This window comes from Streptomyces sp. SGAir0957, from assembly GCF_043523415.1.
Genome location: NZ_CP027292.1, coordinates 56,636 through 109,941, shown reverse-complemented (window position 1 = coordinate 109,941; position 53,306 = coordinate 56,636). Strand labels below are relative to the sequence as shown.

Below are 53,306 nucleotides of genomic sequence, written 5' to 3'. Positions count from 1 at the left end.
ATGTCCCGGCTGTCGGCCGGCGCATGGTCGGCGGCGGGCGCAATTCCGGGTGCAGAAGCGGGTACAGGCTCTATCACAGACGCTCCTCAGGTGGCGGCACGGTGCCGTTCACGGCGGACTTGACGGTCCGGCGCAGCGGCGGCGTGGGCGGGCGACTACCCGCGATCGATCGCGGCACACGCCTCCGGTCGGCTTCCGGCGCCACCTCATTTACGCGCGGGCCCCACGCACTGGAGGGAGGAGCCGAACACGCCGTAGGCGTTCATGCCGCACGATGAAAAGTCCCGCAGTTTTCCGCCAAGCACGTCTCTGGCCCGACAAAGCGGTGCACTCTCCCGGCTTCGCTCCGTCTGGCGAGCTGGTCTGCGATCTTGGCAGCGGCGCGCATGTTCCGTTTCCATCGCCCGCCCGGTGTGGGCCAAGCAGTGGACCATTGATCACCGACAGATAGTCACAACGGTCCTACCGCTTTACGTTCCACCGCCGACAACAGCCTGTCGGAGAACTCGTCGCTGGTGATCGGAGCCGCTGCCCGTTTCTGTCCGTAACGGGAACGCCTGTAGCCAAGATGTTTGCCGTTACATACTATCTTCGACCTCGCGTAAGGTACTTGATCACTGACGACTCCGGTGGAATCGAGCGGAACGACGGACACAACGATGCAGAGGCCCCCCACGCCCACGCGCGTCGACTCCCACGGGAACGCCCTGGTCGCTCTGCGGCGACGAGTGTTCACCGGGCGGGTCGCCGAGCTGCGGCTGCTGCGTGAGCTGTTGCTCAGCGAGGAGCGCGGCAGTTTCGTCGTGTGGCTGCACGGCATGGGCGGCCTTGGCAAGACGGCGCTGCTGCACCGCTTCGCCGACGACGTGGAGGCCCAGGGGCTGACCAGCCGCACGGTCGACCTGCGGCGCACCGAGCCGAGCCCGGAGGCCTTCCGGGCGGCCCTCGACGCGCAGGCCCCGCTGGACGAGGCGAGTGTGCTGCTGATTGATTCGGGGGAGTCGCTCGGCCCGCTGGAGCAGTGGCTGCGGGACGTCTTTTTGCCGAGTATGCCCACACATCTGCTGGTGGTCGTCGCGGGTCGGCACCCTCCTGCCGCGGAGTGGCGCACCGACGCCCAGTGGTGGCACGCGTTGCGCAGTGTGGAGCTCCAGGGCATGGACGACGCCGAGGCCGCCGTGCTGCTGCGCAACCGGGATGTGCCCGAATCGGCGATCCCGGGCATCGTCCGGGCAGGATACGGGCTTCCGCTGGCGCTCGTCCTCCTCGCCGACGCCCACATAGGTCAGGAAGAGACGGCCGGACTCCCGCGCCAGTGGGAGCTGCGCGATCTGCCCGAAGTCGTACGCGAACTGCTGCGCCTCTCCCTGCGCGAACTGCCGACCCTGGCCCAGGCCGACGCTCTGCATGTTCTGGCGCTCGCCGCCGTCACCACCGAGGAACTGGTGCGCAACGCCCTGGACGTGTCGCCCACCGAGGCCCGCCAGCTCTGCCGGTGGCTGCGGGAGCTGCCGTTCGTGCGCACCACACCCGACGGTCTGGTCCCGCACGAGCTGATGCGCGAGGCGCTCGTGGCGGACCTGCGCTGGCGGGGGACCGAGGGGTTCGAGCAGCTCGTCCACCGGATCGGCGGGCACTACGCGGAGCGGCTGGCGCAGGGCACCGGCGACCGCTGGGCGTCCGGCGTCGGTCTCGCCGCCCTGGCGCGGGTCAACCGCGCGGTGCGGACGGCGACCGACTGGCGGGGCGTGGCCCGTTTCCGGCTGCGCACGGCACGCGCGGACGAGCGCGACGAGGTGCTGGAGCTGCTGCGCGCCGAGCACGGGGAGGGCGCCGCCGAGCTGGCGGCCCAGTGGTGGGACCACCAGCCCGCGGCCTTCACGGTCACGGAGGACCGGCGCCGTCTCGTCGCCGTGCTCGTCGCGCCCACGCTGGAGGGCGACGGCCCGCACATACCCGACGACCCGGTGGCGCTTGCGGCGCTCGACGCGGTGCGGGCCGGCTCCCCGCTGCGGCGCACGGAGCGGCTGCTGCTGGCGCGCTGGAGCTGCGGCAACGCACCGGCGAACCTTGCCGCGCTCGTCACCCTGTGGGCCACGACGCCTGGTATTGCCGTGAGTTGGACGGTCGCAGCGCCGGAGGACCGTGAGCTGTCCGCGCTGCTGGCGCTGTGCCGCCACCGCGCGACGCCGGTCCCCGACGGCGGGGGCGGGGCGCTCGTGTCGTATGCGCAGGACTGGCGGATCGAATCCTTTCCGTGCTGGATGGCCGCGCTGCGGACGCGGCTGCCGGCCGACGAACCGGGCGCGGCGCACGTCGCCGAGGCCGAGCCGACGCCCGCGCCCCTGCCCTGGCCCGGGTTCGCGGAGGCGGTGAAGCAGGCTTTTCGGAGTGTGGGGGCCGGGGACACCGGGGAGCTCGCCGAGAACGCGTTGCTGACCACGCGGCTTGTCCAGCCGGGGGCGGACGCGACGGCGTTGCGCACGGTCCTCGATCAGACCGTCGAGCGGCTGCGCACGGCGCCGGGGACCGCACAACTGGGGGCGGTCCTGGAGATCACGTATCTGAGCGGGCCGCGGAGCCAGCAGGCCGCCGCGAGCCGTCTCGGACTCTCCTTCAGTACGTATCGGCGAAGGCTGTCGGCCGCGCTGACCAAGGCGGCCGAACTGCTGCGGGAGCGCGACCTGTACGGCGGGGTCGTGAGGTAGGGCCCGGTGGGCGGGTCCGTGCGAATTGGCTATTTCTCTGTGAGTTGAGGACATGCGGTGAGTGATTCCGAGCAGGACGACACGAAGCGACGGCAGCGGGCGCGGTTCGTCGAGGCGCTGACGACCAGTGCCCAGCAGCCGGGCGAGCGCTCCCGGGCCGGGGTGCGGATCGCGGGGGCCGTGGCGGTCCTGGCGCTGATCGCGGGCGGCACCATGGGGATCGGCGCGTGGCGCAGTCACCAGGCGGACGAGAACGCCAAGAAGGAGAAGATCGCGGCGCAGCAGGCGGCGGCGGAGCGGAAGCTGACCGAGGCGCCGAGTCCCACTCCGACGAAGACCGTGAAGCCGTCGCCGAAGGAGTCGCCCAAGCCGACGACGCAGGCGCCGCGCATCGAGCCGGTCGCCCCGCCCGTGACGCGGTCGCCGTCGCCGACGCCGACGGTCAAGAAGGAAGTGAAGAAGGCGGTCGTGCCGGCCGTCACCGACCGGTCGAGGGTGCTGCTGAAGAACGTCGCCACCGGCATGTGCGCCGATGTCCCGTACTACGGGCCCGGCAAGGTCGGCGAGCCGGTCAACCATTACTTCTGTGACGGCTCCGACGGCGACAACCAGTTGTGGAACATGCGGGTCCACGTCGGGGACACCGGTCCCGGTGGGAAGAAGCTCGTCATCTTCAGCAACGTCAAGGACGGTCTCTGCCTGGACATGCCCGACCGCGGCCCCAAGCCGGTCGGCACCACGATAAAGGAGGCCGGTTGCCACAACAGCATGGACGACAACCAGCTGTGGTGGCTGGAGCCGTCCGGCGCCGATGTCTTCAAGATCCACAACGTGCTGAGCAACGACCAGTGCCTCCAGTCGCAGGGCCAGGCCGTCAAGAAGCCGAACCAGCGGCTCATCATCGGCTCGTGCGCCGAGAGCGACGCGCGATGGCAGTTGCTGGGCTGAGCCCACACCGTCACGGAAGGGCCCAGTTGCTCACGCAAGAGAGTTCGGCGCCATATCAGAGCTGGTCGAGCCATCAGACCTGTCCACGGCCTGAAGGCTCGACTGCTCCCTACCCCTTGGCAGAGGCGGGCCACTCCCAGGAGCGAATGGGCAGGCAACCGCCCCCACATCGTGGTCTGAACGAGGGCTGCGCTCCTCTCCAAGCGCTCCAACCTGAGCGCGCTGCGACCATTCTCCGTACCTAAGAGGTTGTTGTCTTTCCGTGCATGATGACTGCGTTTCCGCTGTTCATTGGCAGGAGTGACGTCCGGGCGGGAGTCATAGATCGTCGTTTCGTCGCTCCCGTGGAGGTCGCGGATGATTACGGTCGGCGCCTCTCCAGAGAACGGCCATAACTAACCTTCGAATGAAAGACGCTGTCCAGTAGGGGAATTGTGTCCGTACTCGACAGCACACCGGTGCTGGTAAATGACTGCACTCGGGGTAGAGCTGACAGTGCTATTCGAAAGCAGGCCCCCGGTCACCGCAGCGCCAACGCGGTACCGGACAGACGAGGGAGCGAGCATGAGTGGCGCCATAGAGTCCGCCTACGACAAGACCCCGCTGCCGGAGTCCGACGAGTCGGACGACGGTTCGGAGAAGAGCGCCGACTACGGCAAGGATCTCAGCAGCCTCGTCCCGGAGGACAAGGTCGCGTGGACGACCGCCCCCTCCTTCAACGAAGATCCCCAGGACGTCGGCGACGGCGGCAGCGGACCGGACATGAAGGAACCGGGTCCGCCTTCGGGTGACCTCGCCGTGGACCTCGCCTCGCTGCGCACCGCCGAGGCATCCATGCTCGTGGAGGCGCGGGCGATGGTCGCCAAGTACGAGGAGGTACGCGCGCACGTCGCCTCCGTGAAGGACACCGTCTTCGGGCAGACCGCGAAGGACAAGGCCGACAACGGGGAGGGGCACACGAGTCTCTCCAGCGGCTACAAACCCCCGGCCGAGGACTCCGACAACCCCTTCGCCCCGGCGGGCCGCGAGTTCGCCGCCGAGATGAACCCGGCGATGGAGCGCGCACTGCTCCAGGTCGGCTCGGCCCTGGAGAAGGTCGGCGAGTACATCGCCCTGCTCAACCACTCGGGGCAGGTCTACGCGCACACGGACCGCGAGTCGCGCTTTCCCACTCCGCCCGGCAACGCCTGAGTTCCAAGGGGGGCTGTCAAACGAGCGGCTCTTCCAAGATTTTCGTAGGCGTTGATCGTCTGAGCGATTGGCAGCATGACTCTGATGCCGGTGCCAGGCTGGTTGAACGCGACCGGGTACATCACCTAAGACTGGAACAACAGGGTCTCCCTGCCTCGAGTTGGCTTCGCAACTCTCGTGCTGCACCGGAGGCCCTGTTTTCATGCGCCCACCCGGCCAAGATCACCCGACCAGGGGTCCCGTTCGATCAGAACCGCTCCCATGGTCGATAGGAATACGGCTTCTAAGTTCGCCTATTACGGCCTGTGCGGGGTCGGCCTATGCCGTGGGGCGGATGACGATGTCGACGTTCGACGACTGCTCGATCGCGTAGGCGGCAGTGCGGGCGATGCCGTCGGGGACGAGGGAAAAGTTGGCCACTGAGGTCTGCGACTTGACGGCGGGGCTGGTGACCACCACCTTCAGGGGTCCGCTGCGCATGCCGGGGCGTGCATGGCACCGGTGACACGGCGCTCGAGATGTCGCTAGAAGCACAGGACCCGAATTTGTGAGCGATGAGGCGGAGCACACACATATGTCGACTCCATCGACGGCTTCTTCGAGTTGTCGACCTGAATCGCCGCCATCGTCGGCTCGCTGGTCCTGTTGGCCCTGTACCGCCTCATCACCGGAAACGGGCACCACGCCTGACAGCCCCTCATCACTTCACCAGACGGCTCCCCTTTCGGAAGAGGGGAGCCGTCTTCGGCTTTGCTGCGGAAAGGAGTCCGAGGCCGAGTGGGTCCTCCCGGTGGTGACCATCTGGGCGGTGTCCGGCCACATCCGCGGCACGCAGACACACGTACCCCATTGACGCCACCGTCACCGAACGGGCCGTCCTCGACCCCCTGCTGCCTGAGCCAGCCTTCCAGTCGCCGACCGCAGGCCGCCCGGAGAAGCACCCCGGCGGGCAGGTGGTCCGGACGAGTGAACTGGTGCTGTGCGGCCAATCCAGTTGCCCCGTGTGTTCCGGATGGCCAGTGAGAAGTGGACTGCTTCTTGTTCTCGTCCGAGGGGCGAGGACTGGGTGAGTGAGTGAGGAATGTGTCATGTCTCGTGTGCTGAAGAGTGCGGCGATCGCGGTGGCCCTCAGCGGTTCGGTTCTGGCCGGGGCGGGCGCGGCGTCCGCGGACGCCGGTGCTCAGGGCGCCGCAGTGGGTTCGCCGGGCGTACTGTCCGGCAATCTCGTCCAGGTCCCGGTTCATGTCCCGGTCAACGTGTGCGGCAACACCGTGAACGTCATCGGTCTGCTCAACCCGGCCTTCGGCAACAGCTGCGCCAACGGCTCGGCCAACTGGGGCGGGCACGCCTGGGATGAGAGCCACATGGGCCACCACGGATCGAGGAACCACAGCGGTCACATGGGCATGTGAAAGTAGCGCGTCGTCCTACAGGTACTGATGGCTGATCCACTCGCGGTCTGCCAGCGTAGTACGCATCCCTGGTGCCGCGCGATCACTCGGCGCCAGGGATGCTGCACACACGCGCAACGCATGATGAAGCCGTTTCCGGTGGCGGGTCCGGTGCGTCGTGTGGGACGGGGATACACGGCTGTGGTGCGGGGCGGTCCCCTGAGTGGTGGACACGCTGATGCTGGAGCGGCTTGATCTGGAGGAAGCGAGAAGACGGCCGGTGGCGATGAAGGACGACCCGGACAAGTTGAAGGCCGATGCCGAGGCCTGTACGAGCCCGCACCCGGGGCGACCTACAAAAGCATCGCCGTCGACCTGGGCATCAACCGGGCCTCCCTGCCTCTCACGGATGTTGCTCCAGTTCGACGCTTAGCGCGCTCGCTGCGGCCCAGGGACGGCATGCCTGCTGCGAATGCCCCTGAACGAAGGAGACGGGGAAGGCGGGCGAGAGGGATGGTGACTGCATCTGCGCATCGCCGTCCGCCTCGCCCGCCGGACGCAACCGTCGGGAGGCCGCCGCTCACACCCTCCCGAACACTCCCCGCCCCCGCCGGCCTGCCATTCAACGTGGCAGGGGCGCGGGGAGCGCCGCAGATTTCACGTGTTACCTCTGCTCGGTTGCGTCAGCTCGCAGTCCGTCAGTTCTTGGGCATGAGGACGGAGTCGATGATGTAGACGTTGGCGTTGGCGGTCTTGACGTTTCCGCAGACCACGTTCGCACTGTCGTTGACCTTGTAGGACTCGCCCGAGCCTGACGTCATCACCTTCGACTTCTCCAGCGTGTCGAAGGAGCCGTTCTCCAGGTCCTTGGGCGCGAGCTTCTGGCCCACGACGTGGTAAGTGAGGATCTTGGTGAGCTGGGCCTTGTCGTTGAGTACCTTGTCCAGGTCGGCCTTCGGGATCTTGGCGAAGGCGTCGTTGGTCGGCGCGAACACGGTGATGTCATTGGCATTGTTAAGGGTGTCCACCAGGCCGGCCTTCTTCACGGCGGTGACCAGGGTGGACAGGGCCGGGTTGTTGGACGCCGCGGTCGCGACCGGGTCCTTGGCCATACCGTCGAAGGAGCCTGCACCATCCTTCGGCACCGACGCACACGCCGAACCGAAGGGCTTGTCGGAATCAGTCATGTCGTCCGAGGGGCTGGCCATGTCCGAGCCCTTCGAGGCGGCGGCCGACGAACTGTCGGACGCCTTGTCCTTGGAGTCGCTGTCGGAGCACGCGGTCAGGGCCAGCGGCAACATCGCGGCGGCAGCAACAGCGACAGCAACACGACGGACTCGAGTCTGCATGACAATCCCTCAGCGATCAGATCCGTGGAGGCCATTCGCCTCCATCGCACGGAATCCGGAGCAACGGGCACAGCGGATTGGTCGCTTCCCGAAAAAGTGAGCTGTCTGCACGCTTCCTGGTGGCGCATCCCGGGCCAGACGTCAACGCGCGCGGAGGGAGTCGCCTTTACGGGCCCAGGCTGGGCGCCCGCGACGGCGCGGGGAGCATCACAACCGTAGTACTCCCCGCGCCATCCGGCCTACGGGCTCCGGGCTCCGGGCTGAGCTGTCAGGCCGGCAGGGCCATCGTCGCCAGGGGCGGGCTGGTCGGCTGGTGTGAGCCACCGGCGGGCTCCAGCGTGATGCCGACTGCGGTGGCTTCGCCCGTACGGCCGTTCATGAGCACGCTCTGATTCGCGCGTGAGGCGTCCATCAGACCAGCCGGGCGCATGTGGCCGCCGTCGGCGAACCACAGCTGGTACACCTTGCCCTTTGGGGGGGCTGCCATGTGAGATGCGATGAACACGGCCTTGCCGCTGCTCTGCGAGACAACCACGGAACCGAGCGATCCACCACCCAGGGATGCCGAGGCAGTCTTGACATCAGGTGCGGCGAGAACTGCGGTGATGTCGTCGGTCTGCTCCCGTACGACCTCGGCCCGCTGTCGGGCGGCGGCGGCTTGCTGGTGCTGCCATACGGTAGTAGCGCCGAGCGTGGCGATACCTGCCGTGCAGGCAGCCAGAGTCCACCGCACTGTCCTACCGCGCTGTGTTCTCGTCGGAGGCGCGTTGACTTGTGCGCCAGGGGGCTCCTGGCGAACCTGACTGATGTGCCGCAGCACCTGTGACTTCAGGTGTTGCGGTGCGCGGCTCGTCGCGGCCAGCGCGAGACGTCCGGCGGTGGCGGAGAACTCCCGCACCTCCAGCGCGCACGATGCACAACGGGCCATGTGCGCCTCGAACGCCCCGCGTTCATCGTCGTCGAGTGCATCGAGCGCGTACGCGCCTGTCAGCGTGTGCAAGTCGTTCATGTCCACGGTCATGCCGTCACCCCCAAGCAGTCACGGAGCCGGATGAGCCCGTCCCGCAGCCGCGTCTTGATCGTGCCCAAAGGCGCCGACAGTTCTTCAGCGACCTCCTTATAAGTCAGGCCCTGGTAGTACGCGAGCGTGACCGACTGACGCTGAATTTCAGTGAGCGAACGCAGACACCGGCGCAGTTCTTCTCGCTCCTGCTGTGCCTGGACCTGCTCGGACACCTCGTCGAACTCCGGAGTCCGGTCGAGCAGAGCGGCCCGGTGATCGCGAGCGGCCGCGGACTCTACGGAGCGGATGCGGTCGACGGTGCGCCGGTGGGCCAACGTGAGGATCCAGTTGAGCACCGACCCGCGCTCCGCACGGTAGCGGGCGGCCGTGCGCCACACCTCGACCCACACCTCTTGGGCGACTTCCTCGGCCTGGGCATGGTCGCGCAACACCTTGTGGACCAGCCCGAAAACCGAATGGCAGGCGGCGTCGTAGAGGGTGGCGAACGCTTCCTGGTCTCCCGCGCCGACCTGGCTGATGAGCGTGGGCAGGTCGGGGCCGTGCGCTGGGTTGGGGACGATCGAGATGCTCTCCGTCATGCGCCGCCTTCCGGATACCGCTGGAAAGCGGTGTGAACTGGGTGACCACACCAGTAACCGATGCGCGGCCGGCCCGATCACCGTTAGGGTCATCTTCGTCGCTTTCTGCTCCTTCTCCTGAGCGATCTAGTCGACGGTGACGACGACGGAGTGCCAGCCGGACGCTCCGTCGGGGATCGTCGGCGTGCGCTTGTCGGTCTGTGTCTGACCGGTGCGGTCCGTGGCTCGCACGGTCAGCGTGTGACCGCCTTTGGTGGCAGACCACTCGTAGGACCATTGCCGCCATGTGTCGCGGGTGTCCTCCGCGGCCAGGCGTGCCTCCTGCCATGGTCCGTCGTCGACTCGTACCTCGACCTTGTCAATCCCGCGGTGCTGCGCCCACGCCACGCCCGCCACCATGACCATGCCCGCCTTGGGACGTCCGAACGGTTTTGGAGTATCGATGCGCGACTCGGTCTTGATCGGCGCCTTCTGCGCCCAGTCCCGCTTGACCCAGTAGGAGTCGTAGGCATCGAAGGTGGTCAGTTCGATGTCTTTGATCCACTTACATGCAGATACATACCCGTACAGTCCGGGCACGAGCATGCGGACCGGGAAGCCGTGTTCAAAGGGCAGCGGCTGGCCGTTCATGCCGACGGCGAGCATCGCGTCGCGGCCGTCCATCACATCCTCGACAGGGCTGCCAATGGTCATCCCGTCCACCGACCGCGCCACCAGCTGATCCGCTGGACCGCCCTGCGAGGGGGGCTTCACCCCGCACTCCTTGAGAAGGTCGGCCAGGCGGACGCCGATCCAGCGTGCGTTGCCGACGTAGGGGCCGCCGACCTCATTGGACACACAGGTGAGGGTGATGTTCCGCTCGATCAACGGCATCTTCAACAAGTCGTCGAAGGACAGCGTTCGTCCACGCGTCACCCCTTTTCCGTGGATGCGCAGCTGCCAGGAGGTGGCGTCGACCCTGGGCACCACGAGCGCGGTGTCGACGCGGTAGAAGTCGCCGTTGGGCGTCAAATACGGGCTGATGTCCTTGATCCGCAGCGCGGCGCCCTTGGGCACGGCAGCGGCCCTCGACGACGGGGCGGGCAGTACAACGTCCTTGCGGGAGGCGACGGCGTTCTGGGCCTGGGATCCGTTCAGCGCACGGCCCGCCAGACCTGCACCAGTGGAGGCCGCCGCGGCGGCGGTCGCGGCCAGGATGAAGCCCCGCCGATCCCATCCTGACTCCTGCACTTCGTTCCTCGCACCGGTGAGAGTCGTGCTCTCCACTGACGCGCCGGCTGCCGTCGAGGCGGCCTCCGCCGTCCCCGTCTGCTCGTGCGGTTGATCGGCCGACGCGCGGAAGATTCGAAGCCGCCCAGCCAGCCAGTACAAGAGCGCGGCACCGACCACGGCTCCCACCACGGACGGCAACGCGTCGCTGACACTCGTCGAGTCGGGCCGACTCGTGGCAGCCACGGCGCCCACCACACCAAAAGCCAGCACGCCGGCCGAACCGATCACCCGCCAGCGGGCGGCCACCGCACCGAGGACCAGAGCGAGGACAGTCAACACAGCGAGGATGCCGAGCTCGAGAACGAGTTTGTCGTTCGTGCCGAAATGCCTGATCGCCCAGTCCTTCACCCCTGGAGGCGTGCGGTCGATCGCCGCCCCGCCGACCGCGATGACCGGCCCCGATTCCGGCCGCACGGCCGCAGAGACCAGTTCGGCCACAGCGATGGCCGCGTAGCCTGCAAGGACGCCACTCAGGGCTCCGAGCGACAGACGTTTGATGCCGCGTAGCGGCTGGGGGCCCATGTGGTCATCCATGACCGGAATCCGTCCTGGAGGCGTACGCGGATTGGTCCTTCACACCGTTGGGTTAGAGCCAGTCCCCGTCGGCTTGCCGCCGTCCGCCATGCCGCACGCCGCTCCGGACACGATGCAAACGGGGTGGGCCGGCCTCGGGCACCGGTGCCGTTTTGCGTCATCGAACCGGCTGCGCGGCAGGGCAGTGCGTGTCGTGTGCGGGGCGCTTCCCTGTGACCAGGTAGTCGTTCACGCAGGCGTTGGCACCCGACAGTTAGGCCACGTGACCACCCTGGTCGATTGTGATCATCCGGGCCCGTTCGCCGAGGGCCCGACGCGTGCGGAGCGCCCCGGACAGCGGGGTCGCCGGATCGCGAAGGTTTTGCGCCACGTCGGAGGGTCCCCGGTTGTGATCCTCACCTTCGGCTCCGCGGGGGGCGAGCCAGAAGGCACACGGCCGCATGTTGGCGGTGAACGCGCCGTACATCGGGTGGCGTATGCGATCGACCGTGACGTTATGCCGGTAGGTCGCGAGGTCCGTCGGCCAGCGGAAGTCGCCGCAGATAACCCCGGGGTAGGCGGCGGGGTAATTGTCGCTGTACGCGCCGCCAGCGGGGTCAGCGGAACCGTCGCTCAGGATGTTCCGCTCATTCCGGCCGGGCCGGGGCGAGAAACGAGCTCAGGCGAAGGTCCACAGGGAGGTCGCTCCGAGAGTCAAGATCATCCCGAGTAGCACGAGAAACCCACCGTCCGTGCGCCACCAGGCAGTGGTGAACGCCTTCGTAGTCATGGCACGCCCCGGCCTGCCCGGATCGTAGACGAGCGCGACCGGGTCTCCGTGCTCCTCGCTGTCGATCTCCGAGAAGTCCACAGTGATGTGTCTCTTCGTGCCGAGCTGGTCCGCGTAGTGAATGACAACGTTGAGTGAGCCGGTCCCGACGCTCGCGCTTCCACGCTCCCCCACAACGGGTTTGCCGTGCCGCTTCAAGGCATACCTCGGCACCATCATCAAGAGCCCGATCGCCGCAGCGACGACGGCGGGCGAATAAAAGAGAACGGCCATGACACGGCCCCTTCCCACTCGGGTGGCCTCTGCCGTCCTACCGGAGTATCGAGACGCGACCCACGCTGGCGCGGTGGGTAGGAGCCCGAGAGGAGAGACGCACAGTACGCCCCGTCACGCCACAGCGCCCAAGGGGGCGGTGACCGACTCGACCGTGCCCTCGAGCATCACCCCGCCCGGGGCCGAGCCCGCGGAGCGGGCCACGGCACTCGGTCCGCAGCTCCAGCACCGGGAGCGACCGCCGGATCATGAGATGGTTTCGCCTTCACTCCGTCGGCTCAGTTCCGCCACGAGGAGCTCCAGCAGACCAGGACAGCCCTCCTCAATTTCTGTCCTGCGCAGCCTCAGTGCGCTTCCGTTACCGCGATTGCGCTGCGCTACCAAACCCGCCTCCCGCAGAACGCGAAAGTGGTGAGTGCGGGTGGCCTTCTTCACCGGCAGGTCGAACGACCCGCAAGCGCGCTCCCTGTCCTCGGGATCGGTAGCGAGTTCGGCAACCACCTTGCGCCGGGAATCGTCTGCAAGCGCGGCGAACACTTTTCCGAGTTCCACGACTCTCCTCCAGGTATGGCTTGTATCGTACCTCGGGACGCCTTACCGTCGCAGGTATGGAACTCGTCATACCTTCGGGGAGTGGCCCCATCGGCATCTACGGATTCGCCCGCCCCCGCCCGGAGCGAGCCGAGGAGCTGGCCCGTCTGCTGCTCTCGTTCGTCGAGCCGACCCGTAGAGAGCCCGGATCCTGGCATTACCAAGTGCACCGCGATGCCGCCGACCCCACCACACTGGTCTTCTACGAGCTGTGGCGCTCCCGGGCTGATCTACGCAACCACCTGGCCCAGCCCTACCTTGCCCAGTTCCAGGAGACTCGCATGGACTACCTACGTGAGGATCTGGAGATCCACTGGCTGACTCCGCTCATCGCAGACGCTTCGCCCCTGCCCCTGCAGCAGCTCGCGTAGCGCAATCCCTCTAGACACGCGGACCACCAATGCAGCAACCCGTGAATCCTTCCCGGCCAAGGATCTTCGGCCTCCTGCGCTGCTGCCCGAGACGATGGCCACGTCAACGCCAAGATCCGGCGCGCCCGTGACCTGTTCACCTGCACCCACGCCGGCATCGGCGCCGCTGTCAACATCCAACACCGCGCCCTGGCCGGCCGACGAAACAGCCACTGACACCGGCCGGGAAGGACCGGTACGGCGTGCAGAGGTGGGACCTGGCCAAGGACTGACGTGAAGTTCACCAACCGGGCAACACGGCCCGCCGGGCCCGGCCCACACCACGGCGTCTGCAGCAGGTCTCCTAGTCCAGCTTCCCTGACCGCCGCGCCACCCTGCGGCTGGCCCGGCCCGAGCTCGGCGGTGTGGGCCAGGGGCCCTGCCGGGGTACAGCATCGGCGCGCGGCGGCGCCTGTCAGCAGCTTGGCGTCCGGACTCCAGCAGGCCGTTCCCCTGTCCTCAAGGTATTGGCGGATGCCGGACTCGAGTTCGTTGGCTGGACAGCGTCGGGCAGCACTGTTCGCGGTCGGTGCTGCCCCGGCCGCATGTATGCCCGATCCTGAAGCGACGACAAGCGTGCTCTGCGGGCCCAGAAAGAACGGAAACCGTGTCGGAAAAGACAGCTGGTCATCTGGCGGTCACTCCCCGCGTGGAGGGCGGGGCGACTGTCCTTGAGGTGCGTGGCGAGATCGACTACGAGACGGGCGGGCCCCTGCAGGCGGCGCTCGCGTCGGCCTGTGCGGGGACTGCCCCTCAATGTGTGGTGGACCTGGGTGGCGTGGCGTTCCTGGACTCCAGCGGCCTGAGCATTCTCCTGGCCGCATACGGCCGCGCCACCGCGGCTGGCGGCTGGTTGCGTCTGGCCCGGGTGAGCCCTCCTGTGCTGCGCGTGCTGACCATCGTCGGGCTGGACTCCGTCGTCCCCATCTACCCCACCATGCAGGCTGCCCTCGCCTGACCCGCTTCGGCGAGGGGTGTATGTCCGGCCGGAAGCCCGCCCGCTGCGGCCTGCGCCCAGCCCGCAGCTCCAGCGCCGGGGCTACCGTGGTCCCCGACCGCCGCTTCCCGCCCTCTACGAAGGCCATCGCACCGCCGCGCGTTTCTACTGGCCGTCGAGATCCAGCATGGGTTCTTGCCCACCGCTTCTTCTTTCGGGGCGGCCAGTTCGCCGCGCCCGCCGCTGTGGCGCAGACCGGACAGGGCCGGCCTCGACCACGGCATATAGACCCTCGCCACCAGGCAGACAGTCCATACTGCGCTGCCGGAAGCGGGCCCAACTCGTCAACGCCGACCACTCTTTAAGGAGTCCGTCGTGGCCCGTGGCACGGTGAAGTGGTTCAACTCCGAGCGGGGGTGCGGCTTCATCGTCCTGGAGAGCAACGACACCGACGTCTTCGTCGCCGCTGAAGCCGTCCCGGACAGGTTGCCCCTCATAGAGGGCGAAGCGGTCACCTTCAATATCGCTGACGGACCCCGGCGGCCGGTGGCCGAGGACGTCATGCGCCTGGATCAGGAAGCCGGGTCGACGCCCGGGCAGTCAGCAGCATCGTCTCGTGGCCCAGGGCGCTGTTCTGGTGTGCTCGGAGGTCAGGCTCCGCGGGGGTGACGCATGGCTTGGCGGGCAACCCATTCGATGTTGCTGGTCAGCGCTTCATCCGGGGTTTGCAGTGGAAGCGTTTCCGAGGTGGTGGCGAGGAGTTGGGCCACGGCTGCCAGGACGTCGGTGTCGATGTCCAGGTTGTGTGTGTCAGCTGCTGCAGTGAGGAGGCCGGGCAGCGCCGTCAGAGAGTCGGCAAGCGCCGGCTTGCGGATCACCTGCGGTGGATCTTGTGGCAGCGTGCCACGGGCATCGTCGTACGCTCCTACGAGGTCGACCACGATGTTGGCGCTGGCAGCAACTCGGCCCAGCGGGAAGGCCGGGGCATCGGCGTTCTTCCAGAAAATGAGGTCGAAGATGCCGACGGCGACGAGGAGGGGTCCGAGTTCGGCAAGCTGGTCGCTGCCGGCCAGAAGTACGGAGCTTTGTCCGGCCGGGCGTTCTGTCCTGCGCAGTGCGTTCAGGACTTGCGCTGCCACAGTGACCGCTCGCAGGTTGTCGTCGGTGACGACCAGCAGATTCTCGTCGTGCAGGACCTGGCGCAGGGCTTCAGGGCAGCCTGGGCTGGTGTGCAGGAGGAGGCAGGCGAGCGGACCGCGTGGTGCGGCGGCCCGCACCGCCGCGGGCGCTTCAGCGAGGTTGCCGGGGCTCAGGGATACAGCAACGGCGTCGATCCCGGCGATGTCTCGCAGCCAATGCACGCAGTCCTTGAGTGGCTCAGCTGCTTCGTTGTGGTCGTCGTTGCTGATCACGGCGACTGTGCCCGCGAACGGGGAGCCGGTCGCGTCAGCCGCCGGATCGGTCATGAGTTACTCCGTGAAGAAAAGGGGGTGTGCGGCTGCAGTCCGGCGGTCTAGTCGAGGAGTCCCTGGCTGGCAACCCGGTTGACGGTGCCTTCGGTGAGTCGGTAGGAGAGGCCCACGACGGCGCAGCGCCCCTCTGCCACTTGCCGGGCCAGCGGTACGGAGCGTTGCACGAGACCGTCGACGGAGCGGCGGATGTGCTCGTCGACGAACTGGTCGACCTCGGTGGCTCCTGTGGCACGAGCCGCGAGGACGCTGGGCATGACGCGCTCGACCACGTCGCCCACGTAGCCGGACGGCTCGACGCCGTTGCGCTGCGCTTCGGCGGCGGCGGTGACGGCGCCGCAGGAGTCGTGGCCGAGGACCACGACGAGGGGGGCGCCGAGAACGGTGACGCCGTACTCGATGCTTCCCAGGACCTCGGGGCCCGCCACGTGACCGGCCGTGCGCACTACGAACAGGTCACCGAGACCGCGGTCGAAGATGATCTCTGCGGCCAGCCGGGAGTCCGAGCAGCCGAACAGCACCGCGAAGGGGCGCTGCTGGGCGTATTCGGAACGCCGTTCCGCGCCCTGGTTGGGGTGCAGGAGGTTTCCCCGGACGAACCGATCATTTCCCTCCAGCAGAGCGGCGAACGCTTCAGCAGGCGATGACGATGCGACGTTAGGCATGTTTGACAACCTACCGGACCTGCAGAAAGGAGCGGTTGGCGCCCCGTGATGGGCAACGTGCGGCGCGTCACTGATGATGCAACGCCTGTATGTGGAGGACAGCAAGATGTCCTCTGGTCCTAAAGGATCTGCATGCGAGGAGACCGAGGGGGTCATCGCTGGGTTTCCGGGCTCGGCGCACTGGCCGGAGAAGTGCCCCTGTGCGCGATCCAGGTCGTGCATTTATGCCTCAGGGGTGATCAGGCAGAGGTCGTCGACGAACACGCCCGGCACAGCCAGCCGACCCTGCTCTGCCGATGCACATGCGGTATCGGGCTGGGGAGAGCCCTCATGTCCGGCCGGCCCCGGGGGGTTGAGGACCGGGGCCGGCCGGAGGCGGCCGTGCACCCGCCGCTCATCACATCAACGACACCCGCGCGCCCCGGTCACATCACCGTCATCGCGTGGTTGACGTCGCGTCAATTCCTGGGAGCGGGACGAGCACAGGCCGGGATACCGCCGTCAGTAGGAGGCCTGCCCCGCCCGGACGATGTTGTCGGCCTGGGGGCCCTTCTGGCCCTGCGTGATGTCGAAGGTGACCTTCTCACCCTCGAGGAGCTCGCGGTAGCCGTTGCCGGAGATGGCGGAGTAGTGGGCGAAGACGTCCGGGCCTCCCCCGTCCTGCTCGATGAAGCCGAAGCCCTTCTCACTGTTGAACCACTTCACGGTGCCGCTGGCCATACCTGCATCCTTCACATCAGCCGGAGCTGCCCACATCCGGGCAGCGGGAAGCCGGCGTCCAGGAGCGCTCCGGACGGAGCACTTCGCCGCTACCGACGACCCCTGCAATGGCGCCTGTTATGCGGCCCCGGCCCTGGTGACAGAACGGGAAGCGGTAGCCGGGCGCCGCACACCGGGCCCAACCAGAGCGGCGTACGACACCCGGCGCCTGCCAGGCGAGCGGTTCAACGCGACGACAGGGTCCAGGTCACGAGCAGCATGTGCCCACGGTTCGTGAAGCATAGCCGCGCTCCGTCGTACCTGCGGATCGGTGTGCCTGGAGGGCCAAGAAGGCCCCGCATACCGCACCCGGGGGCGAGAGCCGCAGCACCGCTACCTGGCGGCGCAGATCAGGACCGGCCCGGCCTGCCGGTCTCGCACGCCCGGCCGCGGCCGTCAATCGCCCATCACCTTGGGGGCTGTGGGATGCCAGCCACCGCTCCAGGAGGAGCGGGACGGAGTCCGTCAGTACCAACAGCCTGGCGCCTGGGCCGTACGGCGTACCGCAGCGGCGCGTCTGCTCGCCGCCAAAGGGGGTCCTGCCGCAATATTGGAGCCGTCGCGGCAGCCTTTCCACGCTCGGGCTTGTCGCTTCCACCCGGCGGGCCGGGCCCGGAGACACGCCATGCCCGGCCCGCCCTCCACACGCGAGCTGGCCTGGGGCCTGATGCCCGGCCGGCCCCGGGGTTCGAGGACCGGGGCCAGCCGGAGTCGGCGTGCACCCGCCATTCATCACATCAACGACGCATACGCTGCCCGGTCACGATGCAAGCAGCACGCGGTTGGCGTTTCGGTAACGCTCTTTGCCAGGGCCGGACTGGGGCTGCTACCTGGCCTGCGTGCCCCGGTCAGTGGGCGGCTTGCCCCGCCCGGACGATGTTGTCGGCCTGGGGGCCCTTCTGGCCCTGCGTGATGTCGAAGGTGACCTTCTCGCCCTCGAGGAGCTCGCGGTAGCCGTTGCCGGAGATGGCGGAGTAGTGGGCGAAGACGTCCGGGCCTCCCCCGTCCTGCTCGATGAAGCCGAAGCCCTTCTCACTGTTGAACCACTTCACGGTGCCGCTGGCCATACCTGCGTCCTTCACATCAGCCGGAGCTGCCCACATCCGGGCAGCGGGAACTCGGCGTCCAGGAGCGCTCCGGACGGAGCACTTCGCCGCCATCCTGCCCCGACCGGCCCGCCCCCGCTTCGTCCGACGGCCCGGTTCGACAGCTTGGTCATGTCACGGAGGCTTGGGAGCTCGTCGTTGCCGGGGTACGGAGCGGGTGCGGTGACGCGAGCGGGTCTGGCGCGGGGGGCGGCTCAGGGTGATCTGGCGCATGAGCTGGTGGAAACAGGCCAGGGCCGCAACGGCGGGCAGGGCGGCGGTGGCGGCGTCCAGCGGATGGGGGGCGGCCTGGGTGATGCACAGCGCCATCGCGACGAGTGAGGATAGCAGCACCACTGCCCAGGAGTGGGCTGCGCGGCGCCGGTGCAGGCCGGCTCTCAGCACGGACAGGGAGGCGACGGTCCAGGGTCCGTAGACCAGCAGCGGCCAGGCGTCGGTCGAGAACGGGTCCGTGTGGCGCACGGCCACTTCGCGCAGGGGCTGGTAGCTGACGACGCCGCTGAGGATGCATACACCGCAGACAAGAGCGGCTGCGGCTGCGGCGATCAGCAAGCTGGTCAGCCGCAGCAGCCCTCCCGGCAGGCGGTAGCGCGGGCGACGGCGCCGCGGACGAGTCCGGCGAGGTAACCCAACCTGCCGCACGGGGCTGAGGTCAGCGGCGTTGACGCCTCCGGCCGCGGCTTCTTCGCCGTCGGCGCCACTGCCAGCATGGTCCGCGAGTTCGGGGGATGTGTTTGCGGCATCCGGAATGGGCTCGACCTGCTCTGGCGGGTCCAAGAGCGCGTGGGTCTCCTCGATGGCCTCGCCCAGCAGGTGGGCCAGTTCCTCGGTCGGATCCCAGTACACGGCCGGCGGTTCCAGAGCGGACACCGCCTGGCCCCATGGCGTGGACGGCCGGGCCGGTTCCGCCTTGGCACTGGCGGGGCTGGGGATGAAGGACCGGCGGTGGCGGCCAGGCAGGTCATGCACGCCGTGCCCACGCCGCCGGCACAGCAGCAGGGCGCTCGTACCGTTCGCCGTAGGCACTCTCCAAGTCAGTGAGCCGGGCCAGGAGTTCGAGCAGCGGGCCGGCAGAGTGCCGCACGTCAACAACGCGTCCGCCAGGTTGCGACATCACCGGCGCGGCATCGGGGCTTGGCGGTGTAAAAAACCAGACACCCATGCGAATCGGAGCAGTCCGACTGAAGAATGCATCCACGGCGACACCTTCCGCAGAATCACTCTTTTGCGCAGTTTTCATGCTGCACCCAACCGGACCCCGGGGCAGAAAGGTGCGCGGCATTCGAGTGGCTGTCAATACATACAGGCAGCCCTTCACTTCAATGGCGTGGGGCTGCAGGCGGGCTCCGCGTCGATTCCCGGCCATATACAGCAAGTTGAGGGGTGGCTTGTCACGTTCGTATGACGCGTGTAGAGCGGCGGGGTTAGCGTCGGTTCATGGACGGGCAGCAATGGCTGGCCGCCTGCCACCCCAGCCCCCGGCAGGCGCAGGAACAGTGGGAACAACCGCCGTATCTAACGGTGTTCCCGTGCGGGGCGCGCTTCGATGTCGTGTGCCTGACCCAGCCGCTCGCGCTGAACCTGCTGTGGGAGATGGGCGATGAAGCCCGGGCGGTGCCGGTGCTGGAGTATCACCTGGTGCCACGCCCGGTCTTCTACCTGCTGGCCGAGGTAGGGATCACCGCGTATCTGCAGCCCCTGGAAGAAGCCGCTGTGCTCACAGCGGGAGACGTCTTCCCAGCGCCCTCCCCCGCGGCAGGATCCAGCGGCCTGCACCATCATTCCCGGATCTGGCGCACCGCCCCCGACGGCAGCGGTCGCCTGGCCACGGCGGACAGTCTGCAGGCCGCCTACCAGCACGCCTGTGACAAGGAACGCCAGGAAGCACGCGTCCGCTCCGCCCGCACCGTGTTCTGGGGCACCCGCCAGGCGCGTCCCAAGCGCTGACCGCCTGACCCGCTGAGACCTGCGTGAAGGACCCACAGCCCGTCACGAGAGTCGCTCTTGACGCCAAGGCGCCCCTTGGGAATGACCGACACCCTCTGCAACACCCACGGGGACGTCACATGACGCCGAATTCATGAGGGGGGCGGCCACACCACTGCACCCACTCCGGATCGTCCAGAACAGCCTCGGGATCCGCGACGCCTGCACCCTCGAGAAAGACGACCAAGTCGTGATCGCTGTAGGCGGTGCCAAGGACCTGGTCCCACCCGTCGCTGCGCACCGTGACCCGCCGGCCGCCCGAGGAGGACGGCCAGTGCACGACGAACAGCGTTTCCCTCACATCCCCAGCTTCACCCGCTCTGCTGCGGCACGCGAGCCGCAGCAGACCGGGGCGAGGGCCGCGGCACCGCTGTCTGGCGGCGAAGGTCAGGGCTGGCCCAGCCCGCCGGTGTCGCACACCAGGCGGGCGATATCGCGGAGTTTGATGTTCTTCTCCTGCGAGTAGCGGCGCAGGACGTCGAAGGCCTGGTCCTCGGTGACGTGGTGGCGCGCCATGAGGATCCCCATGGCTTCGCCGATGTGGTGGCGGGTGGTGATGGCCTGTTCCATCTGGGCGTGGGTGCGGGCGCTGGCGAGGGCGACCGCGGCGTGAGAGGCCAGGAGCCAGCCGGCGGCCTCGCCGACGTCGGTGAAGGCGCCGGGCCGGCGGGAGTAGAAGTTGAGGGCGCCGTAGTCCTCGTCGTCGGTGTACAGCAGGAAGCCCATCATGCTGCCGATCCCCAGGCGGTGGGCCTGAGGGACGAAGTGGGGCCAGCGTGGCTCTTCACCGAGGTCGCGGATGCGGTAGACGCGCTCGCCATCGGTTCGCCGGGCCGCGTCGAAGCAGGGGCCCTCGCCGAGCTGGGTCTGGAGCCGGTCGCACTCCACCACGCGCGCTTCGGTGGGGGCCAGGGTGCGGGCTTGGTTGTTCTCCAGAAGGAGGATGCCGGCCGCATCGCAGCCCCCGACCAGGTCGTGGGCGGACTCGGTGATCTGTTTCAGGGTGGCATCCACCGTCGGCTGAGCCAGCAGCGTGCGGGCCATCGACGCCATCTGCTCGGCAAACCCCTGCCAGTCCATCTCGCTCCTCCCAGCGGGTTGGGCCCGGTGTGCGGCGGCCCTTTGCCACCGGTCAGCTACGGGCGGACCAGACGGGGCAGTCCCCCGCGTGCAGGGTGGTGACCACGACGGTACTGCCGAAGAATCCGCGAACCTGCTCGACGGTGCAGCACGTGTGCGGCCGCGGCAGCGCGGGACGCGGCCGCACCACCTCAGGCACCACCTCGGCAACGGTGAAGGACGGCTCCGCAGGAGGAAGCCGGCGCCCGCGCCGGCGCCGCCGCGCCCGGCCGACCGCCACTCTCGTGTACTGAGCCACATCCACAAGGCCTCCCCACTCGCCGAGGACCACGTGCGGGTCCACACAGCAGAGCCCACACCATGGCACACCAGCTATCCCCAAAGGTGACAACCGCGTGGTTCCGGGTAGTTTTCGATTGTGGATCGCATCCGGCGCCGACACTGGAAGGGTCCACCCGCTCCCAGAGCACCCGCCGTCCTCCCGCTGGCCGGGCGCTCGTGGTCGAGGCGGGTAGGCCGCGCCATCTCGGGGATAACGGACGGCGCGGCCAGCCTGCCCTCAAGTGGGAGTTCGAGGGGCTGTTGGGCCTGGCGTGGACTTGGAGCGCCGTCTCACGCGCAGATCAAGACCAGGCGCAGGGTGGGGATCTGGTCCCATCCCTGGCTGGCGCACCGTTCAGCGAGGGCGAGTTCCGGTGCGGCCTTGAGGTACAGGGTTTGTGGCGGGCGGAGGCCGCCGGCCAGGGCGACGAAGGTGTGCAGGATGCCGTCGGAGAGAGAGGCGAGGCGGCGGCAGTCGATGGTGACCTCGTCGGCGGCGCGCATGCAGGCGTTCACCGCCTCAGTGAGCGGTTCGTGGTGAGCGAGGCGTGGCTCACCCTCCAGGCGCAGACGTACCCCGCCGGTGTCGTGGAGCGGGGTGATCGTTAAGTGGTCGTCGATGAAGAAGCCGGGCAGCACAAAAGCCTGCAAGCAGAGCCGGAATGGATCTGCGGTAGGCGGAGGGTGGGGCGGGGGTTCCTGCTGCCTCCCGCGACAGCGGGAACCCCCGCCAGGTCACGCCTCGTGCAGGCGCAGGGAGGGCAGTTCGTCCCAGCCGCGCTCCCGCAGGCGCTCGGGCAGGCGCAGTTCGGGTCCGGCCTGCAGGCACAGGAATTGGGTCGGGCGTAGGGCGCGGGCCAGACCGACCAGGGTGGCCAGAGCACTGTTGGACAGGTAAGTCACCTGGACGAGGTCGACCGTGACCTCCACGGCCCGCTTCGCGCAGTCGGCCACCGCGGTGGCCAGCGGCACTTGGTGCGCCCCGACCACCTCACCGAACAGGCGCACCCCCTGCTCGTGCCGCAGGGGTGTGATCAGGCACAGGTCGTCGACGAAGAAGGTGGCGCGCACGGCCGGATCCCCGCTTTCGCGGACAGGGCACCACTGCGCGGGCGAGTGACGGGAGGCCGGCAGACACGCGGGAAGGGCGACTGCGGGTTCACGGCAGACGGGCGATGCGGTGCGTATAAAGCGGGCGACACGGTCCCGCACGGCAGCCGCTGGCGCAGGGGACCCGTCCCGGCGGGCCCGAGAGATCGCCGAATCAGCGCCCGCCGCGCTAACGACGAGGCATCTTCACGGACTGCCCAACACGCTACTCCCCCACGCGTACGCCCCGAAAGGCCGCCCAGGGGTGCAGAACCAGCCCTTCGCCAAGCACCAGACGGCACCGCCACCGTCAGCCCCTGCAAACGAGCACGGCACCGTGGACTAGCCGAAAAACGACCGCGTTTTCCGGATAAGGCGCCCTGGTGATCTCCGGACCGTTGTAGGTAGAAAGAACGCTGCAACACCGCAGAGACCACACAACCCTGCACGTTGTCCACGCCGCCCCACCCGCACCGGTGCCGCGGAAGGGACGCCGAGCCCAGCCCCCGCCCCGGCGTGCCGCCCATACCCGCGTCCCTCCCGCCGTTCGAGCACGTCCAGGAGGCCGCGCGCCGCTCGGCATACGAGCAATCGCGCAGGTCCCTGCCGGCAATGCCGGAGCATCGAACGCGGCATACGAGGCGGGGTAGCGGCGCATCAAGTCGGCCAGGCGCCGACCGCGGGCCGCAGCGCGCGCACTCACCGAGCCGAAGTCAGTCGCACCGTCACGCCTGACCAGTTCGCCATCGAGGACAGTGTCAGACGGGAGCTCCACCGCGGCCGGTCAGCTTCGCACGCGTGCGCCCCGCCTCGGCCAGGGGCGGCACAGAAGAACCATCGCCTTCCTGGCCGAAGCCATCCCTCTCCCAGGACCGCGTGGGCTCACTTGCCCTTGGCGGCCTCCTTGAGCTTCGAGCCGGCGGAGACCTTGACGCTGTAACCGGCCGGGATCGTCATGGCCTCGCCCGAAGCAGGGTTACGGCCTTCCCGGGCAGCGCGGTGCGTGCGCTCGAAGGACAGGAAACCGGGGATGGTCACCTTCTCCTCCCCCTTGCCGACAACCTCACCCACCGTTTCGGCGAAGGCCGCCAGAACAGCATCGGCATCCTTACGGCTCACCTGGGCTCGCTCAGCCAGAGCAGCAACCAATTCAGTACGGGTCATCTCAAAACTCCACAGGACTCAAGGGAAGAAGCCCCGGCCCCTGGACGGGGGCGGGATCAAAGTCCCCATACTGCCAGCCACCATCGACAAACCCGCTTCTGACCGGCTCACCTGCCACGCATCGCGTCGGCCCATGCCGATAGCAACTCGGTGTACTCCCGGCGCTGCTCCTCACTGAGAAGGCCGCCTCTGTGCATCATCAGCGCGCGGATGCGCGCGTTTAAATCTCCCGCCGACCGGTCCCCCGCCGGTTCCTGCTGTGTCACCGACATCCGCTGACAATAGCGCTCCGCAGGGAAGCTTTGGGCAAAGCTCCACCTGTAATTAGATCGGCCCCACGGAGGTTCCCATGGGCTCCAACCGCCCCTTCTGACACAGCGGTAGCGTCCGGGGAGACAACGGTGAGAGCGCGGTTCCTTGTGCTTCCCGCCCGGGAATGCTCGCTAGAGGGCGCGCAGGACGGTGACGACTTTGCCGACGATCTGCGCATCGTCTCCGGCCAGGGGCCTGTAATTTCGGTTCCGGGGGACAAGCCAGGCGTGGCCCGCAGCGTCCCGCTGGAACTGCTTCACCGTGGCCTCGCCGTCCAGCAGGGCAGCGACGATGTCGCCGGGCTCAGCCGTCTGCTGACGGCGGACCACGACCGTGTGGCCGTCACAGATGGCTGCTTCCACCATGCTCTGGCCAGCACCTTCAGCGCGATGAGGTCGCCCTCGCCGACGAGGAGCCGGGGCAGCGGGTAGGTGTCCTCGACCATTTCCTCGGCGAGGATGGGTGCGCCGGCCGCGATCCGGCCGACCACCGGCACCGCCACCGTCTCGGCAACGGATTCGACCAATTCGCGAGCGGGGCCGTGCTCGGGTGCGGCTTCCTGGCGGGCGAGGCAGTACGCGCGGGGCCGGTAGGGATCCTTCCGCAGCACCCCCTTGAGCTCCAGCGCACGGAGCTGGTGCGCGACGCTGGACGTACTGGACAGGCCGACCTCCAGCCCGATCTCCCGCATCGACGGGGGATATCCCCGGCGCTCCACCGATTCGGCGATGCAGGCGACCACGGCCCGCTGGCGGCCGGTCAGCCCGTCAGAACCCGTGCGGACGCCGGGAGGCCGTCCCGGCAGGGCGTGGGTGGTGCTCATGGTGTCCCCCTTGCGATCTTGCGTAAAGGGACCGTAACCCCACCAACCACCAAATAGAACACCATTTCGACTCACGGTCGGCCGGGGGTGCTCACACCGCTTTACCGCCAGCGTTCACGCGAGCGGTGGGGCCCCTGCACGTACGGGCCCTTTCTGAAGGCTTGTTTCGGCGCTGTCAGCCTGCCTCTGAAGCCTTACGTGGTGACTGGGACTTCTGCCGCTGTCGGACCGTGCTGCCGGCGCGGGCGATTTCCCCGATCCACTTGCGGTCATAGGGGGTGTGAACGGACAGCTCCTCCGGGCTCACGCCCGCTGTGTAGTGCCTGATGATCTCCGCGTGGATGAGCGGGCGTGTTTCGTCAATTGCGGCGCTGGCTCTCTGCAAGTCCTGTGTGAGCCGGTCGAGTTCGGTGAGGGCTGCTGCCTGCTCGGTCGGCTTGTAGGTGGGTGTCGGTCCGGTGGCGTTGGGCCCCTTGAGCGGGGGCACGGGGGGCGTGGCCTGGCGGCCGAGCGCCCCGATCCAGACACGGTCGTAGGGGGTGTGCTGGGCGATCGCTCCGGGCCTGGCGTTGCGTGCCCGCAGGTGGCGGACGATGGCCTCGTGCAGGGCCTGGCGCGTTTTCTCCTGCTCCTCTTCCGCTTCCCGGTAGGTGGCGCTGAGGCTGGCCAGACGAGCGAAGGCGCGAGGACTGGTGGAGGTCATACCCGACATATGGACTCGGCGGCCGCCTCCTACCTCGCCGGGCGCACCGAGGCCGAACAGCACGGCAAGAGCGGTGAAGCCGCACACAACCAAGCACTGCGCGCCTTCACCCTCGCCTTCACCGACCCGCAGCAGGCCGCGGACGAGATCGACCTCGCCCGCCACCTGCTGCACGGCCGCACACTGCGCGCCACCGCATTGACCGTGCAGGTCGCAGCCCTGGTCCGCGACGCCGGACTCACCACGGACATCGAGGACCGCGGCCGGCGGTGGTCACCGAGGTGACCACCGCCGGCCTCACCTCGGTGCGCCCCGTTCTCGAGGCCGCCCTCGGCTTCCACCATGCCGTCCTCGGCAACCACATTCAGGTCGACGCCGTCCTGGCCCACCTCGGCGAGGTCAGCGCCAGCGGGGACCACGCCTACTTCGCAGACCTCGTCCGCTTCATGGACGACCGCCCCAACCTGCACCTTTCCGGGGCAGGCCCCATCTGGCTCGCCGACGAACACCGGGTGCGTGAGCGCTGGCGGGCTCTCGTCCTGCGCCGCCGCACCCTCGCCACTGCACGCTGAGGTGAGAGTGCGGCAACGGCGCGTACCGGCCGCATCCCGCCCCGCCCCCCGGTACCGCGCGCAGACCCTCGGGGCGTTCCGCCTACCATTCCGCCATGGCCGCTGCACCCGACTTCCCCGCCGATCTCGTTGCCGATCAGCGCGAGCTCCACCAGGTACAGGCCGATCTGCACGCCCTGCAGCAGCGCCTCAGCTGGTCTCGCGAACCGAGCGGCGCCCTGAAGATCGACGGGTGGCGGCCCTTCGAGCGGCCCGCCACCGACGGCTGGACTGCGGACGAGGCTGCCGCCTACGACGAGCTGCAGAAGCGAGAACGCGACCTGGCCACCCGGATCGTCTGCCACCCGCACTGGGAGCAGTACGAAGGCCCAGAACTCGTACGAAAGCGCAGCGAACTCAAGCACCTGCCTGGCACTCAGCCCGCTGTCCCGGTCCCCGGTGAGACCAGGGGCGATGTAACCGAAGCGGCCTGACCGGAGCGCTGAACCCGCACTCTGCGGCTCAGTTCTCCGAGGGAATGCGTGCGGTGATCTCGCGGGCGAACCACTCGGCCTCCCTCGACAGCTCCTCCTCTCCCTCAGCGGCGATCAGCTGCAGAAGCCGCAGCAGATCATGGGCCTCTTCGAGGGTCAGCAGCTCCAACCGGTGCGTGAGGGAGTCCTGTGCAGGAATTAGCGAAGTGACAGCAGTGGGCTCATATGCATCCATGGCCGCTACAACGCTTCGGAGCCGAATGGGGTGCGCCTGATACGGCTGAACGTGCGTGAACCAGGATCCCCGGACTGACCTTGCCCTCCACTTCCTGGCAAGGCGACGCGGCGCACGAACGCCCTTCGGCCGGCCGCGCACATTGAGCTTCTTCGAGTTGGCCACCGATCGGGTGATGGGCCGTGAAGCGCAACGAGCGAGGCCCCCGGGCTGTTGATCGAGATGTCTGACGTCTCAATCACGTTGCTCGGGGGCCTCGTTGGTCATCCAACCTGCCGCACTCGACCTTCCGCATGCACTCGTGGAGTGGGTCACCATGCTGATCGTCACCCGTGAGGGCGACCGACGCTGCAAGCTCCGCCCGTCCCAGCGCGCGATGGTGGCACTGGTGTACCTGCGCGAACACATCACTCTGGCGAAGATCGCCGCCGGGTTCGGGATCAGCGAGTCCACCGCCCACGCCTACACCAGCGCGGTCGTCGACCTGCTCGCCGAACGTGCACCGGGTCTGCTGAAGACGCTGCGCGACCACAATCCCGACTTCGTCCTGCTTGACGGCACCCTCGCCGAATGCGACCGGGTCGGCGACGGCCGGGCCGACTACTCCCACAAACACCGGCGCCACGGTGTGAACGTGCAGGTCGTCACCGACCCAGGCGGCCGCCTGCTGTGGCTCTCGCCCGCCCTGCCGGGCCGCACCCACGATCTCACCGCTGCCCGCACCCACCGGATCATCCGGATCTGCGAGCGCCAGGGCGTTCCGATCGTGGCCGATCTCGCCTACCAGGGCGCCGGTCCGTGGCTGACCACGGGCATCAAGCGCAGGCCCCTGAAGGAACTGACCCCTACCGAGAAGACCCGCAACCGTGCCCTGGCCGCCACACGAGCCCCTGTCGAACGTGGAGTCGCCCGCCTGAAGTCCTGGCGGATCTTCCGCAGGTCCCGCTGCAGCCCCAACCGCATGACGTCAATCGCCAAGGCCGTCCTCACCCTGGAGCTGCAACGCTGAAGAAGCTCATTCAACGCTGCGCACATCTCCTTGAGAAGCTGTGCGAGAACCTGTGACTCGAAGGTCCAAGTCAGCTGTCCCAGACGACTCCCTGGGCTTTCATCTCGGTGATCGCGGCGGCGACAGCCGCCTGGGCAATATGGTGTCGATCCTTCTCAACGTCGAGGCGGAAGCCCTGGTCTGAAGCCTCCTGAAGGAGATCTGCGACCGTCGCAATGACGTGGAGGAGGGCGCGGCGCTCCAGCGAAACCGCCGCGTCATCAACCGGCTCGGTGCCGTCCCTACGAGGGTCGAACGGGTCCCTTAGCAGCTCTGTCATGGAGCCATGCTCCACACAATCAATGGTGTGCGAACAGGCTTTCCCGATATCCCGAGGCTCTCGCACAGCTTCTGAGTCGTGCTGATGCTGGCAGCAGCGTCATGCCTCGGGGGGTCCGCCCCCCTTGAGGATGATCTTGCGTATCTATGGGTCTTTAACGTCAGTTGCCCCAGCATGAAGACAATCGGAACTGCCGCTGCCGCCGCCCTGCTCATGATGGCCGGTCTGCTGTCCACCGCCACTCCTGCCGTGGCGGACAGCAGCGCATGCACTCACGCCTGGTCTGGCCCGCAGATCTGTATCCGACTCACCGGACACAATGGCGCCAACGCCGTGACCGGCTTCTGGGCGAATCCTCCGCGTTCCGTCAGCAGTCGCAGCGTCGTCCTCACCATGGACGGCGTTCGCCACGGCGGCCGGGCGACCGCGAAGCGCGTGGGCAAAACGATCAGCTACTCCTGGCGCCGTTTCAACACGGGCTCGCACACGAAGCTTTGCGTCCGGTTCGCTCGCATCGACCGGGTGGCATGCCAGACGACGAAGTACAGCGGCTCGCGCTGACCGCTGCCTCCTCTGCGAGCGGGACGCTAGCCTTTCTGTCTGTGCGTGACGGTCGCGCTACGGACAGGGGGCTGGTGTGGCGCTGATGGTGTGCATGGGGGTAGCGGCCTGGTTCGGCGTCGCATGGGCTGGTCGGCAATGTGTGCGCACGTGGCGGGCCGGCGCCGACCAGTTGTGGGACGCGCGATGGAAATCCGCGTGCGTCACCTTCGCCGTGGCCGCCTTCGCCGTCATGTGCACGGCAGCGCTGCTGCCCGGCACCATGGAGAGGGCAGCCCTCCTGGTATCCGCTGGCCTGTGGCTGGCCTTCTTCGTCGCTAGCGGGGCCAGCGCGATCGCCCGGCGCCGTCACACCGCTCACGCCCGGGCTCTGCGAGAGCAGCTCGGTCTGCCCGTGGAGCGGCACATGCTGCACCCCGGCCTCGTCTTCGCATGGTGGGCCGCTGCTGCTGTAGTCGCTTTGTGCGCGTGGGCCGTGGTCACCGCGGCCTCGCCCCCGACTACGGTGGCTACCTCGGATAACTCGGGGCCCGCGGTCGACGGGATGCATCCTTATGTCTCCGGCGGGCTGATGCTCCTGCTCGGTCTGGGCGGAGCTCACGCCTTCTACCAGGAACACCGCCGCAGCCAGGAACAGCGGCGTCTACGCGCCGTCGACCTGCAGTACATCCGTAGTGACCACAACGGCACAGGCTGAAAAGCCGCTCGGCGGTGGCAGTGGAGGGCTGCCCCGGCTTTGCGCGTTCACGCGGGTCGGTGCAATGCAGCATCGGACCGCGATCATGGGGCCGAAGGCGGCGCCGAGCCCGACGAGGTCGAGCCGCCGAGGACGGCCTTGGCGGCGGTGCCTGTGAGGTCCTGGCTGTGGGCGACTGACCACTGTGGCGATCTGGGCCGTGGGGCGAACATGCTCTTCCTCGAGGGCGCCGGGGCCGATGGCGGCCAGGAGCCGCTCCGCCCAAGGGCCTCACTGCGGCAGCTGAGCGGTGTCACCCGCTGCCTCGGGCTCAGCACGTCGTGCGCTCTGTGGGGCCTGTCTGGTCAGTAAGAGTTCGGCGGCTGCTATCGCCTCCGCCACGCTGCGGGTGCCGGTCAGGACACACAGGGTGTAGGTGACGTCGGCCAGGTCCTGGGCGGTTCGCGGGCCCGGGCTCTCTGCATGTGCGATCCGGGCGGATGCGTAGCGGGCGAGCAGGGCACGTGCGGCAGACGGTGAGGGCGCAATCATGATCGCTCCTGAAAAGAGGGCGACGCCCGCGAAGGGGGCGGTCGAGTCGACGCGCCTGTTGTCCCAAGCACTGTCAGGGATGAGACGAGCACCGTGCCGGAATGTCCGATGCGGTGAAGGGGCGGGGCGTCAGCCGAGCTCGACGCCCATGTGCCGTTTCCTGGGGCTTACTGCCGCACGAGCCGGGCAGCTGCTCCACCGTACTCCGCGAGCCCGCGTGATGGCCCCGCCAGTACGCCCCGGTGTCCCCCGGGTACGGCGCGCAAGCGACGCTCACGCTGGAGGCGGCCACTCGCGTAGGGGCCACTCCTGTCCGGCATGCCACTCGGTGAGGGCCACCTGGGCATCGGCGGTGTCCTCGTGCTCGGCGCGGATGCCCTCGTACTTCCTGTCGGCGATGTCCGGATCATCCCACCAGCCGTCCAGCACGGCTGAGCGGCCGATGCAGAGCGCCACGTGGTACCTGCCCGGCGGCGGCGCACTCATCCGGTCCGTCCGACGGCCTCAAGGAGATGGTCGCGGCACACATCGAGCCACCTCGGCTGCTCAGCAGCAAGCCTGACGACGCGGGTCGCGATCGACGCTTTCGCGCAGACCGAGCAGGGCGCCGGCGTGGGCGGGGCAAGGCGTGCACGGCTCAGCCAGGACGGCGGCGAAGTAAAGGGCGCTACGTCCAGGAGGCTGGGATCGAGACCGAGGCGAGTAATCGCATCGTCCATACCGGCCTCCACGGGCTCACCTGCTCGGGTGGGGTCCAAGCATAGAAGAACGCCGGCCGAGCTCACGCGGACCGCGCTGCCCGGCGCCAAGCAGAGGACGACCCCGTCCCGGTACCTGCGCGACTGGAGGGAGCCGAGCTTCCTGCCCTCACCCACCCTCCGCAACCGCACAACGATGACGTCACCCGTCCCGAACGGCGGGCGACGGACCGTACGGTGCCCTGGGAGTGGCGCCCACGCACAACCGCCCAGCGTCCGTCAGCAGCTTCTCCTGCTCTTCGGCGGGCGGACAATCGAAAGCCAGAAAGTGCTGAATACAGGACAACATGGCTCATTCAGCAGTCAGACCCTCAGGTGCTGGGCACGATGCGGGGATGACCTTCACCTGGACGACTCCGCCGTGGGAACGCCACGAGGACTGCACCCACACGGCCGTCACCTGCGTTGAAACCGGTGACGAGGGACTTACTTTCGCCTCAGCCGCCCTGAGAGGCGATAACGCTGTTGAGGCTCTTGCCGATCACCTCGTGATGGACCCTGGCGCCCGAGCCACCGCGTTCCTGCCCGGTCTCGTGGCAGTGGTGGTCCGGCGCGGCATCGACGTGATGTGGATGGCTGAGCCACCCATCAGGGCCACCTTTTCCAGCTCCGGTGAATGGAGCCTGGCCGTTTACGGAGTGGAGGAGGCCGACGTGACCGCCTTCTCCCCCCGCGAGGTCCAGGACCTGCTCGCCCAACTCCGCGCCGCCTACCCCTCCCTCTGACAGAGATCATGCCGCGAGCCAGGCAAGGGTTCGAGAGGAGTCCTTCCGCTGCCCCCCGGTAGTCGGTGATGCGTCGGCCGGTCCAGGCCCAGTACAAGGAGGCGCCGAGCGCGAAGCGTGTTCAGGAAGGAAGCGTTCATGCAGGGGCCCTCCGCTCCATGGCGGCCGCTGCATCGTCGAGGCGGCTCAGCGTCTCGTCTCTGCCCCACGCGGCAGCGAGAGCGTCCTGGAGGCCGGCATGGATCGCGCGGGCGATCCCGGAGCCCGACTCGTAGACCGGGGACAGGCTTCGGATGGCCACCATGCGGTGACCGTGCAGGGTCACCTCGGCGAACTCGCCGCGGGTCGTAACGTACAGGGCCGAACTGAAGGGAAGAATCCGGATGGTCAGCGTGCTGCCTGTTGCCGGCTCCTCGCGTACGAGGCCGGCCAGATGCCGCAGCTGCTCACCGATCACGGCGGCTTCAGCTCCGCCCTGGTCAGCACGGCCTCATCCAGGAGAACCGTTCGTGTCTGCTCCTCCGGCCGGTCGATCCCGTGGACCCAGGACGGGTGCTGCCCCAGAACCGGCTCGTCGGCGAATTCAGCCGTCTCGGAGCGCCCCATGCAGCGTATGTAGGCAGGGGTGCGCAGTCCGGGCGGAACCGTCACGGCGAATTCGACGGTCGTCTCCGCGGCGCGCATGACCGCGATCCGCCGCGCCGAGGCCTCAGCTCCGGCCACATCAACCCAGCAGCCATAAGGATCACTCCGGTCGAATCCCTGCCCGGAGTCCGGGTCCCGGGAATAGCGCTGCTCAGGCAGGCTCCTCTCGAGGAATCGGGCCTGATCGTCCGCTACGCCGTAGATCCGCAACAGCCTGGGAACCATCTGCGGCGGGATCGGAGCCTCAGCGAGTTCCCACCGGCTGAGCGTCGAGATGGCGACTTTCACCTGACGGGCGACGGTCTCCAGATGTAGACGTCTCGCCTTGCGCAGGCATCGCAGGTAGAGACCCATCACGATGCGGACGGGAGGCGTGGCCGTCGTATCTGGCCCTGCCGTCGTCGTCTTCCCCACTGGTCGCTCTCCTCGATGGTGTGGATCGGTCAGTAGCTCAGGTGCTGGACGAGGGATTAGCCGTTGTAGCTGCGGGCGCGCGGGTCGGTCCGGATGGCTGCGCGGATGAGCCTTTCCAGCTCCCCGTCGGCATAGGGCCGGTCGGCGGCGAGACTGCGGAAGCGGCCGGCAGCGATGTCTGCGTACAGCTGCGGGTGCGGGCCGGCCGGATCGCCTTGGTAGTCGGTGAGGCGCTCGCCGGTCCAGGCCCAGTACAGCGAGGCGCCGAGTGCGAAGAGCTCGGCTTCGGGGGTGAGCGGGATGTGCTGCTCCTCGCCGGTTGCCAGCAGTTCGGCGGCGAGTTCGGGGGCGATGACGTGGACCAGGCCGCCGCGGTAGGGATGGGTCAGCGGCAGCTCGGGGTGGTGGGCGTTGTCGAAGTCGATGAACGTGGCCCGGGTGCCGGTGTAGATGATGTTCTCGCTCTGCATGTCGCCGTGGGTCCATCCGGCCTCGTGCCAGTGCATGAGCGCGGACAGCGCGGCGCGGGCGCTTTGGCACATGAGGAAGCGTTCCTCGTACGTGGTCTGGCCTTTGTGGGCGGGGGCGAAAATCTCCCGTACTGAGCGGCCGTCGATCCAGGGGACCGCGAGCCACTGTCCGTCCTTGGCACGCGCCTGGTGGATGCTGCCGGAGTGCAGGCGCTGCTGTTGCAGGAGGGCATACACAGTTGCTTCGTGGCCGAGGTGTCCGCGGGCGCCGGGCACCGCCGTCTTGATCATCCACTCGTCGGCTTTCCATGTGTGGGCGCCCTTGCGGCCGCTGATGTGCTTGGGCGGCCCGTCCAGGCCGAGTGCGTCCAGTGCGGCGATGGCCAGGGCGGTGGATGAGGCCGTGGGTTCCATGTCCTGTCTCCGATGGTGTCGCGGGCCGGTGCTGCCGGTCGTTCGGGTGGTGGTCACGCGGTCTGCCGAGGTGGTGACGCTTCCGGCTCAGGGTTGCTGCAGCAGTGTGCGCAGGGCGGCGGTCAGGGGGGTGACGGCTGCGGGGCCGACGATGATGTGGAGGGTGTCGCGCTCCAGCAGGCCCAGTACGGCGGGGTGGTCGCACAGTTCGGCGCGGTGCAGGGCATCAGGTTCGTTGAGCGTCACCCGGATTCGAGTGACGCAGTTGGTCAGGGTCCGGATGTTGCGGCGGCCGCCGAGGAGGGCGAGGAAGGCTGAGGCGGTGACGTGGTAGAGGTCGGGCTGCGGCGGGTTGGGGGTGCTGGTCATCGTGCGCCCCACAGGTAGCGCTCGATGTCGATGGCGTCGTAGCGGATCTCAGTGGTCTCGTTCCAGTAGGCCTTGGCGATCTCGTGGGTGATCAGTGAGCGCAGCCGTAGCTGGCTGTCGATCCAGGTTCCTGGTGCGCGCCACTGCGCCCATTGGCGTGGGGTGGTGTGTTCGAGGGCGCGGTGGAGCCGGTCGAGGGCGGAGCGCCAGGTGAGGAGGGTCTGTGCGGTGATGGTGGGTGCGTTGGTGCGGTCGGCGTTGGTGAGGTGGGTGTGGATGGTGAGGGTGGTTTCGTGCAGCTCGTTGACGGTGGGGCCGGTTGCTTCGGCGGGGGGCGGGGCGGCGAGGGCGCGCAGCAGGCGTCGGGTTGTCGTGGCGGCGGGGTGGCTCATGGGTGCTCCGGGGCAGGTGTGGGTTGGCTGGGCAGGGCGTTGAGCAGGTCGGGCCAGGCGCTGTGGTGAGTGGTGTCGTGCAGGGTGAAGGTGGTGGCTGGGATCCAGGTGCTGAGGTGGGTGAGGAAGGAGTGGTAGTGGTCGAGGAAGTGGGGGTCGAACCATGTGCGGTAGTGGGGGTTGTCGCTGTGGGCCCGGCGGCGGTGCAGTGACTGGGCTGGTGTGCAGGTCAGGACGAGGATGTGGTCGTGTGCGCTCGGGGCGGTGAGTCCGAGCCGGTGGGTGAGGGCCAGGGCGTGGTGGAAGTCGTCGGCGGGGGCGGCGCCGGTACGCATGCGGGCGTAGCGGTAGGCGAGGACGCCGATGTGGCAGCGGTCGGAGGCGACGGTCAGGCAGGGGTGGGTGCGTTTGAGCCGGCGTGCGGTGCGGATGCGGGAGAGTGCCTCGGTGAGGAGGTATGCGGTGTTGTGGGCTTCGGGCAGGGGTCCGTCAGGGGGTTGTGCTTCCCCGAAGATGACGGTGGTGTTGGGCTGGCGGCGGCGCAGGTTGTTCAGGAGGGTGGTCTTGCCGGCGCCGGGCATGCCGTCGAGGGCGATCACAGGGTGGGTCGGGGGTTGGTGGTGAGGGCTTTGATGATGGGCGGTGCCAGTGCGGTGATCCGTGCGGTGAGCTGGGGGTCGATTTCCGGCGCCCACTGCAGGACCCATCGGAAGTAGCGCGCGGTGTGGAACAGCAGGTGGGCGGTGTCCAGATCCAGCGGTGTGGCCAGCTGGGCGCGTTGGTCCTGGTAGGCGAAGAAGAGTTGGCTGGCGTCGCGGCCGTCGATGAGGCAGTTGTGGACGTAGCAGTTGGTGAGGTCTTCGTAGATACAGCCGGTGCCGCAGCCTTCGAAGTCGATGACGCCGGGGTCGGCTGTGGGGGTGGTCAGGATGTTGCGGGCGGAGAAGTCGCCGTGGACGAAGCCGTTTACGCACCGCGTCTGGTGAGCTGGTGTGGCCGCTTCCAGTGCCTGGGTGAGCTCGGCCCGCAGGTGGTACTGGTCGCCGGGCAGGGGGCGGATGTTGCGCCGGAACACCGGCAGGTCCGCCAGATCGGTGGCGGTCAGGGTGTGCAGTCGTGCTGCGATGGCGCCGAGTTCCTGGGTGCTGGCCGCGTCTGGACCGTTGTCGGGGGCGGAGCCGGTCAGGCGTGTGGTGCTGACCCAGGACAGGGCACCGTTGACGCTGTCGTGGCCCAGGACCCGGGGGATGCGCAGCGCTGGAGCGGCGGCCGCGGCCGTGAGCCCGGCGACTTCTCGCCCGGCGCGTTCCGCGGGCCGGTGCGTGTAGATCTTCAGCACGGCATCGTGGGCCATGAGCACCATGGAGCGGCCGCCGTAGCCGACGATGACGTCCTGGTCGAAGGTGATGCCGAGCGCGGATTCCGCGGCGTGGCGGGCGCAGTCGATCTGTGGGGTCAGGCGGGCCAGGTTCGGGTAAGGGCTGGCTTCTGCCGCAGCCAGGACAGGGTCTTGCATGAAGGAACCTTTCGCGGGTTCTTGTTGGTTTTTGCGCCATTCGCGGAGCCAGTATGGGGGCCTCCGGGCGAGCTGCCCGGCCGGTTCGGAGCGCCGTCTTCGGGGGTGTGAGGTGCGCGCGGCGTCGGCGGCAGCGGTGTAGGCGTTCAGTGCTGTGCGTGCGGCCGTCTTCCAGGACAAAGCCGTGCGCGCGAGGTGGTGTCCGGCTGCGCCGAGCTGTTCGCGCAGGTCCGCGTCTTGGTGGAGGCGGTCGACCAGGGCGGGAAGATCTGACATGTCCGGGCTGGTGGAGACCAGGGCATAGTTTTGGGGGTCGGGCAGTCCGATGAACGCTTCTGCGGTGCCGACCACTGGCAGGCCCGCGCCCAGGTACTGCAGGACTTTCAGCTTCATTCCGCCTCCGCAGTCCAGGGGCGCCAGCGCGACCTGGGCCGTGGACAGCGCGGTGTGCAGGTCGGGTACGGGCCCGTGCAGGCGCAGGCCCTTGGCGGGGGTGTGCAGGTGCCGCAGTGTTGGGGGGTAGCGTCCGTAGACCTCGATGGCGCCGCCGTTTTTGGCCAGCCGGGGCGCCAGCTCGGTATGGAGGTAGCCGACCGCGCGCCGGTTGGGCGCGTAGTACAGATTGCCCAAGAAGGCGGCGATGCCCGGGCGTTGGCGGCGCACTGGGGTGCGGGGTCTGGTGTCGGTTCCGCACGGCACGATGTGTACGTTTTCGGCGTTCAGGGCGAGGGCCGCATCGGCGTCGCGCGCGGTAAAGGCGATGACGGTGTCGGCGGCCGCGATGGCGGCGCCCTGTAGCAGCGAGGCCTGCCGCACCTCCCATTCCGGGCTGTTCAGGCTGCGGGCCAGTGCGGCCTCGTCGTCGTGCATCTCGTACAGCAGGGCCGCCCCGCCTGCCTGGGCCAGGAGGCGGCCGTAGCGCACGGCCAGCTGGGTGTTGGACATGACCAGCACGTGCGGGCGTAGCCGCCGCACGTGCCCGACCAGGGCGGCGGTGTCCTCGTACAGGTCCTCGTAGGTGAGGTAGTGCACGGGAAAGGGCCAGGCAGCGGTCGGGGCCGAGGACGGGTTGAGGTCGCCGAGCAGGAGGGTGACCTCGGCGCCGTGTTGGGCCAGGTGCCGGTTGAGGTGCAGGGTGCGGGCGGCCGCGCCCGTCAGGGGGAGGCTGCGCTGGAAGCCGGCCGTGTCGAAGACGACGCAGACGCGCAGCCGGGCAGGGGGCAGGCAGTCAGGCATGGGCCGGCTCCTGATTCAGTCCGCGCCGCCGCCGGCTGGCTGTGTGGCGCAGTTGCTCCAGGCGGAATCCGCTGAGGCGGGCCAGGTCGGTGAGGACTGCCGGGTGGGCGGTGATGTGTTTCAGGCGGGCCCAGGCCAGTGCGTCGCGCAGCCGGGCGCTGTCGTAGATGTCGGCGTCCGGGTGGAGCTGTAAGAGCCGGGCGATCGAGACGCCGTGCCAGAAGGCTCGGGCGCCGACCGCGGGCGGCCGCAGGTCGCGGCGGTGGATGGCCCTGTCCACGACGGCGTCAGGGACGAGGATCACGTGATGGCCGTCCCGCTGGGCGCGGATGGTCAGTTCCAGCTCCTCGCAGCTGAGGTGGCGCCGTCCCCGCACGCCCAGCCGGGTGTCGAAGGTGAAACCGGCGCTGCGGCGCAGGGCCAGGTTGCAGCCGATGACCCAGTACGGGGCACGCAGTGCGGTGGTGGCGGCCGGCCAGTGCGGCGGCACGAACCACTGCAGGAGTTCCGGTGAGACCGGGCGGTGGTGGTCCGGGCCGGTGAAGCGGGGCTCGGCCCGGCCGCCGGCTACGTCTGCTCCCGTCGTGGCCATCGCGTGCACGAGTGCAGCCGCCCAGGTGGGCCGCGGCCGGGTGTCGGGATCGGTGATCAGCGTGATGTCACCGCTCGCGTGGGCCAGGCCCCGGTTGCGCGCCCGGGACAGGCCCGGCTGTGCCTCGTGCACGACGCGCAGGTCGAGGCCCGGCTGATGGAAGGATCGGCGCGTGAGCACTGGGCGAGGATGGTTGTCGACCAGAACCACCTCAAGGCCGCCCTCAAGGTTCTGCGCGGCGAGGGCCCGTAACAGGCCGGGCAGGCAGCCGCTGTTGCCGCGCACAGCGGTGACGACACTGACGCGTAGTCCGGTGGCGGAAGGCGTTTCGGCCATGCAGAGCCTCCAGAGGTGAGGGGTTCATCGGATTCGTCTGGCGCGGTCGGCGCGTAGGGCTTGCCTCGGCGGGCAGTTCCTCGCTCCGCCCAGCGCAGGGAGTTGCTCTGAGGGACGTGCGGTTTCACTGCCCTTCGTCGGTGCAGGGCGAGGAGCGGTACGGGGTGAGGGCGGTGGCCAGGGCCATCGGCTGTGCCCACTGCTGGCTGCACGGCGGCAGCGAGTGCGGATCACGGTCGGCCAGGGGAAGGAAGAGCACGGGCCTTATGGAGAAGCCCAGCTGGAGGCCGGGGCGCTGGCCCGGCTTCAGAACCATGCTGAAGGGGTGGCCGCTCTCCAGCTCTTCACGCGAGCGCAGGTGACCGCTCAGGAGCCACACGGTGAGCGGCTCCGCCTCGTCCTCGCTCAGCACCGGCTGCAGCATCCGCACCAGCACCCGAACCCATCGCAGCGCCGCCTGTGCGGATTGCGCGTCATAGGACGCAACGAGCGTTTGTGTCTCTGGGGTGCGCACCACGCACTCGGCCCAACAGCCCGGCTGGGGCGCGCTCATGCGTCCTCCTCAGCAGGCCAGGGCCGCACGCTCAACTCGTACACGGTCCCCGCGTCGGTGATCTCCAGATGGACGTGGCGGCCTTCGTGCACGTGCCGGAGGATGTGGTGTTGCAAGTCGGGTGCCACAACCCGTGCATGGAGCTGGCGTCGTGGGCCGGGGTCCAGCTGTTCTGCGATGCTGCGGCTTCGGGTAATCAGCCATGCCACGGCGTCCCCCGTGGAAGCGGAGAGATGGATGGCCAGTGTCAGCGGGGGCCGCTGCTGGTGGTGCACGACCTGGAGGCACCGGTAGGCGGGGGCATCGTCCGGTAAGGCCGCAGGGATAGGTGTGGCGGCATCTGGCGGGGCGATCATGTCTGCCTCCGGGGGATGTGAGGGATCCGGAAGAGACACCAGGTCGTGGTGCCGTCCGGGGTGACGCCGCACACGGTGGAGAGCGCGCTGACCAGGAACATGCCACGTCCGCTCTCGTCCAGGTCCTCCGCCTCGGTGACGCGGGCCGGCACCGGTGATCCGTCGGTGACCTCGATCACGACCACGTCCGCGATGACCAGGAAGCGGAAGGTGACGCGGCCGGCCCCGTGCAGGAGGGCGTTGGTGACCAGCTCGCTGATGACGCAGCTGGCGTCGTCCACCAGACATGGGTAGCCCCAGCTCTTCAGCTTGGCCGCCCCGATCTTGCGGAGGTATCCGACCCAGCGACGCTCATGATCGGGAATGGACTGCCCGGCGGTCCTTGGCGGGCGCGACAACGTCAGCTGCACGCTGAGGTCATCCCGCACCGGCTCGGCGTGATCCAGCACCTCGTTGACGGTGGCGACGATCATTCCGGCACCACGTTCTCCGCGTGTACGAGTGAGATGAAACCGCTGTGCATCGTGAAGAAGTCGAGTTCTGCGGCGTAGACGTCCAGATCCTGGCTGATGACTCCCCGGGTCAGTACGACGACCCCGTGCAGGAAGCCGCCTCGCACCGCCCGCTTGATACGGCTCCAGCCGGGCCGGTCCTCGATGACCGGCAGGCTCCGGCAGTCCGTGCACATGTAGTGCTCGGGGACTTCAAGCCCCTGCTTGCGTGCACACTCACGCGCGGCGATGAGGGACCAGGGCTGTTCCAGGCCGTTGATGGACCGCGCGTAAGCGCCCACACGGATCGGACGGCCGCTACCCCTGAGCACGTCGAGTCTGCCGCGCAGCTGCTCCGTGCGGAGCTGCATCAGCTGGACGTTCCGGTCGGGTGTCACCCGATCTATGCCAGGGCGGAACATCCGGTCAGCGTCGTTGTCGCTGTCCATCCAGCTGGTGGACGGCCTGGAAACTCGGGTGCTGCTCTGGCTCGTCATCAGCGGCCTCGGCTTCTCGGAAGGGAACAACGAAGGCCGGCCCCCGCGGGGGATCGGGGGCCGGGCCTCCGCCGGACCGGTCGTCAGGTCCGGATCACGACGGCGGTGACCGCACGTCACAAAGGATCATGAAATGACGATCCGTCACGCCGTCTCCACCCAGCTTGCTCCTTTTGGCGGTCGATACGCAAGACTGTCACTCATATTGCCAAAATGAGCGAACATGCGTGCGCGTGGCCTTGCGCGTTCCCGACGTGCCAAACTGCGTCCATGACGCAGAAGCGGGCGACTCCGACCATCAAACGGCGCAGAGTTGGCGGTCAGCTGCGTCGCTGGATCGGAACATCCAGAACGGGTGAGGTCGCCAAGCACATGGGATGGGACGGCACCCGTCTGAGCCGCATCCTGCGCGGCACGTACCGGATCTCCGGCGAGGACGTCCGGAAACTGGCCGCCGTCGTGGGCATCGACGACCCCGAGGGAGTCGAAGAAGTCGCCCGCGTAGCCGAGGAGCCTGTGGGCGCAGGCTGGTGGGCCGCGTACACCGGGCGCATCGGCCAGAACTACCTCGACTTCATCGAGCTGGAGTCCGACGCGCACGAACTGCAAATTCACCACCCGGCGATCGTGCCCGGCCTCCTTCAATCACCCGCCTACGTCCGAGAGATGATCACTCGCGCGCCAACCGCGGTCTCACCCGAGCACGCCGAAATGCTCGTCGCGATCCGGCAAGCGCGCCAGGCCGTACTGACCAAGGTGGCTCGGTTGCACGCCCTCGTCCCGGAATCGGCCCTGCACGCACAATTCGACTCCGGGCCTGCACTCCTGCGTGACCAGATCCGCAAGCTCCTCGACACATCACAGATGCCGAACATCGAACTCCAGCTCATTCCGCTCACCGTGCACCCGACGTACGGGTCAAACGGCGCGATCACCATCATGTCGTTCAAGCACCCGTGGTCCCAGGTAGCGAGCGTCGACAGCCCCATGGGCGGAAACCACACCGAAGAGGCGGAGCAGGTCGGTTTCCTGAAGAAGGACTTTGCAGCCATCTCCGCTGTCGCACTTCCCGTCGACAAGTCACGGGATGTTCTCAATCAGTACCTGGAAGGAACTCGCGAGTGACCACGAATTACGGACGGCACGCCCACACGGCTCCGGAGCTGAAAGGCGCCGTCTGGAAGAAGTCCTCGTACAGCGGAGGAAACGAGGGGCAGTGTGTCGAGGTCGCTGCCCTGACAGCTGCGCCATTCGCTGGCCTGCACGCCGTCCGGGACTCGAAATACCCGGGCGGACCGGCTCTCATCCTTTCTCGACACGCCATGGCTGCCTTTGTAGCCAGCGTCCGGACCGACAGGCGCGACAACTAAGCAGCGTTCCCGGCTGTGGCACCTCCTCAAAGGGATGGGAGGTGCCACAGCCTTTCTTCTGCCCCCGCTCGGCAGCTCTTCCGGACGAACTGCAGCAATCACCTCCCAAGAGCGCAGTTGAACGGCATGATCGCCGGTATGACCCTGCACGCGAGAGACACCGTCACTCGGCAGCTCGTCACGCTCTCACTCTCCGACGCCGCAAGTGCCGACCACTTGCCTACCGGCACGCTGGAGAACAAGCGCTACGCCTGTCTCAGCTGTCACCAGCCCATGTCGCTCTCCCGGCGGACGAACAGCACCTCCTCGTACCGTCCGCGGTTCAACCACGGCCAGCGCAACAACGGAGCCACCGATACCTGCGTGGCGCGCGCTGCCGTACAACAGCAGGTGGAGGCCGACGTCCAGGTCGTCATCGACCTCCAAGAGCGGCTGGCCAAGGCCTGGCCAGGGACGTCCACACTCATCGAATGCCTGACACCCACCGGGCACGACAGCCCGGCGCCTCCCGTGATCGTGGCCCGGGACGGGGACCAGGTGATCGTCATCGACTGCCCTCACGGCCCACTGGACGAGCCGACAGTTCGCTACCGCATCAAGGCCGTACGCGACCAGTTCGGTGCCCAGGCCGCTCACGTCTGGTTCTTCGCCGAGGACCCCCATCACTTCCGGCAGGGGGATCTCAAAGACAAGGCCGTGCGTCCGCACGGTGCCCAGCGCTCCATCCGGCACCGTCGCGTCCGCCCCACCGAGCGGCAACTGCAGATCATCGAGGCGGGCGGCGCGGTGTACTGGCTGAACGGGGGCGAGGTGCTGGTGCCCTACGGCGGCCACGATTTCCAGCATCCTCCACGCCGCGGTGAGGACTGGACCGGCGAAGCGGCCCGGTACCGCTACGACTGGAAAATCAGCCACCCGCGGCCCGCGCCCGGCGCGCAGTGGTGGGGACTGGTTCCGATCGGACTGTCCTCGCTGCGGCGCGGCCGCGTAGCCTTCCACCCCGCCGAGGCCTACGACGTCATGGAGCGCCTTGAGCGGTCACAGCCGGCACGGTGGTCCGCGTCGCGGCGCCGTGCCCGCGAGCAGTTCGACCGCCAGCTCAGCCCTGCACCGCCCGAGGCAACCCCCGATGATTCGCAACCCCTTGCCAGGCAGAGGGCTGAAAACGACGGCGCGCGTGCTGAACGACCCGCAGCAGCTGACGGCCCCGCCATCCCCGGGCCGGACAATGCCCGGGCGACAACCTCGCCGGCTCAGCCACCGTTCGTTCCGCCTCCGCCGCCATATCCTCCCGCGGCCTCCCCGCCGACGCCGCGCGCAGAGATCCCGGAGCAGCAACGCAGGGGGTTGAGGGGATTTCTACACGGACTGGTCCGACGGCGGTGACGAACGGCCTCGGTCCCGTCAGCTGCTGCCCGCTGCCGGCGTCGAGGTATGGCTGGCATCCGCCGCTATCTCCGCCTGCGTCTGCCGTACGATCTCGCCGATCTGCCGGACATTGGCGGCAGTGATGGGGCCGCGGCAAGCCTGTTGGATGGTGATCCCCTCATCACGCAGATCACGCAGCAGGGCCAAGACCTGGATCTGGTCGATGAAGGCTGCGCGCGCGGCGTCGGAGGTCAACGGCGACGTGCCTTCGACGCCAGCGTAGGCCGACAACGCGCTGCGGTCTTCTTCGCAGAGCGTCACACGCTCTCCCCGCCGAGCGCGCTCAAGGGCCGGGAACTCTGGGCCTAGACACGTCTCGTCGAGGCCGGCTGCCAGCCAGGCGGCACGGATCGCATCCGCCCGCTGCGCGCCGGGGCCGTCGATGATCTCCAGTTCCGGCTCGGGCGGCGACAGACGCGGACGCGGCCGAGGTGGGTCGGCGGCAATGCGCCGACGGGCGAATAGGCGTGCGAACATGCCGTGATTCTGTCAGGCGCTGCTGACGGCACCAGCTGCGGGACCCGCTCACCATAGTGTCCAGGCTGGACACTATTTAGGGGCGCGGCGCAACGTTGCCCGGGATGTGGTGACGCGCCCGGGAAGCCAGCTGGAATCCGGAGGCCAGCACGGCCCTGCCCGCTGTGGACCGGGCGCAGTTCCGGCCGTCAGGTTAGATGACCTCCGCGACGGATCCTGCTCGTAGGCCCCACTCGACCAGGCGTCCGGCTTCGGCTTCGATGATGTGCCGTGCGCGCCAGCGGGGGCGGCCCACTCGGTTGGGTTTCATGGTGGTGACGTCGAGGACGCGGTGGTCTCGGTCGAGGTAGGCGACGTCGATGGTGAAGCGCATTCCGAAGGTGTGGACGCTGTTGGACGGGGTGATGAGCAGTGCTCCGTCGAGGCTGTCGCGGCCGAGTAGGCCGCGGGCGCGGGCTGCGGGTGTGTTGGCGACCTCAAGCCGGATGTCTTTGTCTGCAATGCGCAGCACGGTTGTGGCGACGAACTCCGGTTCGGTGTGTGAGCTCATGCCGGTGAGAGTCCCCTCGGTGTTGTTATCGGGCGCGTGCGGTGGGGCGGGGCAGCAGGTCGTGGAGGAGAGCGGCGGTCTCGGTATCCATGTCGACGCCGCCGTGCTCCTCGTCACCCAAGTGCTCGTTGATGCGGGCCAGCCGGGCAGCGGCGGCGCGCAGGGCCTCCATGTCTCCGGTGCTGTGGTGCGCGCGGAAGACTTCGCGGTGGAGGCTTTCGTTCTCCTCGGCTGCCAGCAGCCCCTTACCTGCTGCCCACAGGGCTCCGGCAGGGTCCCCAGCTTCGCGTCGTCGTACGGAGAGTTCGTGGGCTGCGTCCACGATCGCGGAGACCATCTCCTGGACGAAAGGCTCGGCCCATGCGTAGCGCAAGGGGTTGATGGCGCTGAAGGGGCGCCCCTTGACGAGGGCAAGGGCGCGGCGAAGCGCCAGGTCTCCGTCCTCGTCGGTTCGGGCCAGTCCGGTCCGGGCGAAGTGCTGGAAGCTGGCCCAGTCGCAGCTGGTGGCGGGGCTGACGCGGTAGAGGCGGTCGTGGCTGTCCTGGATGGGGGGAAGGTAGGGATTGCCGTCCGCGTCTTTGCCGAGCCAGGACCGTGCGCGGGTGATCCACGGGTCCCGGGTCTTCTTCCCTACGCGGGTGCCCGGCCACAGGGCTTCGTCGATGGCGTGCCGGTCGACGCCGTTGTGGAGCGCCAGGAAACAGATGAGTTCGACGGCGACGCTGCGGCGGCTGGTGTCGATCCGTCCGGTGGCGCCTTCGATGGTGACTGGTCCGAGCACCTGGATGGCGGGCCCCTCGGCTTTCGGCGCTGCGTCGGTGCTCTGCCGGGTGTCGGCGGTGACGGGCGTGGGAGTGGACAGCTTCGGGATGGTGACGTGGATGGTGTCCCGCGCGGGGGCCTGGGTGCAGGGGGTGGCGGTGGCGGAGTGCTGCGGGGGCTCTGCGGCTGTGGGCGGGTTGTCGATGTGCTGCTCGGCCGCCAGAACGTCTGCCAGCGACTGACCGCTGGTCTGCTCGTGGTCTTCATCGGACGCTTGGCCGTCGGGTTGCGCGGTTTTGGTCAGCACCGGTGCGCTGTTAGCTGCGGCGGGGGTCGGCTCGTCGCCGTCGTTGGCCTCCGCATCGTCCATGTCCGGGTCACCGTACTCGGTGGGAAAGCCGTCTTCGTCGACGTCCTCGTCTTCCACGGCCGGGGCGTGGAGAGCAGCAACAGGCAGTGCTGCGTCCTCCAGCGCTCCCTCGTGCTGCTCGTCGGGTTCGGTCCATTCGGGAGCGGGGACGTCGGCATCACTGCCCGCCAGGGTAAGGATGTCCACCGCGTCGGCGAAGTGGTCATCGCTGAGGCCTTGCAGCTTGATGGGAAGCTGCGAACCGGGGAGCACGACCGTGTGCTCTGGCCCCTGGCAGGTCAGGGACCAGGTGTGCGCGGGCAGGTCGAGGGATGCGTTGGCGGTGATGACGGCGCCCGCGGTGCGTGGTTCCTCGGCGAGTGTGGCCAGGAGCTCGGTTGTGTCGGCGGTGTCGGGGAGGGCGTGGGCAAGCACGATGTGTGGGGTCCACGAGTCGCCGGCGTCCTCAAGGAGACGCGCGCTGCGCAGGCTGGGGGCTCCCAGCAAGGCCAGTGCCTGGCGCTGGTCGGCGCTGTGGTCGGCGAGTTCCGTGGCTGCTGCACTGACCTCTGCCTGGTGTGCTACCCGGCCGGGCACGGCGTCCTCCAGATGCGGGGCGGTGGCGGCGACCGTGGTGATCTCAAGGTGCCCGGGCAGGGGTGTGTTGGCAAGCTCGATGGCGATGGCCTGCAGAACGTGCCTGGCGAAGTCGGCGTCACCGCTCAGGTTAAGGATTCCGACGTGCTCCAGGTCGACGAGGACGAGATGGCCTTGTCCGTCCCAGCCCAGGGAGACAAGAGCCGGGTAGGGGGCGTCTGTGTCCCGGAGTTCCTCGGGGGTGGCAAGGTCGGTGCTGGCGGCGGTGCACACCCACAGATCCCGGCGGGCTGCAGCTGCGGTGAAGGGTTTCACGGCAGCCTGGTCGTGGGAGAGGTGGAGCTCTACTTTGCTCTCGTGCAGCACGACCGCCTGGAGGTCGGGGAGTTCCTTACCGAGGTCTGCCAGGTTGCGGGCGAGGGTGCGCAGGGCGGTGTTGAGCAGCGCGAATCCGCCGGGGTGCTGGGCCGCGCGCAGGCCTTGTTCGGTGGCGGCTGCCCGGCCTTGGGGCATAGGGATGCGGCGGCCATGGCGTCGGCGCCGTTGCTGCAGGATGCGTCGGGTGCCCAGGGTGGTGATCACAGCGGCGGCAAGTGCGCCAGCGCCTTCCCATGCGGCGGCCGAGGCCAGCAGCGAGCCGGTCTCGTCCTCGCCTGCGGCAGTCGGCTGCGCTGTTGTTGTGGGTGTTCCCTGCTGGGCAGGCGTCGTGGGGGCGGCCTGGGACGGTGCTGTGGTGGGGGCCGCAGGCTCAGACCCGGTGTCGCGCTGTGGCGTCTTGGCCGCTGGCTCGTGTCCTTCCGGGGTGGCGGTGTCCGGGCTCTGGGCGGTGGACTTGTGGCCGGGATGCTCCTGGCGCTGTGCTGGCGGCTTGGTGGAGTCGTCAGTGCGGGAGGCGGGCAGGGCGAGGACCTGGTCGGGATAGATCAGGTCGGGGTCGGTAAAGGTCTGCCCGTAGGGCTGGGGGTTTCCCTTGTTGAGGTCGTAGATGTCCTTCCACTCGACTCCCCCGCCGACCTTCTGCGCGATGCCCGAAAGACTGTCGTTGGCGCGGACGGTGTATTCGTCATGGGTCGTGGAATCGGAGCCGGAACCGTCGGCGTCGTCCCTGGCCGTCTGCCCTGCCGCGCCTTTCGCCCCGGGCCCGTGGTCTGCGCGGTCTGAGCTTGCCGGTGCCGTGGCTTCGGCCGAGGTGTGCGCGTCGGCCGGCAGGGTGATGACGGCGCCCTTGGGCAAGTACTGATCGCCGGCTGCGAGTTCGGGGATCGCCGGGTTGAGGGCAGCGATGTCTTTCCAGCGGGTGCCGTCGCCCAGGTATTCCTCGGCCAGGTCCCAGGGTAGTTCTGTCGACTTGGTGACCGTGTGCTGAGGTCCCGCGTCCTGCTGCACGGTGGCGGTATCGGAGGTGGCGGGTGCGGCGTGGCTCACCGAGTCGGATGTGGGTGCCTGCGCCGACACTGATACTGCCGTGGCTGCCAGGGCTGGGGTGGTGGCCGCCGATGCCGCGGTGGGAATCAGCAGCACGATCCCGCCGATCAGGAACGATGCGAGGGACTGCATGCTGCCCAGTCCCTTGATCCTGGGGGCGGAGCGGCGGCGGGCGAGCGCAACAATCTCGACCAGCGCGGAGAAGGAGAAGGCCGCCCACGCGATCCACCCGATACAGGTGAATACGACAAGCCACAGTGTGCCGTCGTCCTGAGCCAGCAGGTCGGTGTGCCCGGCCAGTTCGGTGGGCTGGTGTCCGGTGGCCAGCAGCATGAGCGGGATACCGGCGACGATCACTGCCAGCGCGGCGATACTGGCCAGGGCCCGGACGATGCGTGCCAGCGCTCGCAGCGGGGCGGGGGCGGGGTGGGCCATGGACTCAGTCTCCGTGGGTCTGCAGGTGGGCAGTGGCGGTGCCGTTCACTGTGATGGTGCTCTTCCCGACCAGCTGCGCGAAGTAGGTGTGGTACTCGCTGGTGACGGTGACGGACAGGCGTTGTCCACCGTCGATGATCTGCACGTCGCCTTGAGCGTGCGCGTTGGCCAGGTAGTCGCGTGCCGCGCCGGCAGCTGCGTCCGGATCCACGATGATCGCTGTTCCCTGGACGGCCTGCGCGTCGTCAAGTTGCTGACCGGCCGTGCGGGCGGCCTCCTGGGCAAGCGAGGTGGCGCGGTTGGCTGCGTTTAGGGCGCCACCGCCGTCGACCAGGAGTCCCATCACCATCAGAAGGCCCACCGTCGCCAGAGCGAAGAAGACGGACATGGAGCCCCGGTCCTTTTGCGCAATTAGGGCGTTGTGCCGGACGGTGGCAGCAGAACGGACCGTGCTGCGTGCGACCGGAGCGAGAGATTGCTTTGCTGGCCTGGGGTGAGGCGTCGTGTGATCGCGCGGTGCCTGGGTGCAGGGTGCGCGCCGGGGGCGGGCACGGACGTGTGCTCGGCTGTCGGGATCCCTGAGGGTTTGTCGACGCTGGGTCACTGGCTCCGCCCTCGGTAGGTGTCGATCGGGCTCTGCCATGACGCGCTGAGCTTCTTCGCGCCGGGCAGGCCGGGCAAGCCGATGTCGGACAGGTTGGCCGTGCAGGACAGGGAGGCGGTCACGGTCGCCGCGACCCCCTGCTCGATGGCGTAGCCGCTGGTGTCCACGACCACGCTGGAGGCGGTGCAGGTGATGCCTTCTCCGCTGAGGCTGCGCTCGGCTGCGGCCTGGGCGCTGCTCTGCGCGCTGTCGGCGTCCCGTTCCAGCGAGGCGGCGCGGGCGGCCGCGCGTGCCGCGGAGTCGACAGCGCCGTTGGCTGCGATGACCCGTCCGAAGGCCACCATGAGCAGCAGCAGGATGATGAACACGGGGGCCAGGATCGCTGTCTCCAGCGATACGGAGCCGTGGTCCCTACTCGCCAGGCGCCGTATCCGGCCGCGTGCCGGGGGGCGTTGGGCCTTCACGGGTTGGTCCACCTTTCCACCGGTGCGTCCACGTGCTGGCTGACGGACAGGGTCAGGCCGGGAATCAGGGTGGCGACGTTGCCGCGCACGGTGATGCGGATCTGCTCGGCGGTGCTTCCGTCCGAGGACACACTGGGGGCTTTGACGCTGCCGCCGAACTTGGCCAGGAAGTCTTCGGCCTGCGCCACGGCTTCCGCAGGGCTGCTGCCGGTCTGCCGTCCCTGTTCGACGCCTTGGCGCGCAGCGGATCGGGCCACGTCGCGGGCGTGGAACCAGAGGCCGACCTGGAGGGCGGAGAAGACCAGGAGCAGCACGACGATCGCGATAACGGACAGCTCGACGCTGGCCGCGCCGCGATCGTTGGTGACGCGTGTGGTGATGCGGCGCATCCACCGACGCGCACGTGCTTTCACCCTCTGCTGCCCTTCTCTCGTGCGGTGCGGGACATGGGTCAGCCGCCCTCGATGATGCCGATCTTCTCGGCGACCTTGGACTTGATGGCCACGACCAGGCCTGCGGCTACGACGATGAGGACGGCCGCCATGATGGCGAGTTCGGTGACGGACTGGCCCTCGTCGCGATTCTGCTTGAGCAGGTTCCAGCGGTGGGTCAGCAGGGTGCGCAGCGGGTCGATCACGGGGTTCTCCTTGAGTTGTTCAGCTGCCGAGGATGGAAGCAGCCAGGGGGATCATCACGAAGATGAGCATGAGGATCACGCCGAAGGCGACGGGAAGGATCATCGTCGCCGACTTCTCGTTGGCCTGTGCCTTGGCGTCGGCGATCAAGGCCACCCGCAGCTGGCGTGCCTGGGCTTGCAGGGTGGTGTAGACGGCGGCGCCTTCTCCGGCGAGTTCGACGGTGTCGGCGGGCCGGGTCAGTTCGGGAATGTCCAATTCCTCGCCGAGCTGGCGCAGGGCTTCCCAGACTTTGACGCCGGACAGGTCGGCCTGGTGGAACACCTGCCGCATCCGTACGAAGATCCAGCCGTCGCCGACCTGGGCTGTTTTGACGAGGGCGTCCGGGGCGCCGCGGTTGGCGATGCGGGCCAGGGCCACGCGCTCGAGGTATGAGGCGGTGGCGTGGCGCACCATCAGGCGTGCCGCGGCGGCCTTCTTGCTGACTTCCTTGGTGGGCCAGAACCAGAACAGGCCGGCCATGGTCAGGGAGAGCACCAGGGGCAGAGTGAAGAAGCTGATGCCGGCCAGGGCGCACACGATGGTCAGCAGCTGGGGCAACACCAGTCCGTACAGGGCGAAGACGGCTTTTTGGCCGAGGTGTTCGGCGGGGGTGATGCCGAGGAGGTTGAGGTCCTTGACGGGCAAGGTGATGCGGCTGCCGAGGTCGGCGATCAGGCGTTCACCGACGCGGGTCGGCACGTTCGACGTCCGGGAGGTGCCGGTGGTGAGCAGGGGGTTGCGGGCCTTGGTCACGTCGAGATGGTCCAGGGCCGCGGTCAGGTCGCGGCGGGCGGGCATGGCGGCCTTGACGGCGAGCCCGATAAGGGCGCCGGCGACGGTCGCGGGCAGGACGGCCTGCAGGGGGATCATCGCTGCCCGCCTTCCGGGAGGTGGCGGGTGGTCGTGGGCAGGGGGTTGAGCAGGCGCGGGTCGGGCTTGGCGATGGCCATGCGGCGGAGCCAGCGCAGCGAGTAGGCGAACAGCGCGCCGAGCACGGCGAGAACGATCTGGCCCAGCGGTGACTGGTACCAGCCGGACCATTGCTCGTTGAGCATGCAGCCGACCACGACGACGCAGACGACGGTGCTGGTCAGGCGGCTGTTCTTGCGGACCTTGGCTCGGTCGGCCTCGATTTCGCGGGCGTCAGCGGCTTGCTGGTGAATGTTGGCGGCCAGTGCTTCCAGCGCGTCGGACATTCCCTGGCCCGAGATTTGGGTGTGCGACTGGAAGAGCATCATCACGTGGTCCACGACACCGTCGGCGAGTTCGTCGGCGAACAGCGCGTAGGCGTCGTATGGCTCGATGCCGACGCGCAGGCGCTGCGCGAGGACCGTTACGTGTTCCGCGATCGGTGTTGGGGCGGTCTTCACCGAGGACTGGATGGTCTGGGCGAGGGAGATTCCGGCCCGGTGGATTCCGGCGAGGCTGTTGAGCCACTGACCCAGTGCTTCCAGACGTTCGATCCGGGCCAGGGCGGGGGTGCCGGGGTTGAGGATGTAGGGCACGGCCAGGACGGCGGCGCCGGCCAGCAGCCCGTGTACGGGCCAGCCGGTCCAGGCCCACACGATTAGGGTCACCAGGCCGGCGGTCAGCAGCAGCGGCCTCCAGCGGCGTTGCCACTTGTCCGGCAATTCGGCCTTGGCCCGCTGCATGCGGTCGGCCATGGACGACTGCGGCTTGCCGGGCTTGAGGGTGCGGCCGCGTCCCTCGCGGACGGCGAGGAAGACAGCGACGACGCTCAGGGCGGCCAGCAGGGCGGCGATGAGTGAAGTCTGTGCGGTGTTCATGCCGGTGTGTCTCCGCTCCACGGCGTGGGCCAGCCCTGCCCGGGATCGACCAGGTCGGTGCGCTGTGTGCGGCCGCTTCGCGTCAGTTCGCTCATGAAGGTCGGATAGATCTGGAAGACGGCTCGGGGATCTTCACGGCTGGGTGCGAAGACAGGGGTGAGGACGGGCATACCGGAGACGTTCTCGATCTCGCTCACGTGCGAGATGAAGTGCCGGCGCTTTCCGTCCCCCGGGTGCCCAGTGCTGGTGACGTGCACGATTAGATCGATGCTGGTCGCGGTCATGGCGGAGGCCAGCCGGGTGGAGAAGACGGACTCGCTGTCTTCTGCCAGTTGCAAGAAGGTGCTCAAGGCCCCATCGGGATCGCTGCCCTGGGTGCGCAGTGTTGCCATCGATCCGGCGCAGGAGGCGGCTGCACGCATCCAGGGGGCGAAGGTAGCGGTCGTGATGTCGCCCAGAAGGAGGCGATGGGCGCTCTGGCGCAGAGCGGCGGCGAACATCTGCTCCATGTTGCTGTCCGGCCCGTACAGGTCCACCACGCTGGGCCTGTCGCCTGAGGTGTCCTCGGCGAGACGCAGCTCGCGCTTGGTCTCCAGAGTCACGACGCGGTGGTGGGAGGGGATGTGGCGCGCGAGCGCGGAGAGCACGGTGGTCTTTCCGGCGCCCGCGGCTCCGGTGACCAGGATGGTCTGGCGGGTGTGCACGCACGCGTCCAGGAACCGGTCCAGGCTGGGGCTGGCCATGCCGGAGCGGAGCAGGTCGGCGGCCATCAGCGCCTCACCGTCTCAAGCGGTCCCAGCCACGCTCCGAAGGGGTTGTCGTTGAGGTAGGCGGCCTTCATCAGTCCCGTGAGTTCCAGTTCGTCGATGAAGGAGGGCATCTGCTCGAAAATGGCGCGCCTCTCTCCGGCCTGGGGGCCGAAGACCCTGGTCATGATGGGGCGTCCGGTCTCCCCCACTTCGTCCTCGACCTGGTAGATGTGCGAGACGAAACGGTGCTTCTTCCCGCCGATCGCGGTCTCGTCGAGGTAGGTGAGGTAGACGACGACGTCGATTGCTGAGGCGATCAGGTGGTGGGCGGCCTGGGTCTGCATTCCGGCGTCGGTGCACAGTTCGACGAGCCGGGAGACGATGCCGTGCGGACGCCGCACGTGCAGGGTGCACATCGATCCGGAGCCACCTGCCGACATCGCCTGCAGCATCGGCCGGATCTCCGTGGAGCGGACCTCACCGACGATGACGCGGCTAGCGTTGTACCGCAGCGCGGTGGCGAACATATCCGAGATGGTGATCTCGCCGGCGCCGCCATCTCCGCTGGCCCGTACCTCGCCGTTGGACTGCCGTGCTTCGAAGGCAAAGGTGAGCGGGCCGGGCTTGTCGGGGACGGGTTCGTCCAGGTACAGCTCGCGGTCCGACTCCAGGGTCACCAGCCGCTCCCCTGCCGGGATTTCCCGGCCCAGCGCGCGCAGCAGCGATGTCTTGCCGGCGCCCATGTCGCCCACGACCAGGATGTTCAGTTTGGCGGCCACGCATGCACGCAGGAACAGGGCGAGCATCTGGTTGAGCGAGCCCCAGTTGATCAGTTCGTCGATGCCGTGCTGCTTGATGCGGTGGCGGCGGATCACGACGGAGGGCCTGGTGGTCATCAGTGACGCGGTGACGCGGGATCCGTCCGGCATACGGAAGCCGACGTTGGGGCTGGCCTGGGTCAATGCGCGCTCTCCGTGTCCGGACAGGGCGGCCATTCGGTTGACCCACTTGATCAGCTCGTCGTGGCTGTCCGCGACCCGTTCGACCTCTTGGCGGGGCCGGTCGTAGAACTCCACGTGCGCGGTGAGCCCGTCGACCATGACGTCCTCGACGCCGTCCTGGTCGAGCAGGGACTGCAGGCGGCCGCCGCGGTACATGGCGTCGTACACCGCGGTGCCAATGGCGGCTTCCTGCTCCTCGGTCAGCGGCTGGTTGCCGATGCCCTGGGCGTACTGGGTGGCCCAGTCAGCGACCGCGTTCCGCACGAGGCGTTTGGCGAGGGCCCGCCGGTCGGCCTCCTGCAGAAGCTGCCGATTGGGATCCTGAGCGGACAGTTGGTCGGACACCTGCGCCTGCAGCTCCTGGACCACGTCCCAGAACTGCCGGACGACGTCCCACTCCGCGGGCCCGGCTCCCGGGAGGTCCACGAGCCGGGGCACGTCCGCAGCGCCCGCCGGGTGGTGTGCCGGGGCGGTAGACGCGGGCGGTGTCGTGTCCTGGGGCAGCGGGGCGGCGACGGGCGGTTGCGCTGCGGGCCGTGAGGAGGCGAGTCTGCGGGCGACCAGGTCGGCGATGTCCGCGCGGTTCATCGCGCTCGCGCCGTTGTGGGGGCGGGGGTGCGTGTCAGCCATGGCGGCGGCCCCTGTCGGTCATGCGCTGCAGCACGCCGGCCATCCGGTGATGGGTGGGGCGTGAGGCGTAGTCGCGCTGGGTGGTGCGGTGGCGGACGATGGCCCGCAAACTGTCAGCGGTGGAACGGGCATGCGTCAGCAAGTCCCGGTGTCCGTATCCGCGCGGGGGCCGACCGCCCTGCGCGTACAGCGCAGCGACCTCCGCGTCGAAGGGCAGCACCCCCATCACGGGCGTCTTCAGGGTCTCGGCGACCTGGTGGGAGCGGTAGGGACCGTCCTCGATGAGCATGATGCCCAGCGAGTCTCCGCACCGGCCCCGCTCCATCAGCTCGACGCGCAGCGGGTCGATCACGTGCCGGGCCAAAGACAGGGACTGCTCCGTGCCGCG

65 protein-coding genes and 2 pseudogenes (2 of these 67 running past the window's edge) are annotated in these 53,306 nt (G+C 68.4%); 19 read left to right on the top strand and 48 right to left on the bottom strand.

All coding sequences use genetic code 11. The features are described from left to right. Positions 1-77, bottom strand: the start of a protein-coding gene (locus tag C1N81_RS04730) for a hemerythrin domain-containing protein (RefSeq protein WP_394427105.1). Its footprint begins 625 nt before the window's first position; 77 of the gene's 702 nt are visible here — the first part of the coding sequence; the start codon lies at positions 75-77; its stop codon lies off the left edge, out of view. Positions 78-659: 582 nt separating this feature from the next. Between C1N81_RS04730 and C1N81_RS04725 the strand changes: the two genes are divergently transcribed. The 3 genes from C1N81_RS04725 (at position 660) to C1N81_RS04715 (ending at position 4,847) form a co-directional block, all read left to right on the top strand. After that, entirely contained in the window at positions 660-2,708 is a 2,049-nt protein-coding gene (locus tag C1N81_RS04725) for a hypothetical protein (protein WP_394427103.1), read from the top strand. Positions 2,709-2,765: 57 nt separating this feature from the next. Further along, positions 2,766-3,656 carry a ricin-type beta-trefoil lectin domain protein gene (locus tag C1N81_RS04720; RefSeq protein ID WP_394427102.1) on the top strand — a complete coding sequence of 297 codons (891 nt, stop codon included), beginning with the start codon at positions 2,766-2,768 and terminating at the stop codon, positions 3,654-3,656. 564 nt (positions 3,657-4,220) lie between these two features. Then, a complete protein-coding gene (locus C1N81_RS04715; protein WP_394427100.1) occupies positions 4,221-4,847 on the top strand; it encodes a hypothetical protein in 627 nt (208 codons plus the stop codon). A gap of 318 nt (positions 4,848-5,165) precedes the next feature. Here the strand turns inward: C1N81_RS04715 and C1N81_RS04710 are convergent, their stop codons facing one another. Then, entirely contained in the window at positions 5,166-5,327 is a 162-nt protein-coding gene (locus C1N81_RS04710) for a hypothetical protein (protein ID WP_394427098.1), read from the bottom strand. A 96-nt stretch (positions 5,328-5,423) separates the two neighbouring features. On the opposite strand from C1N81_RS04710, the pseudogene C1N81_RS04705 reads away from it, so the two are divergent. Both C1N81_RS04705 and C1N81_RS04700 read left to right on the top strand, forming a co-directional pair. After that, positions 5,424-5,537 (top strand): annotated as a pseudogene (locus tag C1N81_RS04705) (GlsB/YeaQ/YmgE family stress response membrane protein); the annotation flags it as partial. A 398-nt stretch (positions 5,538-5,935) separates the two neighbouring features. Beyond that, a complete protein-coding gene (locus C1N81_RS04700; RefSeq protein ID WP_394427096.1) occupies positions 5,936-6,259 on the top strand; it encodes a chaplin in 324 nt (107 codons plus the stop codon). Between the two features lie 677 nt (positions 6,260-6,936). Here C1N81_RS04700 and C1N81_RS04695 read toward each other — a convergent pair. The 7 genes from C1N81_RS04695 to C1N81_RS04665 all read right to left on the bottom strand — a co-directional run bounded on the left by C1N81_RS04695 (position 6,937) and on the right by C1N81_RS04665 (position 12,589). Then, a complete protein-coding gene (locus tag C1N81_RS04695) occupies positions 6,937-7,587 on the bottom strand; it encodes a fasciclin domain-containing protein (protein ID WP_394427094.1) in 651 nt (216 codons plus the stop codon). A 268-nt stretch (positions 7,588-7,855) separates the two neighbouring features. Beyond that, positions 7,856-8,608, bottom strand: a complete 753-nt coding sequence (locus tag C1N81_RS04690; RefSeq protein ID WP_394427093.1) for an anti-sigma factor — start codon at positions 8,606-8,608, stop codon at positions 7,856-7,858. Next, a complete protein-coding gene (locus C1N81_RS04685; protein ID WP_394427090.1) occupies positions 8,605-9,189 on the bottom strand; it encodes a sigma-70 family RNA polymerase sigma factor in 585 nt (194 codons plus the stop codon). The genes C1N81_RS04690 and C1N81_RS04685 overlap by 4 nt, the downstream gene beginning before the upstream one ends. Positions 9,190-9,315: 126 nt before the next feature. Next, positions 9,316-10,995, bottom strand: a complete 1,680-nt coding sequence (locus C1N81_RS04680; protein ID WP_394427087.1) for a sulfite oxidase — start codon at positions 10,993-10,995, stop codon at positions 9,316-9,318. Between the two features lie 253 nt (positions 10,996-11,248). Further along, positions 11,249-11,461, bottom strand: coding sequence for an alpha/beta hydrolase (locus C1N81_RS04675; RefSeq protein WP_394427085.1), 213 nt, complete (start codon positions 11,459-11,461; stop codon positions 11,249-11,251). Positions 11,462-11,653: 192 nt separating this feature from the next. Further along, positions 11,654-12,037, bottom strand: coding sequence for a DUF3592 domain-containing protein (locus tag C1N81_RS04670; protein WP_394427083.1), 384 nt, complete (start codon positions 12,035-12,037; stop codon positions 11,654-11,656). Positions 12,038-12,283: 246 nt separating this feature from the next. After that, positions 12,284-12,589: an ArsR/SmtB family transcription factor gene (locus C1N81_RS04665; protein WP_394427082.1), complete on the bottom strand. Its 306-nt coding sequence runs from the start codon at positions 12,587-12,589 to the stop codon at positions 12,284-12,286. Between the two features lie 56 nt (positions 12,590-12,645). Here C1N81_RS04665 and C1N81_RS04660 point away from each other — a divergent pair, with 56 nt between their 5' ends. The 3 genes from C1N81_RS04660 to C1N81_RS04650 all read left to right on the top strand — a co-directional run bounded on the left by C1N81_RS04660 (position 12,646) and on the right by C1N81_RS04650 (position 14,644). Beyond that, a complete protein-coding gene (locus C1N81_RS04660; protein ID WP_394427080.1) occupies positions 12,646-12,999 on the top strand; it encodes a putative quinol monooxygenase in 354 nt (117 codons plus the stop codon). 646 nt (positions 13,000-13,645) lie between these two features. Continuing rightward, a complete protein-coding gene (locus C1N81_RS04655) occupies positions 13,646-13,996 on the top strand; it encodes an STAS domain-containing protein (RefSeq protein WP_394427077.1) in 351 nt (116 codons plus the stop codon). Between the two features lie 354 nt (positions 13,997-14,350). Continuing rightward, complete coding sequence (locus C1N81_RS04650) at positions 14,351-14,644, top strand: cold-shock protein (RefSeq protein ID WP_394427075.1); 294 nt, start codon at positions 14,351-14,353, stop codon at positions 14,642-14,644. On the opposite strand, the gene C1N81_RS04645 is transcribed toward C1N81_RS04650, so the two are convergent. The 5 genes from C1N81_RS04645 to C1N81_RS04625 form a co-directional block, all read right to left on the bottom strand. Next, the gene (locus C1N81_RS04645) at positions 14,626-15,441 is read right to left on the bottom strand and encodes a hypothetical protein (protein WP_394427073.1); all 816 of its coding nucleotides are present in this window, start codon (positions 15,439-15,441) and stop codon (positions 14,626-14,628) included. The two genes, C1N81_RS04650 and C1N81_RS04645, sit on opposite strands and share 19 nt — an antisense overlap. 47 nt (positions 15,442-15,488) lie before the next feature. Next, complete coding sequence (locus C1N81_RS04640; RefSeq protein ID WP_394427070.1) at positions 15,489-16,109, bottom strand: carbonic anhydrase; 621 nt, start codon at positions 16,107-16,109, stop codon at positions 15,489-15,491. Positions 16,110-16,610: 501 nt separating this feature from the next. Continuing rightward, positions 16,611-16,829 carry a cold-shock protein gene (locus C1N81_RS04635; protein ID WP_394427068.1) on the bottom strand — a complete coding sequence of 73 codons (219 nt, stop codon included), beginning with the start codon at positions 16,827-16,829 and terminating at the stop codon, positions 16,611-16,613. A gap of 887 nt (positions 16,830-17,716) precedes the next feature. Further along, the gene (locus tag C1N81_RS04630; RefSeq protein WP_394425634.1) at positions 17,717-17,935 is read right to left on the bottom strand and encodes a cold-shock protein; all 219 of its coding nucleotides are present in this window, start codon (positions 17,933-17,935) and stop codon (positions 17,717-17,719) included. A gap of 153 nt (positions 17,936-18,088) precedes the next feature. After that, a complete protein-coding gene (locus C1N81_RS04625; RefSeq protein ID WP_394427066.1) occupies positions 18,089-18,844 on the bottom strand; it encodes a DUF2637 domain-containing protein in 756 nt (251 codons plus the stop codon). Positions 18,845-19,411: 567 nt separating this feature from the next. Between C1N81_RS04625 and C1N81_RS04620 the strand changes: the two genes are divergently transcribed. After that, on the top strand, positions 19,412-19,921 hold the full coding sequence (locus C1N81_RS04620) for a hypothetical protein (protein WP_394427064.1): 510 nt from the start codon (positions 19,412-19,414) through the stop codon (positions 19,919-19,921). A 115-nt stretch (positions 19,922-20,036) separates the two neighbouring features. On the opposite strand, the gene C1N81_RS04615 is transcribed toward C1N81_RS04620, so the two are convergent. From C1N81_RS04615 to C1N81_RS04585, 7 genes and pseudogenes are all read right to left on the bottom strand, one after another. Then, entirely contained in the window at positions 20,037-20,261 is a 225-nt protein-coding gene (locus C1N81_RS04615; RefSeq protein WP_394427061.1) for a hypothetical protein, read from the bottom strand. Positions 20,262-20,347: 86 nt separating this feature from the next. Beyond that, positions 20,348-21,040 carry a GAF and ANTAR domain-containing protein gene (locus tag C1N81_RS04610; protein ID WP_394427059.1) on the bottom strand — a complete coding sequence of 231 codons (693 nt, stop codon included), beginning with the start codon at positions 21,038-21,040 and terminating at the stop codon, positions 20,348-20,350. A 612-nt stretch (positions 21,041-21,652) separates the two neighbouring features. After that, positions 21,653-22,012: a hypothetical protein gene (locus C1N81_RS04605; protein ID WP_394427057.1), complete on the bottom strand. Its 360-nt coding sequence runs from the start codon at positions 22,010-22,012 to the stop codon at positions 21,653-21,655. A gap of 84 nt (positions 22,013-22,096) precedes the next feature. Beyond that, on the bottom strand, positions 22,097-22,432 hold the full coding sequence (locus C1N81_RS04600) for a hypothetical protein (RefSeq protein WP_394427055.1): 336 nt from the start codon (positions 22,430-22,432) through the stop codon (positions 22,097-22,099). Positions 22,433-23,332: 900 nt separating this feature from the next. Further along, positions 23,333-23,614: an HU family DNA-binding protein gene (locus C1N81_RS04595; protein WP_394427053.1), complete on the bottom strand. Its 282-nt coding sequence runs from the start codon at positions 23,612-23,614 to the stop codon at positions 23,333-23,335. Positions 23,615-24,057: 443 nt separating this feature from the next. After that, positions 24,058-24,749: pseudogene (gene lexA, locus C1N81_RS04590) on the bottom strand (transcriptional repressor LexA). Between the two features lie 175 nt (positions 24,750-24,924). Beyond that, positions 24,925-25,452: a hypothetical protein gene (locus C1N81_RS04585; RefSeq protein WP_394427051.1), complete on the bottom strand. Its 528-nt coding sequence runs from the start codon at positions 25,450-25,452 to the stop codon at positions 24,925-24,927. A gap of 9 nt (positions 25,453-25,461) precedes the next feature. On the opposite strand from C1N81_RS04585, the gene C1N81_RS04580 reads away from it, so the two are divergent. The 3 genes from C1N81_RS04580 to C1N81_RS04570 all read left to right on the top strand — a co-directional run bounded on the left by C1N81_RS04580 (position 25,462) and on the right by C1N81_RS04570 (position 26,497). Next, entirely contained in the window at positions 25,462-25,737 is a 276-nt protein-coding gene (locus tag C1N81_RS04580) for a hypothetical protein (protein WP_394427049.1), read from the top strand. Continuing rightward, positions 25,722-26,024, top strand: a complete 303-nt coding sequence (locus C1N81_RS04575) for a hypothetical protein (protein WP_394427047.1) — start codon at positions 25,722-25,724, stop codon at positions 26,022-26,024. Before C1N81_RS04580 ends, C1N81_RS04575 begins: the two co-directional genes overlap by 16 nt. Before the next feature lie 95 nt (positions 26,025-26,119). Beyond that, positions 26,120-26,497, top strand: a complete 378-nt coding sequence (locus C1N81_RS04570) for a hypothetical protein (RefSeq protein ID WP_394427046.1) — start codon at positions 26,120-26,122, stop codon at positions 26,495-26,497. 28 nt (positions 26,498-26,525) lie between these two features. On the opposite strand, the gene C1N81_RS04565 is transcribed toward C1N81_RS04570, so the two are convergent. Then, positions 26,526-26,909 (bottom strand): DUF6417 family protein, encoded by a 384-nt coding sequence (locus C1N81_RS04565; RefSeq protein ID WP_394427445.1) that lies wholly within the window; start codon positions 26,907-26,909, stop codon positions 26,526-26,528. 82 nt (positions 26,910-26,991) lie between these two features. Here C1N81_RS04565 and C1N81_RS04560 point away from each other — a divergent pair, with 82 nt between their 5' ends. Then, on the top strand, positions 26,992-27,741 hold the full coding sequence (locus C1N81_RS04560; protein WP_394427044.1) for a transposase family protein: 750 nt from the start codon (positions 26,992-26,994) through the stop codon (positions 27,739-27,741). A gap of 70 nt (positions 27,742-27,811) precedes the next feature. Here C1N81_RS04560 and C1N81_RS04555 read toward each other — a convergent pair whose 3' ends face one another. Continuing rightward, a complete protein-coding gene (locus C1N81_RS04555; RefSeq protein ID WP_394427042.1) occupies positions 27,812-28,060 on the bottom strand; it encodes a hypothetical protein in 249 nt (82 codons plus the stop codon). A gap of 174 nt (positions 28,061-28,234) precedes the next feature. On the opposite strand from C1N81_RS04555, the gene C1N81_RS04550 reads away from it, so the two are divergent. Together C1N81_RS04550 and C1N81_RS04545 are read left to right on the top strand one after the other, a co-directional pair. Then, positions 28,235-28,621 (top strand): hypothetical protein, encoded by a 387-nt coding sequence (locus C1N81_RS04550; RefSeq protein ID WP_394427040.1) that lies wholly within the window; start codon positions 28,235-28,237, stop codon positions 28,619-28,621. Between the two features lie 76 nt (positions 28,622-28,697). Further along, positions 28,698-29,318 carry a hypothetical protein gene (locus C1N81_RS04545; RefSeq protein ID WP_394427039.1) on the top strand — a complete coding sequence of 207 codons (621 nt, stop codon included), beginning with the start codon at positions 28,698-28,700 and terminating at the stop codon, positions 29,316-29,318. 270 nt (positions 29,319-29,588) lie between these two features. On the opposite strand, the gene C1N81_RS04540 is transcribed toward C1N81_RS04545, so the two are convergent. Further along, complete coding sequence (locus C1N81_RS04540; RefSeq protein ID WP_394427037.1) at positions 29,589-29,849, bottom strand: DUF5133 domain-containing protein; 261 nt, start codon at positions 29,847-29,849, stop codon at positions 29,589-29,591. A gap of 273 nt (positions 29,850-30,122) precedes the next feature. Continuing rightward, on the bottom strand, positions 30,123-30,335 hold the full coding sequence (locus C1N81_RS04535) for a hypothetical protein (RefSeq protein WP_394427035.1): 213 nt from the start codon (positions 30,333-30,335) through the stop codon (positions 30,123-30,125). A gap of 607 nt (positions 30,336-30,942) precedes the next feature. On the opposite strand from C1N81_RS04535, the gene C1N81_RS04530 reads away from it, so the two are divergent. Next, entirely contained in the window at positions 30,943-31,332 is a 390-nt protein-coding gene (locus C1N81_RS04530) for a hypothetical protein (protein ID WP_394427032.1), read from the top strand. A gap of 136 nt (positions 31,333-31,468) precedes the next feature. On the opposite strand, the gene C1N81_RS04525 is transcribed toward C1N81_RS04530, so the two are convergent. The 11 genes from C1N81_RS04525 to C1N81_RS04475 all read right to left on the bottom strand — a co-directional run bounded on the left by C1N81_RS04525 (position 31,469) and on the right by C1N81_RS04475 (position 39,487). Further along, a complete protein-coding gene (locus tag C1N81_RS04525; RefSeq protein ID WP_394427030.1) occupies positions 31,469-31,789 on the bottom strand; it encodes a hypothetical protein in 321 nt (106 codons plus the stop codon). After that, complete coding sequence (locus C1N81_RS04520; RefSeq protein ID WP_394427028.1) at positions 31,786-32,391, bottom strand: helix-turn-helix domain-containing protein; 606 nt, start codon at positions 32,389-32,391, stop codon at positions 31,786-31,788. The genes C1N81_RS04525 and C1N81_RS04520 overlap by 4 nt, the downstream gene beginning before the upstream one ends. Before the next feature lie 56 nt (positions 32,392-32,447). Next, positions 32,448-33,275: a protein kinase family protein gene (locus tag C1N81_RS04515; protein ID WP_394427026.1), complete on the bottom strand. Its 828-nt coding sequence runs from the start codon at positions 33,273-33,275 to the stop codon at positions 32,448-32,450. An 87-nt stretch (positions 33,276-33,362) separates the two neighbouring features. Next, the gene (locus C1N81_RS04510; RefSeq protein WP_394427023.1) at positions 33,363-33,644 is read right to left on the bottom strand and encodes a PTS transporter subunit EIIB; all 282 of its coding nucleotides are present in this window, start codon (positions 33,642-33,644) and stop codon (positions 33,363-33,365) included. Continuing rightward, positions 33,641-34,036, bottom strand: coding sequence for a hypothetical protein (locus C1N81_RS04505; protein ID WP_394427021.1), 396 nt, complete (start codon positions 34,034-34,036; stop codon positions 33,641-33,643). Before C1N81_RS04505 ends, C1N81_RS04510 begins: the two co-directional genes overlap by 4 nt. Continuing rightward, positions 34,033-34,635: a nucleoside/nucleotide kinase family protein gene (locus C1N81_RS04500; RefSeq protein ID WP_394427019.1), complete on the bottom strand. Its 603-nt coding sequence runs from the start codon at positions 34,633-34,635 to the stop codon at positions 34,033-34,035. The genes C1N81_RS04505 and C1N81_RS04500 overlap by 4 nt, the downstream gene beginning before the upstream one ends. After that, positions 34,632-36,788: a phosphotransferase gene (locus C1N81_RS04495; RefSeq protein ID WP_394427017.1), complete on the bottom strand. Its 2,157-nt coding sequence runs from the start codon at positions 36,786-36,788 to the stop codon at positions 34,632-34,634. The genes C1N81_RS04500 and C1N81_RS04495 overlap by 4 nt, the downstream gene beginning before the upstream one ends. Further along, positions 36,781-37,716 (bottom strand): glycosyltransferase family 2 protein, encoded by a 936-nt coding sequence (locus C1N81_RS04490; RefSeq protein WP_394427015.1) that lies wholly within the window; start codon positions 37,714-37,716, stop codon positions 36,781-36,783. The genes C1N81_RS04495 and C1N81_RS04490 overlap by 8 nt, the downstream gene beginning before the upstream one ends. A gap of 124 nt (positions 37,717-37,840) precedes the next feature. After that, positions 37,841-38,269: a hypothetical protein gene (locus tag C1N81_RS04485; protein WP_394427012.1), complete on the bottom strand. Its 429-nt coding sequence runs from the start codon at positions 38,267-38,269 to the stop codon at positions 37,841-37,843. 352 nt (positions 38,270-38,621) lie between these two features. After that, positions 38,622-39,098 (bottom strand): ATP-binding protein, encoded by a 477-nt coding sequence (locus C1N81_RS04480; protein WP_394427010.1) that lies wholly within the window; start codon positions 39,096-39,098, stop codon positions 38,622-38,624. After that, a complete protein-coding gene (locus tag C1N81_RS04475) occupies positions 39,095-39,487 on the bottom strand; it encodes a hypothetical protein (RefSeq protein WP_394427008.1) in 393 nt (130 codons plus the stop codon). The genes C1N81_RS04480 and C1N81_RS04475 overlap by 4 nt, the downstream gene beginning before the upstream one ends. Before the next feature lie 396 nt (positions 39,488-39,883). Between C1N81_RS04475 and C1N81_RS04470 the strand changes: the two genes are divergently transcribed. The 3 genes from C1N81_RS04470 to C1N81_RS04460 all read left to right on the top strand — a co-directional run bounded on the left by C1N81_RS04470 (position 39,884) and on the right by C1N81_RS04460 (position 42,369). Then, positions 39,884-40,738 (top strand): helix-turn-helix domain-containing protein, encoded by an 855-nt coding sequence (locus C1N81_RS04470; protein WP_394427006.1) that lies wholly within the window; start codon positions 39,884-39,886, stop codon positions 40,736-40,738. Further along, complete coding sequence (locus C1N81_RS04465; protein WP_394427004.1) at positions 40,735-40,983, top strand: DUF397 domain-containing protein; 249 nt, start codon at positions 40,735-40,737, stop codon at positions 40,981-40,983. The genes C1N81_RS04470 and C1N81_RS04465 overlap by 4 nt, the downstream gene beginning before the upstream one ends. A 138-nt stretch (positions 40,984-41,121) precedes the next feature. After that, a complete protein-coding gene (locus tag C1N81_RS04460) occupies positions 41,122-42,369 on the top strand; it encodes a hypothetical protein (RefSeq protein WP_394427003.1) in 1,248 nt (415 codons plus the stop codon). Positions 42,370-42,387: 18 nt separating this feature from the next. On the opposite strand, the gene C1N81_RS04455 is transcribed toward C1N81_RS04460, so the two are convergent. From C1N81_RS04455 to C1N81_RS04400, 12 genes are all read right to left on the bottom strand, one after another. Then, positions 42,388-42,888 (bottom strand): hypothetical protein, encoded by a 501-nt coding sequence (locus C1N81_RS04455; protein WP_394427001.1) that lies wholly within the window; start codon positions 42,886-42,888, stop codon positions 42,388-42,390. A 193-nt stretch (positions 42,889-43,081) separates the two neighbouring features. Beyond that, positions 43,082-43,438, bottom strand: coding sequence for a DUF192 domain-containing protein (locus C1N81_RS04450; RefSeq protein ID WP_394426999.1), 357 nt, complete (start codon positions 43,436-43,438; stop codon positions 43,082-43,084). A 25-nt stretch (positions 43,439-43,463) separates the two neighbouring features. Further along, positions 43,464-47,006, bottom strand: coding sequence for a LysM peptidoglycan-binding domain-containing protein (locus C1N81_RS04445; RefSeq protein WP_394426997.1), 3,543 nt, complete (start codon positions 47,004-47,006; stop codon positions 43,464-43,466). A gap of 4 nt (positions 47,007-47,010) precedes the next feature. Continuing rightward, entirely contained in the window at positions 47,011-47,394 is a 384-nt protein-coding gene (locus tag C1N81_RS04440) for a TadE/TadG family type IV pilus assembly protein (protein ID WP_394426995.1), read from the bottom strand. A 212-nt stretch (positions 47,395-47,606) separates the two neighbouring features. Continuing rightward, complete coding sequence (locus C1N81_RS04435; RefSeq protein WP_394426993.1) at positions 47,607-48,074, bottom strand: TadE/TadG family type IV pilus assembly protein; 468 nt, start codon at positions 48,072-48,074, stop codon at positions 47,607-47,609. Continuing rightward, complete coding sequence (locus C1N81_RS04430; protein ID WP_394426991.1) at positions 48,071-48,463, bottom strand: TadE family protein; 393 nt, start codon at positions 48,461-48,463, stop codon at positions 48,071-48,073. The genes C1N81_RS04435 and C1N81_RS04430 overlap by 4 nt, the downstream gene beginning before the upstream one ends. Before the next feature lie 62 nt (positions 48,464-48,525). After that, positions 48,526-48,711, bottom strand: coding sequence for a hypothetical protein (locus C1N81_RS04425; RefSeq protein ID WP_394426990.1), 186 nt, complete (start codon positions 48,709-48,711; stop codon positions 48,526-48,528). A gap of 19 nt (positions 48,712-48,730) precedes the next feature. Then, entirely contained in the window at positions 48,731-49,621 is an 891-nt protein-coding gene (locus C1N81_RS04420) for a hypothetical protein (RefSeq protein WP_394426988.1), read from the bottom strand. Further along, the gene (locus tag C1N81_RS04415; protein WP_394426986.1) at positions 49,618-50,538 is read right to left on the bottom strand and encodes a type II secretion system F family protein; all 921 of its coding nucleotides are present in this window, start codon (positions 50,536-50,538) and stop codon (positions 49,618-49,620) included. Before C1N81_RS04415 ends, C1N81_RS04420 begins: the two co-directional genes overlap by 4 nt. Then, on the bottom strand, positions 50,535-51,308 hold the full coding sequence (locus tag C1N81_RS04410) for an ATPase, T2SS/T4P/T4SS family (RefSeq protein ID WP_394426984.1): 774 nt from the start codon (positions 51,306-51,308) through the stop codon (positions 50,535-50,537). Before C1N81_RS04410 ends, C1N81_RS04415 begins: the two co-directional genes overlap by 4 nt. Beyond that, on the bottom strand, positions 51,308-52,918 hold the full coding sequence (locus C1N81_RS04405; RefSeq protein WP_394426982.1) for a CpaF family protein: 1,611 nt from the start codon (positions 52,916-52,918) through the stop codon (positions 51,308-51,310). The genes C1N81_RS04410 and C1N81_RS04405 overlap by 1 nt, the downstream gene beginning before the upstream one ends. Continuing rightward, a protein-coding gene (locus C1N81_RS04400; RefSeq protein ID WP_394426980.1) for a hypothetical protein crosses the window boundary here: on the bottom strand, positions 52,911-53,306 show its 3' end. Its footprint extends 510 nt past the window's final position; 396 of the gene's 906 nt are visible here — the last part of the coding sequence; the start codon falls outside the window, past its right edge; its stop codon occupies positions 52,911-52,913. The genes C1N81_RS04405 and C1N81_RS04400 overlap by 8 nt, the downstream gene beginning before the upstream one ends.

What these genes read in the sequence shown, in the direction of transcription:
- C1N81_RS04725 (WP_394427103.1), top strand. Translation starts at nt 660, where the DNA reads ATGCAGAGGCCCCCCACGCCCACGCGCGTCGACTCCCACGGGAACGCC.
- C1N81_RS04715 (WP_394427100.1), top strand. Translation starts at nt 4,221, where the DNA reads ATGAGTGGCGCCATAGAGTCCGCCTACGACAAGACCCCGCTGCCGGAG.
- C1N81_RS04710 (WP_394427098.1), bottom strand. Translation starts at nt 5,327, where the DNA reads ATGCGCAGCGGACCCCTGAAGGTGGTGGTCACCAGCCCCGCCGTCAAG.
- C1N81_RS04700 (WP_394427096.1), top strand. Translation starts at nt 5,936, where the DNA reads ATGTCTCGTGTGCTGAAGAGTGCGGCGATCGCGGTGGCCCTCAGCGGT.
- C1N81_RS04695 (WP_394427094.1), bottom strand. Translation starts at nt 7,587, where the DNA reads ATGCAGACTCGAGTCCGTCGTGTTGCTGTCGCTGTTGCTGCCGCCGCG.
- C1N81_RS04690 (WP_394427093.1), bottom strand. Translation starts at nt 8,608, where the DNA reads ATGACCGTGGACATGAACGACTTGCACACGCTGACAGGCGCGTACGCG.
- C1N81_RS04685 (WP_394427090.1), bottom strand. Translation starts at nt 9,189, where the DNA reads ATGACGGAGAGCATCTCGATCGTCCCCAACCCAGCGCACGGCCCCGAC.
- C1N81_RS04680 (WP_394427087.1), bottom strand. Translation starts at nt 10,995, where the DNA reads ATGGATGACCACATGGGCCCCCAGCCGCTACGCGGCATCAAACGTCTG.
- C1N81_RS04675 (WP_394427085.1), bottom strand. Translation starts at nt 11,461, where the DNA reads ATGTACGGCGCGTTCACCGCCAACATGCGGCCGTGTGCCTTCTGGCTC.
- C1N81_RS04670 (WP_394427083.1), bottom strand. Translation starts at nt 12,037, where the DNA reads ATGGCCGTTCTCTTTTATTCGCCCGCCGTCGTCGCTGCGGCGATCGGG.
- C1N81_RS04660 (WP_394427080.1), top strand. Translation starts at nt 12,646, where the DNA reads ATGGAACTCGTCATACCTTCGGGGAGTGGCCCCATCGGCATCTACGGA.
- C1N81_RS04645 (WP_394427073.1), bottom strand. Translation starts at nt 15,441, where the DNA reads ATGACCGATCCGGCGGCTGACGCGACCGGCTCCCCGTTCGCGGGCACA.
- C1N81_RS04640 (WP_394427070.1), bottom strand. Translation starts at nt 16,109, where the DNA reads ATGCCTAACGTCGCATCGTCATCGCCTGCTGAAGCGTTCGCCGCTCTG.
- C1N81_RS04635 (WP_394427068.1), bottom strand. Translation starts at nt 16,829, where the DNA reads ATGGCCAGCGGCACCGTGAAGTGGTTCAACAGTGAGAAGGGCTTCGGC.
- C1N81_RS04630 (WP_394425634.1), bottom strand. Translation starts at nt 17,935, where the DNA reads ATGGCCAGCGGCACCGTGAAGTGGTTCAACAGTGAGAAGGGCTTCGGC.
- C1N81_RS04620 (WP_394427064.1), top strand. Translation starts at nt 19,412, where the DNA reads ATGGACGGGCAGCAATGGCTGGCCGCCTGCCACCCCAGCCCCCGGCAG.
- C1N81_RS04610 (WP_394427059.1), bottom strand. Translation starts at nt 21,040, where the DNA reads ATGGACTGGCAGGGGTTTGCCGAGCAGATGGCGTCGATGGCCCGCACG.
- C1N81_RS04595 (WP_394427053.1), bottom strand. Translation starts at nt 23,614, where the DNA reads ATGACCCGTACTGAATTGGTTGCTGCTCTGGCTGAGCGAGCCCAGGTG.
- C1N81_RS04585 (WP_394427051.1), bottom strand. Translation starts at nt 25,452, where the DNA reads ATGACCTCCACCAGTCCTCGCGCCTTCGCTCGTCTGGCCAGCCTCAGC.
- C1N81_RS04580 (WP_394427049.1), top strand. Translation starts at nt 25,462, where the DNA reads ATGGACTCGGCGGCCGCCTCCTACCTCGCCGGGCGCACCGAGGCCGAA.
- C1N81_RS04570 (WP_394427046.1), top strand. Translation starts at nt 26,120, where the DNA reads ATGGCCGCTGCACCCGACTTCCCCGCCGATCTCGTTGCCGATCAGCGC.
- C1N81_RS04555 (WP_394427042.1), bottom strand. Translation starts at nt 28,060, where the DNA reads ATGACAGAGCTGCTAAGGGACCCGTTCGACCCTCGTAGGGACGGCACC.
- C1N81_RS04550 (WP_394427040.1), top strand. Translation starts at nt 28,235, where the DNA reads ATGAAGACAATCGGAACTGCCGCTGCCGCCGCCCTGCTCATGATGGCC.
- C1N81_RS04540 (WP_394427037.1), bottom strand. Translation starts at nt 29,849, where the DNA reads ATGATTGCGCCCTCACCGTCTGCCGCACGTGCCCTGCTCGCCCGCTAC.
- C1N81_RS04535 (WP_394427035.1), bottom strand. Translation starts at nt 30,335, where the DNA reads ATGAGTGCGCCGCCGCCGGGCAGGTACCACGTGGCGCTCTGCATCGGC.
- C1N81_RS04530 (WP_394427032.1), top strand. Translation starts at nt 30,943, where the DNA reads ATGACCTTCACCTGGACGACTCCGCCGTGGGAACGCCACGAGGACTGC.
- C1N81_RS04515 (WP_394427026.1), bottom strand. Translation starts at nt 33,275, where the DNA reads ATGGAACCCACGGCCTCATCCACCGCCCTGGCCATCGCCGCACTGGAC.
- C1N81_RS04510 (WP_394427023.1), bottom strand. Translation starts at nt 33,644, where the DNA reads ATGACCAGCACCCCCAACCCGCCGCAGCCCGACCTCTACCACGTCACC.
- C1N81_RS04505 (WP_394427021.1), bottom strand. Translation starts at nt 34,036, where the DNA reads ATGAGCCACCCCGCCGCCACGACAACCCGACGCCTGCTGCGCGCCCTC.
- C1N81_RS04495 (WP_394427017.1), bottom strand. Translation starts at nt 36,788, where the DNA reads ATGCCTGACTGCCTGCCCCCTGCCCGGCTGCGCGTCTGCGTCGTCTTC.
- C1N81_RS04490 (WP_394427015.1), bottom strand. Translation starts at nt 37,716, where the DNA reads ATGGCCGAAACGCCTTCCGCCACCGGACTACGCGTCAGTGTCGTCACC.
- C1N81_RS04485 (WP_394427012.1), bottom strand. Translation starts at nt 38,269, where the DNA reads ATGAGCGCGCCCCAGCCGGGCTGTTGGGCCGAGTGCGTGGTGCGCACC.
- C1N81_RS04480 (WP_394427010.1), bottom strand. Translation starts at nt 39,098, where the DNA reads ATGATCGTCGCCACCGTCAACGAGGTGCTGGATCACGCCGAGCCGGTG.
- C1N81_RS04475 (WP_394427008.1), bottom strand. Translation starts at nt 39,487, where the DNA reads ATGCAGCTCCGCACGGAGCAGCTGCGCGGCAGACTCGACGTGCTCAGG.
- C1N81_RS04470 (WP_394427006.1), top strand. Translation starts at nt 39,884, where the DNA reads ATGACGCAGAAGCGGGCGACTCCGACCATCAAACGGCGCAGAGTTGGC.
- C1N81_RS04460 (WP_394427003.1), top strand. Translation starts at nt 41,122, where the DNA reads ATGACCCTGCACGCGAGAGACACCGTCACTCGGCAGCTCGTCACGCTC.
- C1N81_RS04455 (WP_394427001.1), bottom strand. Translation starts at nt 42,888, where the DNA reads ATGTTCGCACGCCTATTCGCCCGTCGGCGCATTGCCGCCGACCCACCT.
- C1N81_RS04450 (WP_394426999.1), bottom strand. Translation starts at nt 43,438, where the DNA reads ATGAGCTCACACACCGAACCGGAGTTCGTCGCCACAACCGTGCTGCGC.
- C1N81_RS04445 (WP_394426997.1), bottom strand. Translation starts at nt 47,006, where the DNA reads ATGGCCCACCCCGCCCCCGCCCCGCTGCGAGCGCTGGCACGCATCGTC.
- C1N81_RS04440 (WP_394426995.1), bottom strand. Translation starts at nt 47,394, where the DNA reads ATGTCCGTCTTCTTCGCTCTGGCGACGGTGGGCCTTCTGATGGTGATG.
- C1N81_RS04430 (WP_394426991.1), bottom strand. Translation starts at nt 48,463, where the DNA reads ATGCGCCGCATCACCACACGCGTCACCAACGATCGCGGCGCGGCCAGC.
- C1N81_RS04420 (WP_394426988.1), bottom strand. Translation starts at nt 49,621, where the DNA reads ATGATCCCCCTGCAGGCCGTCCTGCCCGCGACCGTCGCCGGCGCCCTT.
- C1N81_RS04415 (WP_394426986.1), bottom strand. Translation starts at nt 50,538, where the DNA reads ATGAACACCGCACAGACTTCACTCATCGCCGCCCTGCTGGCCGCCCTG.
- C1N81_RS04410 (WP_394426984.1), bottom strand. Translation starts at nt 51,308, where the DNA reads ATGGCCGCCGACCTGCTCCGCTCCGGCATGGCCAGCCCCAGCCTGGAC.
- C1N81_RS04405 (WP_394426982.1), bottom strand. Translation starts at nt 52,918, where the DNA reads ATGGCTGACACGCACCCCCGCCCCCACAACGGCGCGAGCGCGATGAAC.